Here is a 57671-nt window from a genome sequence, read left to right as displayed (position 1 = left end):
GCCTCGGCCTGGCAGGCGCCGCTCGCGCCGACGAATTACCCGCCATCAATGACGAACCCGGCAGAAGGGTCGCTAGACGGCTTGCAACGGCCTCCCGGATTCGCTGTCGCGGGGGATGGTTCCTTCGATAGCCCCCCGTTGGTTCTAGCTCGTGCGGACCGAGTCCTGGCGCCAAACGAATTCGCTCGCAATGTCGCTGCTGAACCTCAACCGATCCGTCTGCCACCGCCGCAATTCATCGCGCAGGTCGATCCGTCGAGTGGTCGAACCACCGCGCCCGACTCGAATCCTGCTTCGGCCAGATCTGGCGAACTAGTCCTGCCTGGCGAGGGCATGCCTGAGGGAACGCTGGGGCTGATGACTCCGCCGGATGGTCCGCGCCGTCGGGGGTTCTTCGCTCGCGTATTTGGTCCTGGCGTCGAGACCGGGGGCGAGATGCTCTCGGATATCCGCTTAGACTATCGGAATTTCTACTCGGCGCGCAGCTTGATCTGGCTCGGGGCCGGTATCGGCGTGGCCGCCATCCTGGCGAACACGTCGATCGATCAACATTTCCGCAATTGGTACCAGGACGACGTACGCAGCGCCCGCTCGGACAATATCCACAACGATATCGCCTGGCTGGGCAATGGTGGGCTGATGTTGCCGATTTGGCTGGGAACGGGATTCATTCTGACGCCGCTCGAAGAATATTCACCTGCGGCGCACGTAATCGGCACCTGGGGTCGAAACAGCACACGCGCGTTCCTGGTCGGTGGCCCGATGCTGCTGGCGCTGCAATACGGACTCGGCGCGCATCGCCCCAGTGCCGACATCAACTCCTATTGGCATCCCTTTCAAGATAGCCACGGCGCAAGCGGCGACGCCTGGATCGGCGCCATCAGCTTTCTGACCGCCGCGAAGATGACCGATTCGAAGCTGATCAAAGCGGGCATGTGGGCATTGGCCTTGTTCCCCGCCTGGGGACGCATCGACGTCGACCAACATTATCTGTCGCAGGTCACCTTGGGGGTGTGGCTGGCCGCACTGTCGGTCGAAGCCGTGGATCTTACTGATCGCTCGACCAATATGTTCATCATCCCGTCGGCCGGCCCCGGCACCTTCGGGGCGACATTCGGCATCAAATGGTGAGCGCCGCGTAAATATTGATGCGCGCATTTCCCCCAACTTCTCTCGAGCGCAAGTCGATAGCGCGCTAGCCAGGTCGTGCAATAGTTCACGATCTTTTTTCGTTGCTTTTTGCCTAGCACGACCAGTACTCTCCAGATGCGGGATCACCCGCCGCTCGCGGAACACGAGCGTCATTCCAAACTTCGCGTTCGCGAATCAGGGGAGGCTGTCATGTTCTCGAGGCTTATTTCATGCGCAGTAGTAGTAGCTGTTCTTTGTCCCCGACTGAGTTTTGCACAAATGGGTGGGGCCGCGTCACGCGGCGACGTGCAAGAGTTGCGTCGCACCATGGAACTGTTGGAAGCGCAGCTGCGTCAATTGGAACGACCACAGGGACGTCCCGACGCAAACGACCGCGTGACGCAGATCGGCGCCATGCGCGAAGGCCGGAATCCAGCGATCATCATACGGATCTATGATCTGAGCGATCTCTTCGCCATGTCTCCATCCTATCCAGCAATGCGTTTGACCGATCTGGGAGGTATGAGCACTTCGATATTTCCCGTAGCCGCGGCCAAGGAACTGAACGGCTCGGCAGGCGGCATGATGGGAGGAATGGGTGGAGGAATGTTCAATGTACCTGCCTCTGTGACGGTTCCAGAAACCAGGACATCTACGTTGAGGCAGATGGGAGGGCAACAGAATAACACATCCGCCGACGCGCCGGGTGGACGGGCTACGATCGACGAATTGATTAATGCAATTCAACAGACGATTGCGCCGGATCACTGGGACTCAAACGGTGGCGAAGCTTCGATCGCCCGCGTCGGAACCTCGCTGTTGATTTCCGCTAACCAGCCGATGCACGAGCAGATCGACGCGTTGTTGAACCTATTTCGCCAGCGTTGGCGCACCCTGCGTTCGATCACGGTCCGGGCCGATTGGTTGTGGTTAACGGCTGGAGAGTTGAACGGTCTGCTAGGCGAACACGCCGATCGCGCCCGCGACGCAGGAACAACGGTGGTCGATGAGAAAGTCTGGGCAAAACTGCTGGACGACGAGCACAATGACGCCAATCATCACCGCGCCTATAACGCGGCATTGACCTGCTACAATGGCCAAACCGTTCATACCGAAAGTGGCGGACAGAGCCTGGCCGTTACGAACATGACACCGATCGTGCAGCAAGTCCTCGACGCCAAGGCTCCGGAGCCCGTTCTATTTGACCCCACGGTAACCGTCGTGCAGGAAGGGGCGGCGTTGCAAATCACTCCCGTCGCAACGAAAAGTGCCACGCACGTGGTGCTCGACGTACACAGCCGCGTGGCGCGATTGAAAAAGCCCGCTGTCAAACAAGCGCAAATCAGTGCTAAGGAACAGACAATTCGGGCGACGCCGGCCGAGATTGTTGATGCGATCGACCGACCGGTGCTGACGACTCATCGCCTGTCGACCACACTCCGTGTTCCGACCAACCAAACGGTGCTGGTAGGCGGGATGACCTTCGAGAGCCAGCCCGAGGCCGGTGACCCGAACCTGTATCTGTTCGTCAAAACCAGCGTTCAGGATCTGCGGGAGGAAGCGCCTGTGGTTGAGAAAAGCCCGGCCGCCCCACCTCAGGCAGTGCCCACCGACGCCAAACCGACGAGTTCCTCTCCGCCAGATGAACAATAGAGGAACAGGCGGGGGTCCGATCGGCGTGCGGTTCCAACTCGTTACAAGAGTGCCGCTCGCCGGCCGGGGCTGAATTCTGGCAACTTGCAGCTTTTTTGCGGCCGGGGCGCTAGAATGGAGCAAAGATTCTCGCCGCGGCGGCGAATAGCTGCACGAGCCTGTCATTTGCCTAATTGCGGAGGGCCTCGGTTATGTGGTCGCAAGTTATCGAGACGCTGGCCTCGGACCCCGGCATCATGTTGGGTGCCCTACTGGGATCCTTGGCCATGATTTCCGGCACCGCCATCTGCATGACGGCCATCATCAGCGAAGCGTGGCGCAAAGTCCGCCAGACCGAGGACAACAACGCTTTGAAGCAATCGATGCTCGACCGTGGCATGTCGGCCGACGAAATCACGGCCGTCGTCCGCGCGGCGCCGGAAAAACGCGCAAGGTTTTCGATCAGTGCCGGCCGCGCCGGGCTACATTGCCAAACCTGACCGTTCGATCGTGTCGCCTGGCGTGACTGTCGCCATCGCCTCGAGCCGCGATGCTGGTAGAATCTTCATGCGCGGCTCTGCTGAACCACGATCATGGCCGCCGAAGTCTATACGACGAAACCGGGCGTCTGGCATCGTTTTCGCGCCCTGCGCTATCTGGCAATCGTGGCCCTCGTCCTATTGCTCGTACCGATGTTTTTCGAAAACTTGCTGATCTTCATGCCCTCCCGCTATCCAGACGGCGATTGGCAGCCGCAAGAACTGGAGTTCGAGAACGCATGGTTCAAATCCGAGGACGGTGTGCAACTGCACGCATGGTACCTGCCGGCCGTCGCACCGCGGGCGTATCTCCTGTTCGCGCACGGCAATGCCGGGCACGTTGCTCATCGCGCGGCGTGGCTGCGTCAGCTGCAACAGGAGTTGCGCGTCGCAGTACTGGCGTTTGATTATCGAGGGTTTGGCCGCAGCGAAGGACGTCCTCACGAGCACGGTGTGCTGGCCGACGCCCGCGCAGCGCGCGATTGGTTGGCGGAACGTGCCGGCGTCGCGCCGCAGCAAATCGTGCTGCTTGGTGAGAGTATTGGCGGCGCCGTCGCGGTGGACGTTGCAGCCAACGACGGGGCACGCGGCTTGATCCTGGAGAACACGTTCACATCGATTCCCGACGTCGCGGCTTTTCACTTTCCTTGGTTGCCGCATCGATGGCTGATGCGCACGCGTTTGGACTCTGAAGCTAAGATCGGCCGATATACAGGCCCTTTGCTGCAGTGCCACGGCGATGCCGACAGCATCGTCCCGTTTGCGCTAGGACAGCGATTGCACGCGGCGGCGTGCAGCCCCAAGCAGCTTGTTGTGATCCCGGGCGGAGATCACAACGACGCACGCAGCCAACAGTGGTTAGCCGCACTGGATGCTTTTTTCGATCAACTGCCCGCCGGCTGAGGCATTGTTGGCGCATGAAAATGCCCGCGACCCCTCTCAATCGAGGCCGCGGGCAGGCTGAATCTTTTGTCCGACATGGCGATCGTAGCCAGACGGCTTAACGACGGATCGTGCTACTGGGCGTCGGCGCCTTCTTGGGGGTGCGGGCCTGTCGCGTCGGCGCCTTGGCCGCCGCGGCTTTCGAGGTAACACTTCGCGAACCGACCGATTTCGGTGCGGGCGCCTTCGGAGCGCTCGCGATCGACGGCGTCACGTCCGGATTCTCTTCGCTGGAGAATGTCGACTTGCCTTCGGTGATGCGGGCCGAGTTGGCGACCTTGCCATCCTCATTCCACCACGTCCACTTGCCGGTCTCGACTCCCTTTACGAAATCGCCGCAGGCGGACTTTTGACCGTTTTCGTGCCACCAGGTCCACAAACCGTTGCGCTCGCCGTTGATGTATTGACCTTCGATCGCTTTCTGGCCGTTTTCAAACCACCAATTGCTTTTGCCGACGGGCAGATCGTTCAGGTACTGCCCCTCTTCGTCCTTTTGGCCGTTCTTGTGCCATGAGGTGTAAAGGCCGTGCCTTTGATCCTTGCCTTCCTTCGATACGGTGGTCACGACATTGCCGTTCCACCAATCGTAGTTGCATTTCAGCACTTCGCGGGCAAAGAGAAAAGTAGCCTCGAGCTTCGGCTGACCATTGGGATAGGACTCAATCTTCTTCGCCAATCGCCGTCCTTCGATGTACGTGTCGTTAGTCGTTAGCTTCTTCGGCGCCGCCCATTCACGCATTTGCCCATCCATCTGTCCGCCGGTGAAATCGATCTCGCGCATCTTTTCGCCGTTGGGATAGTTCCAGACGGACTTTCCTTGGCGTTCGCCATTTTCGAAGAGGAACTCGCTGCACACGCGATCCTGCTTGTCGTAGACGACCCATTTACCGTGCAGCCGGCCATTGTCGAATGTCACTTCCGAGACAAACGGCGCCTGGAACAGCTTGTAGGGCGCTTGCGAATACATGTCCTTGCCACCAACGGAATGCCATCGCGTCCACACACCGTGGCGCTCGCCATAGCGGTACTGGCCACACGCCACCATGCGCCCTTTTTCGTCATACATGGTCCACTTGCCATGATTGACGTAGTTGCCGCTGGCGTCTTGAACGACTTCGCGTTCGATCTTGATTTCGCGACTCGGGTATCGCTCTTGAATCAACTCGCTATTCGTCGGGGACACCGGCTGCGCCTCTTGCTCGACCGGATCGGCGTTCTCCGGTGGCACAACCGGGACCTCGGCCGGCGCTTCTGCCGGTGCCGCTACCAGCGCGGCGGATACCGCGTCGCCAGGGGCGGATTCCATCACATCCGCCGATGCGGTCGCGGCCAACGATAGGCTGGCCGCGACGCTCCACGCCACGCCCTTCATTGAACGGAACATTGCGATCTCCCTCTCCAAGCATGACGTCGGGATTAAACCATGCGATCGACGCGAGTCTTAAAACCGCATCGGCCAGCACGGTGCGCCGAATTAACAATTTGCGACGAATCGGCAGACTCGATAGGTGGACAGCGACTAGGGAATCGCGCGGCCCGAGCGGCATTGGCTTACGATCGCGAACCCTTTGACAGCCCAAGGCTTAGGCAACGGCTTCTCTCGCTATCGCCCAACGGCTGCCGACGGGCAAATTGCCGTGCGAACCGTGCCAGTCCAGTTTGGCGATTGCAGGAGCGGGCATCGGCATAACCGTCACCGTCGGTAAAGTTTCTCGTCGGCAAGATGATCGCCTTACCTAGGGCCCAGGTTCTCAAGTTCACGTGCGCAGAACGATGAGCGGTCACAGAAATGGTCGCCCAGATTTTGACGAGATTGCTTGGTGGGACTTCTTACCGCTCGCGCAGGGCGGTAGCCTATGAGCGTTGTCGCCGCGCCCGGTGCAGTGCAGTAAGTGCTAGGTTCGCCTCCTCCCGATCGATAACCGCTGCCGGCGATTGCGATAACCCGGACTCCCGCCGACTCGTAATTGGAAATCTCGGCCATGGAATCGATGCAAGGATTTTTGCTCGTCGCGTCTCCGGCGCTCGAGGATCCTAATTTCCGAAAGACGGTCGTCCTCGTCGTCCGTCATTCGGCCGACGAAGGGACACTCGGGCTGGTGCTGAATCGCACGACCACAACCAGCATGAAAGAACTGTGGCAGCGCATGGAACAAGACGACTGCTCTTGCGAGGCGCCACTCAGTTTGGGTGGCCCCTGCGAAGGGCCGCTGATGGCCTTGCACACGGACGCGGCGATCGCCGAGTTCGAGGTCTTGCCCGGCTTGTATTTTTCGGCGAGCAGCGACCAGCTTCGTGCCCTGGTCAGCGTCCCTCGGCCTGATGTACGTTTCTTCTTCGGCTATTCCGGTTGGGGCGCCGGGCAATTGGAAATGGAACTTCAGGCCGGCGCGTGGCGGACCGAGCCCACGGCACTACGGCATGTCTTCGCATTACATCAAGAGCTCTGGGAACGCTCGATCAGCGAGGCTGCTGGATGGGAAGTCCTCGCGTCGTTACGGATCAAGGACGTGCCGATCGACCCGTCGATGAACTGAGCAGGTGAGGATCCACGACTAGCGACGAGTTTCCAATCCGCGCGCCACTCCGTAAACCACCATCCCTGTCGCGATCAGTCCCAGGCCCACGCTGCACTCGAATGGTGCAGCGATGAACATGCTTGCTAAGACGAAAATATACGCGACGACAAATACCGCTGGCAGTACCGGATATCCCCAGGCACGATACGGACGCGGCACGTTAGGTCGTGCGCGCCGCAGCACGAAGACCGCGACGACTGCCGCCAGATAGAAAAGGGCGGCGCCGAAAATGCAATAGTCGCTTAGTACATCGTACAACCGCTTGTCGAGATCGGGATTGTAGGCGCGGTAGAAATCTCCGGCGATCACCAGCAGCGCGGCCCACGTCGAAAGGGCCGCGATGGCCACGGCCGGCGTACCGAAACGGGGCTCAATACGGCGTAAAGGACCAAGAAACGCGTGATCGCGTGCGACCGCGAACAACACGCGCGGCCCGGTGAGTATGTTGGCATTCAGCGCGCCAAAGACCGACACCGCCAGCATGGCCAGGGTCAACTTTCCGCCAAAGTTCGGAATCAGCTTTTCAGCCACTACGACGGCCGTGGCCTTGGCCGTAGCAATTTCGCTCGACGGTAACGTCAGGTGATAGGCCAGGTTCGCGCCAACGTACAGCACGATCAGCAATACCACCCCGACGACTAACGCACGTGGCACATTACGGTCCGGATTGCGCACCTCCTCGGCAACGATGGGCAGATTTGCCCAACCGTCGTACGCCCACATGATGCCCGAGACGGCGCTCCCGATGCCGACGAGTAGACTCGCGCTCATGGCGCTCGGCCAGATACGTTCCCAATGAACTCCACCCGACTCGAGCGCCACAAAAGGCAGTAGTGCGAGCAGGGCGACGAACCCGACCTTGATCAGCGTCGTGACGTTCTGCACGATGCCTCCCCAGACCGTGCCCACGATGTTGACGGTCGCTAACACGGCAATGCTGCCGATCGCAAAGGCACGCTCAGCGGTCGGTCCGAGGTCATGACCGAGCGCGGCAGAGAACTCGCCAACGGCGATGGCCATTGCGGCCGCCAACGTGGCGATGGCTCCGCTACGAATGATGCAGAATTCAGCCCAAGCCCAACTAAACGCCCACAAAGGGCCATAGGCTTCGCGTAAGAACAGGTAGGTTCCCCCGGCGCGCGGAAACATGCCCGATAGTTCGGCGAGCACCAAGGATCCGCATAGATTGACGAGCCCCAACACGATCCAAAGAGCCAGGATCAGCCCTACATAACCTTGCGTCGCCGCGGCGACCTGGCTGGGCTTTAGAAAGATGCCGGAGCCAATGACGGCACCAATGACCAGGGCCGTGGCCGAGAACAACCCGAGGACGGGTTGCAGGCTCTGCTCGTCCTTCGAAGCGGTCGCTGCGCGATCAGAATGAGGCATGGCTGGCCACCTTATCCGGTCTCACGGCGCAAGGCCAGGCTCATGTTTTTCAAATGCCGCGCGACTTTCATCCGCACCATTTTCCATCACTTCCGTAGAAATCCCGCTGCTCGAAAATCGTGCAGTTCTTTTGCAAGGCGTACAAAAATGCGTCACTGGCAAAGAGCGCGGGGGGCATGCTCAATGGATGGCCAAAGTCGGCGTAACACAAGGCTAACAGATCGCAAGGCTATTTCCTGAATGGATTTATGGCGACAAACCGCAGTAACATCGCCCCGACGGTCAGATTGTACCGGTTAAAACGGCGCGGCATTCGCACTATCTTCAACGCGCAAAAATGGTTAGCGCCCCTAAGGTTTGCGTTATTCGCATTGTTTAACTACCATAAATCGAGTATTTGGAACGTGAGGGGTGTTGATGGAACGGGGGGTACGATGACTCCGCCTATCAACCCGCCGCGAAGCGGCACTCTCAAGCACCTCGTAGGCGCTTGGGAAGCAGCAGGGACTGCTATGGTGCTGGGGCCGAGGATCGCTAATGACTTGGAAGATCGCCATTCGCTTCAGAATGAAGCCAATTGGCGCGTGACTTGAATTGCAAGCATCACCTAGTCGCAGGTTATGTCGACTAGGCACGATGCGCAAGGCTTTGACTAATGGCAAACAATACACACACCGCGCCCATGGATGGGGTGCATGCAATCGGCAGTGGCAAATCCGCCGATTGGGTCCTGGGACGGAATGCGGTCGTGCGACGCATTGCGCAGCACGCAGAGCGTGTCGCCGAAGTGCAATGCAGTTGTCTCATCTGGGGCGAGACTGGCACGGGCAAGGAGCTCTGGGCTGGTCTGATTCATGCTTCCGGCAGCCGGGCTACTCGTCCGTTCATTCCGGTTAACTGCGCCGCTTTGACTCCGACGCTGGCTGAGAGTCAGCTATTTGGTCACGAGCGCGGCGCGTTCACGGGTGCAGCCGGCAGCTCATTAGGCGTGTTCCGCGCTGCCAGTGGCGGCGTGGTATTCCTGGACGAGATTGGCGAAATGCCGCTCGACCTGCAACCCAAACTGCTGCGCGTGCTTCAACAGCGAGAAGTCACCCCGGTCGGCGCTTCGCGCCCGGTGAAGATCGATGTGCAAGTCGTGGCTGCCACGAATCGCAACCTCGAAAAAGAGGTGATCGACGGCCGGTTCCGCGAAGATCTTTATTACCGGCTCAATATGGTCGAATTGCGTGTGCCGGCCTTACGGCAGCGCCCGGAAGACATCCCGGAACTGATCGAATTTTTCTCCGAGCGGTTCGCAAACCGCTACGGCCGCCCTCGCTGGCGTCCCGATAACGAAATTCTGCAGCGGTTCTGCGAATATCAATGGCCGGGCAACATTCGCCAGTTGGCCCAGGTTATCGAGCAATCGTACGTGCTCGATTGCGCCCCGGCACTGCCCGAGTCGTCAACCGCTCGCCGCGAGCAAGCACTGTCGCTACCGTTTCTCAACCTCGAACGATTGCGTAATGAGTCGATTCGCCAAGCCCTGCGTATCACACGTGGGCACAAGGGACGGGCCGCCAAGCTATTGGGCGTTCATCCCAACACTTTGACCCGGCTGCTCGGTCGCTTCGAGGTCTCGCTCACGCTCCCTGGCGGAGCCGAAGAGTGCGTTGACTAACGGTAAGCCCAAATTACCGAAATCCAATGCTGACGTGTGGCCGCCATAGTGGCTCAGGCTGCCTTCTTAACGCTCGCAGGTTTCGACGCGTAATCGGCCAGCAGCGCCGTGATACGCTGCTCGAGCAGTTCTAATTGTTGCAGCACCTCGTCCTGCCGCGATTCGATCTCGCGGATCGAATCCTGGGCCGGCTCCGAATCAGTGGGGGGCACGGTCGATATTCCTGGGCGGTTCTGATGCACGTCCGCAGGGAAGCATCGGCACGCCCGCGCCCGATGGTCGAATTCGCTTGGCCCTGCCCGGCCCCGGTGAATATTCGGCCTGGGAAAACTCGGAAGTTTGGCTAGCAGCTCCGGTCCGATGCCTAGAAAGACAAAACCGCGGTCCCCGACCCTCCTCCGAGGTCCGAACATTCTCCCGGAAGGTTTTCCCTCGCTGCGCAAGCCAGGCTTCGTTGTTTAGATTCCTGCCACCGCTGGGGTCGAAATGCATTTACAGCAACCGCTTGCATCCGCTACACTGGTCGGTTCGCCCAACGCTCCGATAGCATGTTCGCCCCCAGCCGCGGCAAGCCGTCGGACGAATAAGACTTTCCGAATACAGAATTCCTGTTTAAGGAGGACGTGTGGTCAAGCTGAACGTTCGCGATCGCGAGAGCATTCAAGAAGCGGTGCGCCGTTTCCGTAAATTGGTCGAGCGCAGTGGCATCAAGAAAGAGATGCGTCGCAAGGAATACTACGAGAAGCCCAGCGAAACCCGTCGCCGCGCTCGCCTGCGTGCCGAACGCCGCACGCGCCGCAACTTGCTGGGGCCGACCGCCTAGTTTTCGTCGCCAAGGTTTTTCTGGCGATGTCGATCCGCACACGGTTCTGGAGTTCGTGGCGGATAATCTTCCCAGCGCATAGCCGGCTGCGACCGGTGATAATTCGCAGGCTTTGCCTGTCTGGCGGCAAGGCGTGCGCGGATAACCCCGCGCGGAACGCAGTTTGGCAGTGCGCCACGTTCTGGCAGCACTTCCCGTTCAATGCACCGGCGACCGATGGTTCCGGTTTCCGATTGCGCAAAAAAAGGGCGCAGCAGGGTCCCCTCAAGCTCCCAGCTATCCCCGCTGCGCCGCGGACCGATGCCCTCCCCAGAGCATAGGTACATTCAAACTCTAGGTCGCGCGGCGGGTGTGTCAAACCCCGAAAGGATCATCACGCCGAGCCTGGACGCTGCAGATCCCCGACCGCAGGACTGGTGATTAGATTACGCGACCTAACCCACGCTGCGAGGCGATTCTGCACGATTTCGCCGAGGTCCACGCCGAACCGACTGTTGGAAAAAATCAACAACGGCTACGACCAGTCCAGCCCAATGTCGAGCCACGTAGCCGAGTGCGTAAGGGCGCCCACGCTGATGCGATCCACCCCTGTGGCAGCGATCGCAGCCACGGCTTGCAGATTTACGCCGCCGGATGCCTCGAGCTGTACGCTCGGGAATCGTGCCCCGCGCCGGGCCACGGCCTCGCGCAATTCGCCAAGCGACATGTTGTCCAACAGTACGATGTCCGGCTGACGTGGGAGCACTTCATCGAATTGCTCGAGCGAATCGACTTCGATTTCGATCGGCACCGAAGCGCCCGCCGCCAGGCTCGCCACGACCTCACGGCAGCGATCGATTGCCGCCGCGGGTGAATAGCGGGCGTCCTGCGCGCCGAAGGCCAGGTGGTTATCCTTGATCAGGATCCCATCGAATAGCCCCAGCCGGTGGTTACGCCCTCCGCCGGCGCGGACGGCGTATTTCTCCAGACGCCGCCAGCCGGGAGTCGTCTTGCGCGTGTCGTAGATTCGCGCCTTTGTAGCAGCGACGGCCTCGACAAAGCTCGCCGTCAGCGTCGCGATTCCCGATAACCGGGAAAGTAAATTCAAAGCAGTACGCTCGGCCGTAAGCAGATTACGGGCCAAGCCCGAGACCGTAGCGATCGCAGTTTCGGCTTCGACATGTTGCCCATCAACGATGGCCGACGACCAGACGAGTTGCGGATCGTATTCCGCCAGTGCCAACTGCGCGGCCGGAATGCCGGCAATAACGCCCGCACGCCGCGCACGAACCACGGCACTTCCCTGGGCCGCCTCGGGAACTAAAGCGACAGTTGTCCAATCGTAAAGTCGCCCCAGATCTTCGCGAATCGTTAGCCGCACGAGTTGACGGCAATCTTCTTCGGCCGCCTCATCCCATACGACTTCGCCAAAATCGGCTCCCACGATAGCGCTCCGCTGGTTCAAGTATTCGTCTTACGAATCGAGTCTGCAACAATTGCATCCCACAGTTCGGACACCCCCTGTCCCGTCGCCGCCGTAATGTTCAACACCGGCACGCGCTGCGATCGCGGCGACAGTGATAACGCCGATTGCAATTGTTGCCGCACGCGATCGGCACCAGGCAAGTCGGATTTATTCACCACCAGCAAATCGGCGACCTCGATCAAACCGGCCTTCTCCCATTGCACCTCGTCGCCCGTATTGGGTGTGACCAATAGCACGAGCGTCTCGACCGAACTACGAACCGCGATTTGATCCTGACCGACACCGACGGTCTCGATCAAGATCACGTCGAAGCCGAAAGCCGTTAGCCAATCTCGGGCTGCGCTGGTCGCTGCCGAAACGCCGCCCGCGGCGCCGCGCGTCGACAGGCTGCGAAAATAGACTCCTTCGTCGGCCGGATCGAACCGGACGCGAATCCTATCACCCAGCAATGCGCCACCCGTCACGGGGCTTTGCGGATCACAAGCCAAGACGGCCACGGTCACCCCCTGGCCACGCAAATGCGTGATCAGGGCGCCGACCAGGGTGCTTTTGCCTGCCCCGCCGCTTCCGGTCAGACCGATCACACGGGCCGGCCCATTGGAACGCGATACTGCTGGCAGCGCAGGCGCTTGGCCTAGTTCAACCAATGTGAGAAGTTCGGCCAGCGCGCGGCGATCGTGCTGGAGAAATCGTTCGATAAGGTTCGCTCGCAGGGTCATCGTCTGCGATGATATCGGGCGTTGTACGAGCGAACAACGGTCTATGCGATGACGCGACCGGATAAGGTCCGATCTTTCGATTACCCCGCGGCGGGAGTAAACTTGGTACTGTGGACGCACGCGGGCTCGCCTCGGGCGCACGCGGTTCGCTTGTCCCTTTTTCCAAGGGCCCTCGACTTATGGTTACTGACGCGAAGCTCACAGCCCGCGAGGCCTGGCAGGAAGCGCTCGCCGCGGCGGCCGAGCGCGATACCAGCCTGACCACGATCAGCGGTAACCAAGTCCAGCCGCTTTACGCACCCGAGGAATCCAGCGAGGCGTACGAGCGCGATATCGGTTACCCGGGACAGTACCCATTCACTCGCGGCATTCATGCCAATTTATATCGCGGCCGGCTGTGGACGATGCGCCAGTTCGCCGGGTTTGGCACACCTGAAGAGACCAATGCCCGCTTTCGCTTTCTGCTCGAAAAAGGGCAGACCGGGCTGAGCACGGCCTTCGATTTGCCCACCTTGATGGGCTTGGACAGCGATCATCCCAACTCGCTGGGCGAAGTTGGCCGGCTCGGCGTGGCCGTCGATACGCTCGACGATATGGAGCGTTTGTTCGCCGGCATCAATCTGGGCGACGTCTCGGTCTCGATGACCATCAACGCTCCGGCTTGCATCGTGCTGGCTTTTTATCTGGCAACGGCCCGCCGGCAGAAGGTCGAGTGGAAAAATCTGCGCGGTACATTGCAGAACGACATTCTCAAGGAATATCACGCCCAGAACGAATTCGTTTTTCCGCCGCGCGAAAGCGTGCGCCTGGTGACCGATACGATCGAGTTCTGCACGCGCGAGGTTCCGCAGTTCAACCCGGTATCGATCTCGGGCTACCATATTCGCGAAGCGGGCAGCACGGCCGCCGAGGAACTAGCGTTCACGCTGGCCGACGGGTTCCATTACGTCGAGCAAGGGCTCGAGCGTGGGCTGGCCGTCGACGAATTCGCGCCGCGGCTCTCGTTTTTCTTCAACTCGCACAGCGACTTCCTCGAAGAGATTGCCAAGTTCCGTGCCGCCCGCCGCATCTGGGCCCGACATTTGCGCGAGCGCTACGGGGCCGGCGAGCCGCGTAGCTGGATTCTACGATTCCATGCACAAACTTCCGGCGTAAGCCTGCAAGCGCAACAGCCCGAAGTGAATGTGATCCGTGTGGCCTATCAGGCCATGGTCGCGGTGCTGGGCGGTTGCCAGTCCTTGCACACCAACAGCCGGGACGAAACGCTCTCGTTGCCCACCGAAGAAGCCGTGACGATCGCGCTGCGTACGCAGCAAGTGCTGGCCTTTGAAACGGGCGTCGTGAATTCGGTTGACCCCTTGGGCGGCAGCTACCAGGTCGAAACGATGACCGATCGCATGGAAGCCGAGGCCGAAGCGATTTTCGCCGAGATCGCGCGGGCCGGTGGCGTCATTCGCGCCATCGAAGGGGGCTATTTCCGGCGGCGCATCGCGGATAGTGCCTTCCGATTTCAGAGCGAAGTCGACTCGCGGCGAAAGCTGATCGTCGGCGTCAATGCTTTTGTCGAACCGGACGCGGTGACGATCCCCACGCTGGCAATCGATAACGAAATCGAGCGCCGTCAAAAGGCAAACCTGGCGCAAATCAAGGCCCAACGGAATAGCGCCGCCGTCGACGATGCACTAGGGCGTGTCCGCCGCACAGCCGGCACGGCCGAAAACATTATGCCCGCCCTTCTGCACGCGGCTGAGCAGCACGTCACGCTGGGGGAAATCGTGAAAGCCCTAGCCGATGTGTTTGGCCGGTATCAGCCCGGGGTATAACCCCGGTGAAGTGCCGTGGCAGTAACCCCGAATCGCTACCTCGACTGCACGCTTGGCGAGCGGGCTGGCAGGCCATGAGCCAGACGATTCTCGACGGGCGGCAAATATCTGTCCGTTTATGGACTGCGCGACTTAGCGCACCAACGCTTTCGCAGACATCCGTCGTCTCATTCGGCTAAAACTGCCCAAGCTAGAATTTCTGGGGCGCAACCTCGCTCAAAATGGCGCGAAAATAATTCCTGTCGTCACTTGGCACGCGGCTAGCAATTTGCTCCATCCCATAGAGAATGACTGCGCGCCGTGGTCGCGACCCGACCTATCGAAACCAGTCCGAAAACTGGATTCCCAATCACACACCGCGGCGTTTGAAATTCAGGAGAAACTCGTATGCGTATTCAAAAGAACGGCCCATGCTGTCGCGGTTTGATCTTTGTGTTCGTGATCGGTATCTCCCTGGTTAGCCCGGTGGCCGCCCAGACAAAAACGGGAAAAGAAACGAAGGCTCACCCGCCATCGAGCTATGACCAGATTAGCCCGACGTTGCTCAACAATTCGTTCGATGCGACTCGAGCAAAAGACAAGGCCGACAAGCCGGCTGTCACCGAGAAGCACAAGAAACTGCTCGACGAACGTTATGACCTCTCATCGCATCCCGATAAGAGCGTCAAGATGTCGCGTGGCAAACAGATTCAGGCAGGCCCCGCCACGAAGCTCCCCTCCGGCGTGACCTGGGCGAAGTTAGCGGACATGTCCCCCGACGACATTCGTGAGAAGGGCTTGTTCCCCGCTGGCTTCCTGCCGTTGCCCCACCCAAAACACGAAGTCGGCGGCATGGTCTTTCCACAAATGCAGCTCAAGCAATTTCCACGGCTCGAACGCTTCGATATCGAATTCGATCTGCCGGAACATTTCCTGCCCGAGTTTCCGCCGGCGATTTATTTGACGTCGCGATCCGACCTGGGAGACGTCTCGCAAGGCAAAGTGGTGACCGAGGAAAACTTTCAAGAATTATTTCAGGGAATCCTGAACGCGAAGGACCTCGAAGGTTTACGCTTACTGGTCACGCAGTTTCCGCAGCAACAATTTAATGCCACGGCCGATCGCAAGACCGAAAAGGCCGACGGCATGCGCGGCGTCTCTTGCTTCGACTGCCATGTCAACGGTCATACGTCGGGGGCGACGCATCTGTCGGGAGACATTCGCCCGCAATCGCACCGTCGTCGTATCGACACGGTAAGCCTTCGCGGTGTGAACATTCAGCGACTCTTCGGTTCTCAACGTGCGTTGAAAACGATCGAGGATTTCACCGAGTTTGAACAACGTGGCGCGTATTTCGACGGTGACCAGGTCTCGGCCGCGGCCAAAGGAGTTAATCCGCTCGAACGTGGCAGCCAGGTCCATTTCATGGCCGAATTCCAGGAGTTGCTCGATTTCCCCCCCGCACCGGCGCTAGGATGGGACGGCAAGCTCGATCCGAAAAAATACGGAGCCGACACGCCCGAGATGCGCGGGCAGAACCTTTTCTTTGGCAAGGCACAATGCAGCACCTGTCATCCGGCACCTTACTACACCGACAACTCGATGCACAACCTTCAGGTCGAGCGTTTCTATAAAACGCAAACGCACAACGGGCTGGTGGCGACCTCGCAGGGGCCAATCAAGACGTTCACGCTGCGTGGCATCAAGGATTCGCCGCCGTATTTTCACGACGGACGGCTGCTGACGCTGGCCGACACCGTCGAATTCTTCAACCTGGTCCTCGGTACGCACCTGTCGGATCAAGAGAAATCGGACCTGGGGGCATTTTTGCGCTGCCTGTAGGCCAGTTTGTCAGGCAAATTACCTTCTGCGCCGCATGCTAGAGTTTGGAGTTAAGCTCCGGGCAGGCATACTGCGCAAAAGGTGAAATCGAATGTTTCGCGCCAAATGGCCGTTGATACTGCTGTCAGTCATTCTACTGAATGCGGAAGTTTCGCGCGCCGCTGAAGACGACGACGTTGACTGGGATCCCGAAACGACGCACATCTTTTGCGTCGGGCTCTTGAAGTGGCAGCGCGAGGATATCTGGCCCTCGTTTCCGGCCTGCATGGTGAACCGGCGCGACGCGCAACTTGTCGAGCGATTCCGCGCCGCCGGCGTGCCGGACGACCAGATCACATACCTGCAGGATGAACACGCTACGAAGGCCAACATTCAAAAGGCGTTTAAGCAAGCACTCGACGAGACCGACGCAGGCGATCTGCTGATCTTCTACTTCTGCGGTCACGGCAGTCGCAACGTCGACACGAATCAGACCTGGTTCGCTAATTATGACGCGGGAGACGCCTGGTCGAGTGCCTGGGGCGTACACGAAATCGTCGACGCAATCGAAGCCGGCTTTGACGGCGATCGGGTTTTACTTCTCGCCGACTGTTGCCATTCCGGCGCTCTCTACGATGAAGTCCGCTCGCGCCGCGAAACAGAGATCGCTTACGCTGTATTCACTTCGTCGTATGCTCACAATACTTCGACCGGCAATTGGACGTACAGTGATTGCCTGCTGGCCGCCTTGGATGGTAACCCGCGCGTCGACCTCGACGGCAATGGTACGATCAATCTCCAGGAGTTGGCTCATTACGGCGAGCTGGAGTTGGCTTTCGTCGAAGGGCAAAAGTCGATGTTCCTAGCCACCAAAGATTTTCCGCGGCGCACGCGAATCGCGCAAACGGAAGGTGAGCTCACGCCGCGCGTCGGACAGCGTCTTGTAGTCGCTTCGGGCGACAAGTGGTACAAGGCCGAAACGATCGACGCCGACGGCGAGATGCTCGAAGTCCATTACGTGAACTTCGACGAATCGACCGACGAATGGGTCGGCCCTAATCGCGTCCGCCCGTATCAGCCGGCCCAGTTCGCCGAAGGGGACAAAGTCGCGGTGAAATGGGAAACGGACAACGAGTGGTATCCGGCCACGGTGCTCAGCGCTTGGTACGGTCTCCACCTGGTGCGCTACGACGGCGACGACGAGTCATCTGACGAGTGGGTCGGCCCGAAATCGATTCGCCTACGCACCGAATGATCGCGTAGCGAGTGCCTTGCCAGCACTGATTCTCGCGAAATCGCAAGAATCGTCTGCACATCGATTGCGGTAAACCGCGCAAAGTTTTCCGATGCCTGCGGCGACAGCACGCTACCGCTACGCCTCGCTTATCTCACCAAGTCACCGCTGTGACGTCTCGCGGCCCACCAGCCTTGCGCGACTAGGCAAACTATTCCGATCTGCCAGCGCCCATCTGCAGCGGTGTTAGCGGTCGTTCCGATTTAGCTTCCATAGGTTGCCCCTGCCCTGCGGCGGGGCGACTTTACGGACCGTCGGCAGCCGACGGTTCGGCACCATTTGAATCATCTCGAAGAGTCTTGTTTCTAGCGCCTGCGCGGCAGCCCGAGCCCGCGCAGGACGCACGCGACGCGACAAAAGGCATCCCGCGCGGCACGCGCGCCCCACGACCCGGGGCCGGTGCGCCCACTCATCTGACCCACGATCGACTTTCCATGCCGTATCGATTTTCTCGCTGCCGTGGGGCTGTGCGCTGGGCATCGGCGGGCCTGGCGATCACGCTGCTCGTCGGTAGCGTCTGTGCGACTCGAGCCGCCGAACTGCGCCGTACCCCCATCGTGCAAGCCGTCGATCGAGCCAAGACCGCGATCGTGAACATTCACGGCGAAAAATCGGTGCCGGTCGACGATGCCCATGCCGGCCAGCCCGAGAATCTCCGCCGCGTGAATGGCATGGGGACAGGCGTGGTCATCGACCCGCGCGGCTACATCGTCACGAATCATCACGTCGTCGATAACGTGCCACGCATCAATGTCACGCTAGCGGACGAATCGACCTACATCGCGGACCTCATCTCGTACGATGTCGCAACCGATCTGGCGATCATCCATATCGACGCCGGCCATGCTTTGCCCGTCATACCGATTGGCACGTCGAGCGACCTCATGCTCGGCGAGACTGTGATCGCCGTGGGCAACGCCTACGGCTATTCGCACACGGTCACGCAGGGGATCATCAGCGCGCTGCACCGGTCGGTGCAGGTCAGCGATATGCAAGGCTATGACGATCTGATCCAGACCGATGCCGCGATCAATCCCGGCAATTCCGGCGGTCCGCTGCTGAACATCGATGGCGATATGATCGGCGTCAACGTGGCCGTCCGGGCCGGCGCCCAATTGATCGGATTTGCCATCCCGGTTGACAATGTGCTTGATATCGTGGCCGATCTGATCAGCTCGCGACGCCTGGGCCAGACCTGGCACGGCGTGACCGGCAAACCGCACGACGGCGGTATGATCGTCACTGAGATCGACGACGACAGTCCGGCCGCGACCATCGGCCTGAAGGTCGGCGATGTCATCACTTCCGCAGGCGAACAGTCCATCGCCCGCCCCGTCGATCTCGAGCGTGCCATGCTCGGGCACCATAGCGGCGACGAAGTTTCGCTAGCCGTCGAGCGTGATCGGCATACCACGTCGCTCAACATTGTGTTAGCTGCGGTTCCTGATCGGCATAAGAGTTCGGATACCACTTGGGAACAGTTGGGGATGAAGTTAGCCCCCATGCCCGAGACGCAATTCAACCGCTTGGGCACGCGTTACCGCGGCGGTTTGACTGTCACTGCGGTCCGGACGGACGGCCCCGCGGCTCGGCAAGGCATTCGTCGCGGCGACGTGCTGGTCGGCATGCATCGATGGGAGACGACCTCGATGAGCCACGTCTCTTATGTGCTGGCACGTCCCGAATTTGCCAAACTCGAGCCAATCAAGTTCTACATCGTCCGCGGTCACGAAACGCTCTCCGGTCAATTGACCGTCGCCCGTCGCGATCGGCTGTAGTCGCACCGGCTAATCTAGAATTGGCCGCGGGCCCTCGCTGCCGACACGTTCGGGGGTGGTTAGGCCCTTGGTCTTCGCAGGGAGACTGCTGATAATAGCTCGGCGAGCCTGCCGATAGTTGGCTCTGACTATTGTCGTAACGCACGTCTACTGCGCGGCCTGCTCATGGAATCCGAGTTCATTGCCTGGTTGCGCGAGCGTTTGCCACCGCATCCGCGCCTGGCAGTAGGCGTAGGGGACGACGCGGCGCAGGTGCAACTCACCGGCGGTGAAGTGCTGGTGTCGGTCGACGCCCTTTCCGAAGGCGTTGATTTCCGTCTGGCCGAGGTCGATGCGCGCCGCGTTGGACGTAAGGCGCTCGCCGTAAACCTCAGTGACATGGCCGCCATGGCCGCCCGGCCGGTGGCCATGGTGGTAAGCGTCATGCTGCCGCGACAGGGGGCGCTCTTAATGGCCCGCCAACTGGCCGAGGGAATGATCCCGCTCGCCGAACGTTTCGATGTTGCCTTCGCCGGAGGGGACACCAACACCTGGGACGGTGGCCTGGTGATCAGCGTCACAATCCTTGGTGAGCCCACACAACGCGGCCCGCTGCGGCGCAGCGGCGCAATGCCGGGCGACGTCATCATCGTTACCGGCGCCTTTGGCGGCAGTATCCTCGGGCATCATTTCGACTTTGAGCCGCGCGTCCGCGAGGCGCTCATACTGCACGAGCGCTACGAGCTGCACGCCGGCATGGACGTCAGCGACGGTCTGGCCCTTGACCTCTCACGACTCGCCGCGGAAAGTGGTTGCGGCGCCGCCGTCCGCCTTGAAAAGCTTCCACTGACACCGGCAACCCACGAGCTGGCGGCGCGTGATGGCGTCTCGGCCATCGAACATGCGTTGGGGGACGGCGAGGATTTTGAATTGATATTGGCCGTGCCCCCGGATGCCGCGCGGCAGATGCTCGCCGATCAGCCGCTTGACGTTCCGCTGACCGCGATAGGTCAGTTCGTCGCCGATCGGGGCCTATGGCAGGTCGACAAGCATGGTGCTACCACGCCGCTTGCTCCACGCGGTTTCCAGCATTAAATGAATCGAGCGCCATGAAATCGTTTACCTACGACTCTCCGGACGAAGCAGCGACGACGGCGCTCGGCCAGGCATTGGCAGCTCAGTTACCCGCTGGGACGACCGTCGCGTTGAATGGACCGCTAGGAGCCGGCAAAACCCGCCTGGTGCAGGCGATTGCCGCCGCGGTGGGTGTCGAACCGGATACCGCCGTGAGCCCGACGTTCGTGCTGGTGCAAGAGTATCACGGGACGCGCGACGTCATTCATGTCGACGCGTATCGGCTGCGCGACGAAGAGGAATTTTTATCGCTCGGAGCCGAGGAGTTCTTCGAATCCCCGGCGCTTGTGCTCATCGAATGGGCCGAACGCGTCGCCGGATGTCTGCCGCTGGAACACCTGCGGGTCGATATAAGCGAAACCGGCGATTCTTCGCGACGATTTACGATTTCCGCCATCGGCTCGCGCCTGGAACCGATTGTCACCGAGCTGGCACGCAAAGTCTAAGCAAGGTGAGCGTTTGGCCAGGAACGCGGCCGTCTTCATCCGTTCGACTTTTGCATTGCCAAGCGGCCTTGCCCCCGGTCTACTTAACGGCCGGTCTTGAGTGCTCGCTCGCCGCACGTACGAGATCGGCGAGCGTTCCCTGTCGAGCAGGTGACAGGGAGCTTTCCTCTCCATCGCAGGTCAACATGCTGCAATATCTCGAACGCTTGCAGAGATCTTCGCTGCCCGTGCCTGAACGGCAAGGCGGTGTGGTCGTTCATCGACAATTGGCGCTGGAAGCACTCGACTCGCGCTGCATGCTCTCGGCGGCGACTGATGCCGCGGGCCTGTCAGCCGTGCTGCAATCCGGGGAAACTGCCAGCGAAATCGACACGGCGCCGATTTTCAGCCCCCTGGCGCCGATCAGTATCGCGCCAGGAGCGACCGCGCGCATTCAGGTCACGGCGACGGACACTACCTCGCAGCAACTATTTTACAGCCTTGATCCGGGCGCGCCAGCCGGAGCATCGATCAATCAGCAAACCGGGCTGCTGACGTGGGACGTACCCCCGACATTCACGCCGGGCGCCGTTAGGTTAACAGTGCGCGCGACCGAAGCAGGCAGCCAAGGACTGAGCGCTGCGCTCCCCGTAGTGCTCAATGTCGAAACCAAGTTCAACGGCTTTGACCTGTTTACGACAGGCGCCGTGCAGCTTGGCGGCTTCGCCCAGGGGTTGGCAGTCGATAACGGTGTAATCATCAACGGCGGACTTACAATCAGTCCGTTCGGTTCGTCGTTGCCTGGAGGGTTGCCGGCGCAAGTCGCGGCGCTTGTGCAATTGGCCGGCATTCCGCCGATTGGCACGCCGTCGACAGATCTCGGCATCGCGGGGCATCTGGCGGCAGGCATTGTTGACATGGTGCTCGGCTTTGACGCTGGCGTACCGCACAACACCGACGGAATGGTCATCGAGGAGCTCGCGCGTGAATCGGGAAACGGCGGCGGTGCTGGCCTGCCAGGAGCACCGGGCGAGATTCAAAAGGCAGGCGCAACCGAGCCCATCAATGCCGACGAAAGTAACGCCGCTCCACGCGACGACTCCACTCGGTTACATCGTACGGTTCCAGTTCCGGCAGATAATCAGTACACCAGCCGCGAAGCATCCTTCTGGGGGCCGGCCACGGCACGTTGGCGTAATCCGCGCGCGACATCGAGCACGCCGCAGTTGTTGGCCGCCACGCGCTTGGCAGCTGCAAACTCGGGTGACCACCCGGGCCAAGAAAATTACGAAGAGCATGCCAGGCTCGTAAAACGGAGCGCTGCCGCGGCGGCACTGATGATGCCGCTGCTAGTGGCCGACCTGCCCGAAAAGCGCGAGCAAGCCCGGCATCATCGCTTTTGCCGGCTCCTCGGTCCGGTACGCCCTTGATCGCGGGCGTCCTTACAGAATGAAATGGCTCAGGTCCTCGTCCTGAGTGATCTCCTCCAGTCGGTCGCGAACGTACGCCGCGTTGACCAGCACGTGGCCCGACTTCATGTTGGCGGCCTCGAAGTTCAGTTCCTCGAGCAGCCGTTCCATGATCGTATACAGCCGCCGGGCGCCGATGTTCTGCGTCGATTGATTGACCTTGAACGCATAGTCGGCAAGCGCTTCGATCGCGTCGCTGCTGAACTCCAGTGTGACTCCTTCTGTCGATAATAGTGCCGAATACTGCTTCGTGAGCGCGTTCTTTGGCTCAGTAAGGATTCGCACAAAATCATCCTTGGTCAAATCCTGCAGCTCGACGCGAATCGGAAAGCGCCCCTGCAGCTCGGGCATGAGATCGCTGGGATTGTTGCGGTGAAACGCCCCTGCCGCGATGAACAGCACGTGGTCGGTGTTCACATAGCCATACTTCGTCTGCACGGTCGTCCCTTCGACGATAGGCAGCAAGTCACGTTGCACACCCTGTCGTGAGACATCGGCCCCTTTCGAATTCTCGCTGGCCACGACCTTGTCGATTTCGTCGAGAAAGATGATCCCCAGGTTCTGGGCCAAATCGATCGCCATGCCGTTGACCTTTTCCTGGTTGATCAACGCCTCGCATTCTTGTTCGAAGATGACACGCCGCGCCTCGGCGACCGCCATTTCGCGCCGTGCGCTCTGCTTGGGCAAGATCTTTTCGAACATGCCTTGCAGATCAACATCCATGTTCTCCATGCCCATGCCGCTGAACATCATAGGCGCGGACTTTTGCTCAAGCGTTAATTCAACCTTTCGCTCTTCGAGCGCGCCGGCGGCCAGCATCTCGCGCATCTTCTGCCGCGTCCGCTCGTAACGTTCCGGCGAGTCTGGACTGTCCGCGCCGACGTTATAGCTGACCGGTGCCGGGGCCAGCAGATCCAGCAGCCGCTCTTCGGCGCGGCGTCGCGCTTCGGATTCGACCTTAGACCGCTCGGTCTCGCGCACCAGTCCGATGGCGTTTTCGACTAGCTCGCGCACCATGCTCTCGACGTCGCGGCCGTAGTAGCCCACCTCGGTGTATTTGGTAGCCTCGACCTTGATGAACGGAGCGCCGGTCAATTTAGCCAGCCGCCGCGCGATCTCGGTCTTGCCGACTCCGGTGGCGCCGATCATCAAAATGTTCTTCGGCGCCACTTCAGCACGCATCTCCTCGGGCACGCGCTGCCGGCGCCAACGATTGCGGATCGCCACGGCCACGGCCCGCTTGGCGTCAGCTTGTCCAACGATATGCCGATCCAACTCGGCCACGATCTCGCGAGGGGTCAGGTCGCGCACTAGGTCATTCCTTAAAAGGCTTCGAAATACTCGATCGTCAACTGCGTAGGCCGAGCGATTGACAGCGCTGCATGCCGGCGATTTCCGCAAGTCGGCTGCCGCCTCGCACCGAACGGATCGACTGTTTGCCGACGGTTCGTCAGCAGCCAACCACCGTACGAACTGCATTGTAATGGCGAGTCGAGATTGCCCCAACCTATGCCGAACCGCCTATGATTAGCAGGCTTGACAATTCGGATAGTCGCATTCAAGGGGATGGGTTCGCACTCGCTAGCAAGTGCCACGAGACGGAATCGTTGCCTCGAATGTGCCTGCGGATTAGCATAGTTTTAGCCGCCTGGATGAACAGGCGAAACTTCTTCAGGAAAACTGGCAACAATCAACCGGCCAGCTAATGTAACTCCTTAAACCCGCACGACTCGCCGCGACTCGCCATTGGCGGCGCCGCAGCGGCCCCTGAAATTTGTCTGCGAGATTCTCTTCGGCCCCCTTCGCGCGACGTTGCCTAGGCCGGCCGCCGATTTACGCGTGCATGATTGATCGCTTGCGTGGTGCAGCGAGCACACAGTTTCACGGTTTGGAACAGAGTTGCGAATATGAGTCGTTCCTTCGACGTGTGTTTCGTATGCGCTGCCTTATTTCTATTGCTCTTCGATCAGACTTGTCAGGCGACACCCTACCTGCTGGTCAACGGCCAAAGCTCACAGGATGTCGTTCGCTTTGACCTCGATACTGGCGCAGCCTCGTTATATGCAACGTACAAGCCAAACGCCGATCCGCGCAACTTGGCGATGGACGCCGACGGGAACATTTACTCCTCCCTATTGGGCGGCAATTTGAATGTCGTCAAGCTTGTCCCGCAGACGGGGACCCACTTACTAACCACCGTCGACTTTACCGCGAGCATCGGCGGCGACGGACCGGGACAAATCCAGTTTTACAACGGTGAGCTGTACGTGGCAGGAGACGAGTCCCGCGTGATTCATGTTTACAACGGCAGCACGGGCCAGCAGATAGGCACATTAGGTGCGGCGCAATCTGGCAATATTCGCGCCATGGCCATCACCGGCAACACGATGTATTACGAGGAGGCCTTTCAAAATCGCGTCCATGAAACTGACTTGACACAGCTCCCAACGACCTGGACCACGTTGCTCGATGACCCCACAAACCTGCAAAAAGCAATCAATATGACAATCGGCCCACAAGGCGATCTCGTTTTTGCTAATAACAACAACACGCTGATCCCCATGTACAACAGCGCCGGCACGTTTCTCGGCAATTTGGCCGACGTCAAAACGTTCGACAGCACGCTCACCAATGCCTGGGATGTGACCTACTACGCTCCGCTCAACGAGTATTTCGTCAGCGGTGGGAATGAGGTTTTCGAACTGAGTGCAACCGGGGCGCTGCTGCACACATTCAGTAGCCCGTTCCTACAAGGGGCGACTGGGCTGCTGGTGGTTCCCGAACCTTCGTCGATCGCACTACTAGCCATAGGAGCGCTCGGCCTGGTGGCGATCGTACGTCGCCGATGGAACGCATCAATCGCTGATCGGCGGTGAAAACCCCGCATGCCGGAGGATACGAAGCTTCCGGCCAAACCCAGGATGCCGGCTCGGAGGCCTCAGGTGGCGCAAGCCAGTACTTCGACCGTGATGTTCGTATTGGTATAGATATCGATACCAGCCGCAATTTCCAGCGCCGTCCGCACGATCTGCTCGGCCGACAGGTTGCTGTGCGCGACTAGGGCCCGGGCCGCCGCCACGGCGTAGCTTCCTCCGGACCCGATCCCCAGCACGCCGTCGGTCGGTTGTATGACGTCTCCCGTGCCGGAGACCAAGAGAGTGTTGCGAGCATCGACCACGGCCAGTAGCGCCTCGAGCCTGCGTAAAGCCCGATCAGTACGCCAATCCTTGGCCAACTCGGTCGCGGCGCGCGGCACGTTCGAGGGATAGTCCTTCAGCTTGGCTTCAAAACGTTCCAAGAGCGAGAACGCGTCGGCGCTCGAACCGGCAAAGCCCGTCACGACTTTCCCCTCCATTAAGCGGCGAATCTTGACGGCGTCCCCCTTCATGATGGCCGATCCCATCGTGACCTGACCGTCTCCGCCGATCGCCACGTGGCCGCGATGACGGACTGTGAGGATTGTCGTCGAACGCGTCTTCATGAATTCCTACCGCGAAATAACGAGGTTCACCGCCCGGGCATTTCCCAGCGTATGCACCGGTTATTCTCGCCAATTATCTGCCGCTCCACCAGGGCCGAGCAACTGTGCGCCGCTGGCCTGTGGCATGCCAATTCGCTAAGCTGCCGAATATGAACGAATCACCATCGCTCGTGCGCAGCCCCGAGTTAATGTCGGCCGCCGACACCGCGCTTTTGGTCGTCGATGTGCAGGGAAAACTGATCACGCTGGTGCCTGATCACAAGCGGATAATTTGGAATATTCGCCGCTTGATCGATGGCGCCAAAGCCCTCAATGTGCCGGTCGCGGCGACCGAACAATACCCGAAAGGACTGGGGCCAACCGTGCCGGAACTGGCCGAACGGTTAGGCGCGATTTCGGCCAAGACCGATTTCAGTTGCCTTGCCTGTCACGAAATCGTCGACGACTGGGCCGCCACCGGCATTTCGCGAGTGTTGCTCTCGGGGATCGAGGCGCACGTCTGCATCCAGCAAACCGCATTCGATCTCTTGGCAGCCGGCTACCGAGTTTATCTGGCGGTGGATGCTATCGGGGCGCGCTACGATATCGATTATCAAACGGCGCTCCGGCGCATGGATTCTGCCGGCGTAACGCTGACAACAACCGAATCCGCGCTGTTTGAGTGGTGTCAGCGCTCAGGTACGCCGCAGTTCAAACAAATCAGCGCCCTCGTGCAGGAAAGGCCGCCGGAAGTTTCATAGTCGACCATATCGGCCCGCGCTCCTGCCCGCTTTCCTGACGAACATTTCGGGCCGCACGCCCCCTTAATCATTTACTTGGGAAATCCACGTGATGAGCGATCTCGTACGAGCGGAATTGAATCCCCCAGTTCGCGTCCTCTTGGGACCCGGCCCCAGCGACACGCATCCCCGCGTGCTGCGGGCACTGGCCGCGAATACCGTCGGTCATCTCGATCCGTACTACCTCGAGTTGATGAACGACATGCAGCAGATGCTGCGCACTATCATGCGGACGCAAAATCGCATGACGATGGCCGTCAGCGCCACGGGTAGCGCCGGCATGGAAGCCACGGTCGTTAACCTGATCGAGCCCGGCGATTCGATGGTCGTATGCGTTAATGGCGTCTTCGGTGGGCGAATGGTCGACGTGGCTGAACGCGCCGGCGCGAAAGTAACACGCATCGATCGGCCGTGGGGCGAAATCTTCAGCCCGGCCGATTTGAAAGACGCGCTCGCCAAAGCCAAGCCGAAGGTGGTAGGCATCGTGATGGCCGAGACATCGACCGGTGCCTGGCAGCCAATCGAAGAAATCGCCCGGCTCGTACACGATGCGGGGGCGCTACTGCTGGTCGACGCGGTGACGGCGCTCGGCGGAGTGCCGGTCGAAGTCGATCGCTGGCAGATCGACGCCCTGTACTCAGGCACCCAGAAATGCTTGGGCTGCCCGCCAGGCTTAGCGCCGGTCACGTTCAGCGATCGGGCAATGGAAGTCGTGCTGGCACGCAAGACAAAGGTCCAGAGCTGGTATCTCGACGTCTCGATGCTGGCCAAGTACTGGGGGCAGGAACGCGTTTACCACCACACGGCGCCGATCAACATGACGTACGCCTTGTACGAGGCGTTGCGCGTGATTCTCGACGAAGGGCTCGAGGCTTGCCACGCGCGTCACATGCTGAACCACCGAGCGTTGAAGGCGGGACTCGCCGCGCTCGGCATTCGTTATGCCAGCGCCGAGGGGCACCAATTGCCTATGCTCAACGCCGTCTGGATTCCCGATGGAGTGGACGATGCCAAGGTGCGCGGCGGGCTGCTGACGCGGTTCGGCATCGAAATCGGCGGCGGTCTCGGGGACTTCAAAGGCCGTGCGTGGCGCATCGGTTTGATGGGGCACAGCTCACGTTCTAATAACGTCCTAATGTTGCTGGGAGCACTCGAGCAACTACTCGCCGAACAGGGAGCCAAGTTCGAGCACGGCGCAGGGGTCGCCGCCGCGAACGAGACCTACGGTGCTGGGAAGAAATAGCTGCGGCGAATCCTCAAATTATGGATTCAACAAGCCGACGTGATGGCACCTCCGAATCGGTCCAGGCCACCTATTTTGACACGCTCTCGTTGAAACCCATTCCCCTCTACCGGATGGTGCGTTTACGCAATTCCCCGATAGGGATGTGAATCCCTCGCTTGCTACGTACTGGGGATCGGCGGCGAGCCGAAGAGGCCTCACTTCACCTCGAAATTCTGGCCAAAAACTTCGCTTGCCCCACGGCGCAAGCATCGCTATGCTTTCGCTGCCAGCTTGGTGTAATTAAAGGAGCCGAACCGGGGACTGCTGTTTCGTGTCATGCCGCCCAGAGGCTGATCCGATCGGCAACTGCGAAGGGAATTACGCACATGCTTGTCTTGTCCAGAAAGGTCGGCGAGCGCATCGTCGTCGGCGACAACATCACGATCACTGTCGTCCGTATGGGTCAGGGGAATGTTCGCATCGGGATCGATGCTCCCGACCACATGCCGATCGTGCGCGAAGAATTGCTACGCGGCCCGGTCAAGGACGAGGCGCAGATGGTCGACCAGGCCATCGAACTGTGCGACGCTACGCTGAGCGGCTGAAGGAAAGCAGCGGCGGCTGATAAAAGAGCGGAGCGCCAATTCGGCGTCCTCCACCCGCGACTGTCAATCAATGCTCGCGGCGTCATGGCGTCTCAGCGCTTAGGTTCCACTTAGCGCACGGTTGTTGCCGAGTCATCTTCGGCACCGGTCTGGTCACTCATTGCCGTGCGACCTGCACCACCACCATGGCGCAGGTCGAGTTCTCGCGCTCTCACGGACGGGCCTGAAAGAGTGGGCTTGCCGAGAAACTCTTTCAAAAGCGCGACTTTCTGTTCCGTGGCCGGCTCGTTCGTCTCACGCTGCCCAGGTGCGTGGCCCCAGACGATTTTATCCTTGGCCCGGCTGCTGGCCGTGCGCGGAATCAGCTCGAAGAGGATCTCAGGCGTTCCAGTTGCCACCACGTCGATGTGATCCAGCCGCAACTCCTCCCAACTGTCCACGAGGGCTGCCGCGATCTCGGCTCCGCCCACGACATGCAGATCGCCCCACGGCATACCCACCAAACCGGCCGGCACCGTCGTTACGCCGGCCAACCGAGGATAGGTACGCGCCTCGGCAGGCGAAAAATCATCGCGAGGCAAAAGCACTCCCTCGACATCAACGGGAAAAACTCCCCCCGGCACTTCGACCATGCAGACCGGACGCCTGTAAGCCAGATCTACCTGCACGACACCGCCGCGGATGCTAACGCGTTCGACCTTGGCGACCCAAGGATGCAAAGCAAAGGTCTTCGAGATTTGCTCCGCCAGATTCGGATCGTGCAGCCACATGTCGTTTTCAAAGCCCCCTTCGCGGAAGACTTCGCTGCGCACATCCTTTCGGATCCAGGCCGGCTGCGGCGTTACCGTGAATCGATCCAGCGATAGCCGGTAAGAGTCGTGCCGTAACACGTCATGCGCTACGGACTGCCAGGCCAGATATAGGCCCGCGCAGATTCCTCCCACGGCGAGCGCCATCAGTAACGCCCGCCGGGCGTACGCGCGCCACATTTTGCTGCGCGCCTCGGCGGCCGTTGCCGATTTTTTCGTGTCCGCGGTCTTCTGTTGGCTCATCGCATCACCTCACTCGTGGCCAGGCAATCCTCGAGCATCCAGTCGCACAACGCGACCAGGTTCATACCCGTCCGCGCCGCCGCTTTTGGCGCCAGGCTGTGCGCGGTCATACCGGGAATCGTGTTCACTTCCAGCACCCACACCCGCGCCATGCGATCGAGAATGAGATCGACTCGCGCCAGTCCCGCGGTGCCAATCGCCTCGGCCGCGGCGATGGCCGTTTGTTCGACCTCGGCAGCGGTTTCCGGGAGAAGCCCCGTCTCGAAGCGGTATTCGGTCATAGCGCTTTCGTACTTCGCCTGGAAATCGAAAAGACAGCCTGCTGTCACAACTTCCAGAAGCGGCAACGCCTGCCGGCCGAGCATTGCCACCGTGAATTCGCGCCCCAGAATAAAGGGCTCGATCATCACAAAATCGTCCAGCTTCGCCGCCGCGCGGACTGCCGCCTGCAGTTCATCTGCCGTGCGTGCCAGTCCCAGCCCTAGGCTTGATCCCTGGCTATCCGGCTTTACGATCAGTGGAAATCGCAACCCTGCGGTCTTGGCGGCCACGTCGGCGGGCGAGTCCCCCTGATGTACGAGCACATAGGGCTTTGTCGGCACACCGACCTGAAAGAACCGCTCTTTGCTGGCGCTCTTGCACATTGCCAGGCGCGAGGCATTGGCATCACTTCCCGTAAAAGGGATGCCCAGCGCCGTTAGGCGCTCCTGAATATGGCCGTCCTCCCCTGCCCCGCCATGCAATGCCAGAAAGCAGGCGTCATGCTCCTGCCAGGGAAAAGCTTCGATCGCCACGACGGCTGGGTCGCACATCGTGACTGTATGCCCGGCCTCGCGCAGGGCCGCGGCAACTTGCTCGCCGCTGGCCAGACTTACGGGGCGCTCGGGCGAATCTCCTCCGACCAGAACTACTACGCGCAGGCCGGACTGTGTGGACACGTGAAACATCGTGCCATCCTCCTTGACGGCTAAAACCCACGAAATCTGTTGTGCGTCCCTGGCTCCGCCAGCGCCGAACAACATAAGCAAGTCACTACTTCAAATCACCAAATCTCGATCTCGGTTTCTAATTCCACCCCCAGCCGCTCAGCCACACGGCTGCGCACCAGGTCGATCAGCCGCAGTACGTCATGACTCGTAGCCGAGGCGTCGGCCACGACAAAATTTGCGTGCAAGTCGCTGACCTCGGCCCCGCCGACGCGGCTCCCCTTTAATCCGGCCTGGTCGATCAACATGCCGGCGCTCATGCCGCGCGGATTCTTGAAGATGCAACCGGCGCTTTGATGCCCTAACGGCTGGTTGGCTTTCTTCACGATCCAATACTTCTGCATCCGCTTGGTCAGCTCTTCCGGATCTTCTTTCTCCAATTCGAACTCACCTTGCAGAATGACCAGTTCATCGAGACTGCTCTCGCGATACGCGAAAGTCAGGTCATCCCGGTCGCGTTCCAGAATCTCGCCGGCGCGAGTCATGACTGTCGCGCGGCAGGTCCACTGACCGATGTCTCCACCGCGGCTTCCCGCATTCCCATGTAGCGCGCCACCAACACTGCCGGGAATGCCGACCAGTGGCTCGAGCCCGGCCAGCCCCTCGCGCACCGCCACTGAAATCAAATGCCCGAGCTTGGCACCGCCGCCGGCGGTGATCTTTCGCCCCGCCGCTTGAATCTCGGCAAACGCCGGATCGGCCAGGCTGACGACCATGCCAGGCACTCCTTCGTCGCGCACGAGTACATTCGATCCGCCGCCGAGCAAGCGAATTTGAATTCCCTCCGCGGCGCAGCGACGCACAAGCGCTTGCAACTGATCGACCGTGCGCGGCTCGGCGAAGTATTCCGCCGCTCCGCCCAACCGGAACCAGGTGTGCTGCGCCAAGGATTCACCTTGACGTACGATCGGCTCGAAACCGGTGAGCAAGCTCATCGAAACGTTTCCGTATATCGCCGGCTCCCATGGTGATGACGACGTCACCAGGTCGCGCGGCAGCGACTATATCGTTCAAGATCGCCTGTGGACGGCAATCGGGCAAGACCGCCGCGCCGCGAGCCCTCACCCGTGATGCCAATTGCTCGGCCAGTTCGAGCGGATCGACATCGGGCGTCTCGCGTGCGACGAACACCTCCGCAATCGCCACGCGATCGGCATTTTGCAGGCTGCCGGCGAATTCGTCTACCAGTGATTGCGTGCGTGAAACCTGGTGAGGCTGAAACACGCACCACACGCGACGCTCGGGATACATCGTCCGCAGAGCGGTCAGCGTGGCCCGCACCTCGGTCGGGTGATGGGCGTAATCGTCCCATAACTCGACGCCCCCCGCGTGGCCTAGATATTCCAACCGCCGCCGCAAACCGCGAAAGTTCTCCAACCCGGCAACAATTTTCGGCAGGGCAACCCCCAAGGATTCGGCCGTAGCCGCCGCGGCCAGGGCATTGCCGATTTGGTGTCGCCCCGGCACCTGCAGCATCACCGTGCCTCGCTCCTGACCGTGCTGCTGCAGTGTAAAGCTGTATCGCCCATGAATATGTCTGATTTTCGCTGCCTGCCAATCAGCGGGCGACGTTAATCCAAACGTCACAACGCGACATTCAGCGGCAGCGATAACGCGCCGGGTGGCCGGGCAAGCCACGTTGGCGATGATTGTCCCATCCTCCGGAATGCGCTCGGCGAAGCGACGGAATGCAGCCTCGAGTTCGCGCGTCGATCGGTAGTAATCGAAATGATCCGGTTCGACGTTCAGGAGGACTGCGACTTCCGGCCGCAGGAAGCGAAAATTCTCGCGGTACTCGCACGCTTCGGCCAGCAGCCATTCACCAGCGCCAGCCCGCCCGCCCGATGTTTTGCCGAGCGGCGTGGCGCCGCAGAAGACCGTTGGATCCAAATCGGCTTGCGTCATGATCGAGGCGAGCATCGCTGTGGTCGTCGACTTACCATGCGTACCAGCCACGGCCAGCCCGCGAGCGCCGGCCATCAGTCGGCCGACTATTTGCGGATAGCTCGATTGGCAAAGTCCGAGCCGCGTGGCCAACCGACGCTCGACGTGGTCCGTCGCCACGGCGTCGCTGTAGATGACTTCCGGCGCGCCATTGATTAGCAATTGATTCGTCGACAGTGCGACACCTTGGTCGCTTAACCATGCCGCGGACTCGGCATTCGCATCCGAACCCGAGAGTTGCCAGCCGCGCGAAAGCAGGACCTCGGCCAGCGCCTGCATGCCGGCACCGGCGACGCCGATCAGGTGGGCCTTCGGAACGTCGGCGCAAAAGCGGTCAACAGTTCGCAGCGCGATTTTCGATGGCGCGATCAAGGTAGTATCCGTACTGGCAGGCCGAGGCTGCCCTGGCTGTCAAAAGCGGCGTGACCGAGAGCATCAACCTGCAACGATTCCCAGAATCGAGCAGAAGCATCCCCGGCTGAAGCCGAGATCGTACGGCTTAAGCGGCGCTAGCGTCAATGGAACCTGGCGAGGCAGGGAAGGCTAGAGAAGGGCCGGCTGCAGCGATTTTATTTCCGCTGGCGAGATACCGAACGATTTCGCTAACGTGCGCTGCCGCGTCGAGCCGGGCTAGATGCCCCAGCGAGGTCTGCATGGCTCCGCGCCGAGCTGGATTCCCCATCAATTGCGCGATTTCAATCGCCAGGTGCTTGGCCAGGATTACAGACTTTGTCGTGTCGTCAACGACGGTCGCTGCGCCGGCGGCGGCGAACGAACGGGCATTCACCCGCTGATGGTTGTCCATTGCCCTATCGAGCGGCACCAGGATCGAAGGAACGCGCGTGGCGGCCAATTCGGCTAGCGTAGAACCTCCGGCCCGGCAAATTGCCAAATCAGCAGCGGCCAGGATCGCCGCCGGGTCGTCGAAGAACGTTTGCACCAAGGCCTTAACGCCCACCGCGCGGTAAGTGGCCTCGGTTGCGGCCTGGTCCACGGCTCCCGCCTGATGCAGGATCTGCCATTGTTCCACCAGCGAACCAAGTTTTGCCATCGCCTCGGGAACGCTCTGATTGAGCAACCTGGCGCCGCCGCTCCCTCCTAGTACCACGATTCTTGGCAACCGAGTACCGCGATGCTTAGCCGTTGAGAACTCTGTACGAATCGGAGTGCCTGTCACAAATGTCACGTGCCGCGCGGCGAGAAATCGGTCGCGCGGCTCGGCAAAAGTTGTATCAAAACTCAGGCACAGCGCACTTGCCAGTCGGGCCAGACGTCGATTCGCGCGGCCGATGACCGCGTTCTGCTCCAGGAGGACCAGGGGAATTCGTAATCGTGCCGCGGCCAGCGCCGTTGGTACGCTCGCAAAACTCCCCAAGCCCACCACGACCGAGGCTCGACTGCGCCGCAGATAGCGCAGCGCCGTGCGATATCCTTGCAGCATCCGATAGCCGAATCTCGCTGTTTGCGCTACGCCGTGCGGTGCCCGAGGGCAGGCGATCGGCACGTAGTCGTAGCCATAGCGAGCGACCTGCTTGCGCTCGAATTCCGCTCCTGGCCCGAGAAACGAAATGTCCGTCTCGGGCGCCGAGTTGAGAACTCGCTCGGCGACGGCCAGACCGGGAAACAAATGCCCGCCGGTTACGCCCCCGGCGAAAACGATGTGCAGGGAAGGTTTCGTTTTGCGCACGATTCTCGTTCCATCAGCGTGTGAGAAGCGGTAATTCTCCAACGCGAATCTCACGATCCGCTGCCGAACTGCGTGGGTTCATCATCGCCATCTTGGCCTCGGCAAACGATTGCTCAAAAGCCATGCCCGCCAGACAGAGCATAACTCCGCTGACGGCGCATATCGCGGCAGCCAGCCAGAATCGGCGTACGACCTTAACTTCCGGCCAGCCGTGAAATTCGAAGTGGTGATGCAACGGTGCGCAAAGCAGGAGGCGTTTGCGAAACAGCTTGAAGCTGCCGATCTGCAGAATGACGCTTACGGCCTCGGCGACAAAAACACCACCCACGAACGGCAACCAAGAGTCGGTTCCACTCGCCAGCGCCAGGCCGCCAAGCAATCCGCCCAGCGCCAGCGACCCCACGTTCCCCATAAACACGCGGGCCGGATGCAGATTAAATGGCAGAAAGCCGAGCAATGCACCAACCATGGCCGCCGCGATCACCATCAGTTCGCCGCTCGCCGCGGTACCGTTGAAGTACATCACGATTGTTAAGGCCAACGCCGCGAGCGCCAGGCAACCGGTGGCCAACCCGTCAAGCCCGTCGGTGATATTCACGGCATTTGTCGTGGCAATCAATACCAAGAGTGTCCACGGGACGATCCCCCACGATTCGGTCAGACAAAACACGCCGGGAAGAAACGATGCGTCGTCCGGTTCGCACCAGCCGGCATAGAAGCAGATGGCGGGAATCGCGGCCACAATCACCTGTCCAAGCAACTTTCCTCGCCAACCTAACCCTGATCTGCGCGTGCGCAACTTGATCAAGTCGTCGACGGCGCCCACCACTGCCATCCCAAGCATCGCTGCTAGCGCCAATAAGACCCCCGGCTGGCGCAGATCACCACATGCAATCACGCCTAGGATGATGCCGCCTACGAGCAAAAGCCCCCCCATTGTCGGCGTGCCATCTTTGCCACGATGCAACGACTCAAGTCGGGTCGAATCACTGCGCACCGGTTCTGCGCAGCGACGTCGCAAAAAAACAATCATGGCGGGGCCGAAGACAACCACCACGAGCGTCACGAGCGCCCCTGCAGCAAGCGCCCGGAGCAATGGCTCATCGCAGACGGAGGCGAACATCCCTAACCCTCAAAAAAAAGAGTCGACACCGGCCGGGTCCTGCTGACCGCAACCGGTGTCGACTCGTGTTCCCTGAGCTGCCGGAGCGGCTTTGCAGCCACTCCGGCGCTCAGTCGTAAGCTCCATCGCGAAGCACTCGTCGGAGCGGTTGACCCAGTAACCGCTGATTCCAACAAGTTAAATGCTCCTACCCAGGAGAGTGGGCAGCGCGCAGGATCCCGCAATCCAGCGCACAGTCGATGGAGCTTGCAGCTATCTGACGTGTAATTTGCTAATGCGAAACGCTAAGACGTGATCGGCGTTGCGGCCGACGGATTTACTTCACTCAAGCGGCGCGACGTGCTGACTTTGGGAACCCGGCCAGTAGACGCTCCATGTTCATTGAACGCGAACCTTTGACGAGCACCACATCGCCCGGTCCAACGATGCGGGCCAGCACCGGCTCGGCATCTTCGGGATACCTGCAGGCGACCGTCCGCTCGCGGGGCATGCCCGCCGCGATGGCACCCGCCACCATGTCGTTGGCATGATCGCCGCAGGCGACGAGCATGTCAGCTCCACAAACCGTGACGACTTCGTTGCCGGTCTGGCGATGCAACCGCGGGGCGTCGTGCCCCAAGTCTCGCATGTCGCCGCAGACGACGATCCGCTGCCCCATGGATGGATCCTCGCGCAGAACTTCCAGCGCGGCTCGCATCGCCAAGGGGTTGGAGTTATACGCATCATTGATGACGCGTGCAGCGCCAATATTTGTAATTTGGCACCGCATCGGGGGCGGCTCGAAATCGGATAACGCACGGCTGATCTCCGCCACCGACAGCCCAAAGGCCCGACCGATCGCCACTGCCGCCAGGGCACTCGTCAAATGATGCCGACCCCAGACAGGGACACTGAATCGTTCGCCATCGACGGTGAAGCACAGGCGTCCCTCGGCGCTGCGCACGTCGGTCGCCATGACATCACAATCGGCGCCGCGCCCGAACCACTCGACGACAGCTCGCGAGCGTTCGGCAATCCGCCGCAATTGGCGATCGTCGCCATTCAAGATCGCCAGGCCGTCCGCAGGCAGCGCCTCGAGCAACTCACCCTTCGCCGAAGCCACGGCCGCCGGACCACCAAACGTGCCCAGGTGAGCGTTCCCGATATTCGTGATCACACCGATCGACGGCCGGGCGAGCGCACACAGCTCAGCGATCTCGCCGCGAGCACTGGCGCCCATTTCGAGCACGGCGTACGCGTCGTTCTCCTGCCAATGCAGCATCGACAGCGGCACGCCCAAATGATTGTTGTAATTCGCCGGGCTGGCCGTGCCCGAGAATCGACTGCCGAGCACCGTGTCGATCATTTGCCGGGTGGTCGTTTTGCCAGCACTGCCAGTAACTGCTACGACACGTCCGGTGAATGAACTGCGCTGCCAGTCGGCCGCGCGACGCAAAGCCTGCAAAGTGTCTTCGACCTGCAAAACCCAGCGACCTTCGGGAGCAACAACGCCCGGCTTGTCGACGATCACCGCAGCAGCGCCACGCTCGAAGGCGTCGACGGCAAATTCATTTCCATGCTGATTCTGACCACGCAGAGCCAAGAACACATCGCCGGCATGCACCTCGCGACTGTCGATACGTACGTGATCCAGCCGCAAGGCCGGTCGATCGACGTGTGCGTCGTCGCCCATGCGATCGGCATCGAGAATTTCCTGAAGTTCGGCAACAGACAATCGGGTCATAACACGGCCTTTGGGTCGGAATACTTTCAAGCGCTGGCGCGATTCCACTCGTCTACCAAGGTGGATTCGTACAGCCAGTGGCGGGCGACCTCGCGGTCGTCGAAATACGTACGCTCTTCACCAATTTGCTGATAATCCTCGTGCCCCTTACCAGCAATCACGACACAGTCGCCAGGCCGAGCCTCGGAAAGCGCCCAGCGAATAGCGAGTGCGCGGTCGAGGATCACCTGAGCACTGGTCGCGTCAACAAAGCCAGCCAAAATCTGACAGGCAATTTCGTCGGGATCTTCACTACGCGGATTGTCGTTCGTGACAACCGCCACGTCGGCCCGCACCTCGACAGCACGCCCCATCAAAGGACGCTTCGTCCGGTCGCGATCGCCGCCGGCGCCGAAGACGCAGATCACCCGGCCGCGAGTCACGCCGCGCAGCGTATCGAGGCATGTCGCAAGCGCGTCGGGCGTATGGGCATAATCCACAAACACACTAAAGGGCTGGCCGCATTCCAGTCGCTCGAGGCGACCCGGCACAAACTGCACGGACTCGATCCCACGCACGATCGTCGGCACATCGATTCCGTAGACCAGCCCAACGCCCGCGGCGACCAGGCAGTTGTAAACATTGTGCAGACCGATCAATGTCGTGCGGACCGGCACCGCCTCGCTGCCAGTATCGAGCAAAAAAGTCTGCTCACTCGGATATTGCGACAGGAGCGTCGCCGTGATTTCGGCCGGCGATTCAATCCCGATCGTCACCAGCGGACCGTCATAGCGTGCCGCACAGGCTGAACTGCCAGCATCGTCGCCATTCGTGATCGCCACACCTTCGGGAGCGAGCAACTCCAGCAAACGACTTTTGGCGGCGATGTACCGACGCTGCGTCCCGTGATAGTCAAAATGGTCGTGCCGCACATTGGTCACGCATGCCACGTCGACCTGTACGCCCGACAGGCGATGCTGCGCCAGCGCGTGACTCGAAACCTCGAGCACCGCGTGACTACACCCATTGGCTTCCATGCGGGCCAGCCACGACGCCAACGCCGGAGCCGGCGGCGTCGTATGATCGGCCGGAGCAACGACTTCGCCGTCGCAATAACCAAGTGTGCCGAGCATCCCCAGCCGGCAACCCGCGGCCGACAAGATACCGGCGATCAAATGCGTCGTCGTCGTCTTGCCATTCGTGCCGGTCACCCCGACAACACGCAAGCGACGCGACGGATGATCCACCAACGCCTGACAGATCAACCCATGCGCGACAGCGGTATCGGGAACAAAGCAAATCGGCACTCCGAGGCCCGGCAACGGGCGATTCGCCAAAACAGCCGATGCACCACGAGCGACCGCGTCAGCGGCGAAATCATGGCCGTCCTGATTCGCGCCAACGAGCGCAACAAACAAGTCACCAGGCCGACAACGGCGCGAATCACTCGTGCAACTATGCACGCGGATATCGCCAGCACCGAGCAACTGCGATTCTGGCAGCAACTCGCGAAGACTGACGCCGCGGACCATATTGGCCCGTCGCTCCATGACTCACGGCCTCCATGCCGACAGTCGCGGTGAGTTTCGAGTTAACACTCGCCCGCCAACCACCCGGCACGACCATCCTGGCACGCACCGAACAGTGAACGCCCGCAACGACGTCGATCGCTCGAACATCGCGGGGGCAGCAATAGGCGAGTTGTACGAAAGGAATGTTGCAAATCGAACGATCGAGTTGCGGCGGGGATTTTCCGAAATTTCAGGACTGTGTCAAGGTCGGTCCCGCGACGAATTACAAATGCTGTTGGGGTAGACAATTACGGTAAGATGACGAAACAATGCGTTCTATTGCTTAGGGTTTCATTCCAACGGGACGCCGGCTTGCGTCCTACGTTCAAATTGCCCACGCCGCCCAAATGCCGGACGAAGATTTCGATCTCGAGCGGTTGGCCGCGTATCTGCACCTGGACTTGAACCAGGTGACGAAGCTCGCCGAACGCGGCAAGCTGCCCGGCCGTAAAGTGGCCGGCGTGTGGCGATTCGCGCAGGCCGAGATTCATCATTGGCTCGAAGAGCGGATCGGACTGTCGGACTCGTTCGAATTGGCCCGCGTCGAAGAAGCGCTTGCCCGACATCGCGAGGCAACCGCCGAATCGCCGGAGTCGATTACGGATATGCTGCCACTCGTGGCCATCGAGATTCCCTTTCCGGCCCGCACGCGCAATTCGGTGATCACTTCGATGATCGACGTGGCAGCGCGCACCGGTTGGCTGTGGGATCCCGAAAAGATGTCCGAAGCCGTACGCAGCCGCGAGGACATGTTTCCCACTGCGCTTGAAACGGGAGTCGCCCTACTGCATCCGCGCCGGCCGTTGGGCGGCATTCTCGACAGGCCGTTTCTGGCCTTGGGGATCACAGATCGTGGCGTGCCATTCGCCAGTCAGCGCGGAATGTTGACCGACGTGTTCTTTCTGATTTGTTCCAGCGAAGATCGTGGCCACCTGCAAACGCTGGCCCGACTGAGCCGGCTGCTGGCCGAACCCGGCTTCCTGACCGCCTTGCGTGGCGTGACGTCTGCGGTTGCGGCCCACGATCTGATTGTCGAACAGGAAGGAAAACTACCCAATTAGCGCTGTCGCCGCCGACTCTCGCCAGCTTATTTGGAATTCCATCGCGGGCATAAAGCCGGCGAGGTGGCCGCTGAACGTCTTGATCGTGGGTGACACCACGCCTGTCGAGTTCGCGTCCTGCATCGCTCAAATTACGGCTGCGACAACGGTCACCTATCTTCCTGCGGCCGAAGACGTGAAAGGTTTCTCCTGCGAAAACGAGCCTGATTTGATCGTCCTGATGGCTGTGCGTCCCGGCGAGTACACTGATGCAGCCGTGGAGCGATTGCGATATGTAGCGCCCATGGCCAGAATCGTCGGTTTGCTAGGCTCGTGGTGCGAAGGCGAAGCACGCACGGGACATCCGTGGCCGGCCGTACCGCGTATCTACTGGCACCGCTGGCAATCTTGGTTTGATCGCGAGCTGACACTTTTAGCAGCCGGCCGTTGCGGCACGCTTTCGCTGCCGATCACCGCGATTGAAGAAGAGAGATTGCTGCACCTAGCAGCCATTCCGGCCGCCGGCAGCAATGCTACCCGCCGCAAAATCGTCCTCCACTCCCCTTCGCGGGAGATGACGGCCATGCTCGCCGAGTTTTGTTGCTCGATGGGCATGGAAACCGCGTCGTTCGATGATTGCGACTCAGACGCCGCCCCCACGATCGGGATCTTTGACATTGAGGCGTGCCACGAAGCCGCGCTTACCGAGCTGCGCCACCAAGCTGCCAAATGGCCGGCCCTACGGTGGATCCTTTTGATGGGATTTCCCCGCCCTGAAGATCATCGGCGAGCCAAGGAAGCGGGCGCCGCGATCGTGGTTTCGAAGCCGCTGCTGCTAGACGAGTTGCAAGGGGCCCTGGCCCAAATCGCGGGCGAGCCGGCCCCCTTCTAACCGACCGTTCTCCGTGCGCACGACGTCGGACGTTGCGCCGGCCCGTTTCCGCATCGCAACGATTTTATGGCCTAAACTTTTCTCGCCACGAACTCCGGTTTATGACGAGGGGGGATGCCACGATGGCGGGTACTGAAACGACAGGCCGCGACAGTGTTTTGGCGGCTGTGCTTTCTGACGAAGGGTTTTTCCCGGCCGAGCCGCACTCGCTCGAAGAGACCGGCCTTACGGTCTCGCTCGTCGAATCTTTGATCGCCAAGCATCTCTCCACGATCGGCACTGCCAGTGGCCGCGCCTTGGCCGAAGCCGTCTGCCTGCCGTTCGGTGTGCTCGATCCGCTCTATCAAAGCTTGCGCACCCGGCAAATCCTGGTGCATACGGGTTCGGCCCCGCTGAACGACTATTATTACACGCTTACCGAGCAAGGGCGCGAGCGGGCTGCGGCCTTTCGCGATGCCTGTGCCTACACGGGCGCGGCCCCCGTACCGATGTCCGAGTATTTGCTGTCGGTCGAGGCGCAGTCGATTCGCGCCGAAGCGCCAAAGCGCTCTCGGTTGGAAAAGGCGTTCGCCGATATCTCGATCGATCCAATCCTGTTCGACAGCCTCGGGCCGGCTGTGAATTCTGGCGCCGGCCTGTTTTTGTACGGCGCCCCCGGCAACGGCAAATCGACGCTGGCCCGGCGAATCACGGTCTGCTTCGGACAACAAATCTGGTTGCCTCAGACGTTGATCGAGGATGGGCAAATCATCAAGCTTTTCGACGATGTGTACCACGACGTCGTCGAGAATCGGCAATCGAGCCTGATGAAAGTGGCTTCGTACGATCGCCGCTGGGTGAAAGTGCGCCGGCCGACGGTCGTCGTCGGCGGCGAATTGACAATGGACAGTCTTGAAATCCGCCACGACCCGGTCAGTAACACCAGCGAAGCCCCGCTGCAGTTGAAGAGCAATTGCGGTTGCTTACTGATCGACGACTTTGGCCGGCAGCGCATCGAGCCGGCCGCGCTCTTGAACCGCTGGATCATCCCGCTGGAGAATCGGATGGATTTTCTCACCCTGTCGACGGGCAAGAAGATCCGCGTCCCCTTCGAACAATTGATCATTTTCTCGACAAATCTCGAGCCGTCGGACCTGGTAGACGAAGCGTTCCTGCGGCGAATCCCCTACAAAATCCAAATCAACGACCCGAACGAGGCCGAGTTCCATCACCTCTTCGAACTGTACGCCCTGGCCATTGGCTGCGAGTACCGTGCCGACGTGGTAGATCATCTGCTACGCACCCACTACCGCGCCCACAATCTGCCGATGCGACGTTGCCATCCGCGTGATCTACTCGGCCAGGTCCGCAACTACTGCGTCTACAACGGCCTGCCAATGGAAATGCGACCCGAGTACTTCGACCGCGTCGTGAAGAGCTATTTCACCGTCTTGGCGACCGCGAAATAGGCTTCGCGCATGACTGTAAATAGCTGTGCGCTGCCGATACTCGAAGTTGCACGAATGGCGTCGACGCCTTAGGAATTCGTTGACGTCGCCGGCACGATTAGATAGTCGCTGGTCGAGGTATCGTTATCCTGCGCGGCGAAACTCTCGGCCGTCAACGGTTCGGACAGCGACACCAACTCATTACGGGTGATGATTCCCGTGGGCCGGCTCCCGTCGGTGATCACGGCCAATGCGCGTGGGTCCTCGCTGAAAAAACCCACCAGTTCCGTGAACAACGCTTGCTCCCCGAAACGCACGGGGTTCGTGGTCATGAGGTCGCGAACTCGCTCGGTGGCATACTGCCCTTCGACGGCGCGCCCGGCCAGGTCGTCGGCCATGAGCAGCCCGATCAGATTGCCTTCGAGATCGACGACGGGCACGGCCGGTTGAGCTGTCCGCTCGAAGACCACGGCTGCGTGTACAATCGAGTCGTCCGGCTTGAGCGTGATCGCACTTGGCGTCATGACGTCACGGGCCACAGTGCGGTCGAACAGTTTTCCGGGTGCACCCAGGTTCGTCCAGGCGTTTGCATCGTCATCGAGCGAGGTTCGCAACATGATGCAGTTCCGCCCGGAACGCTTCGCGGCTTGCAGCGCCTCGCTGGCCCGCTCGAGCAGTTCCTCAGCCTGGCAGGCACCGGGCACGCCGGCCGCGACGCCAAAGCTGGCCGTGATACTCTCGACGGCGGTTCCCAAGGAAAACTGGGTCTCTTCCAGCAGAGAGCGGAACTGTTCGGCCCAATGCCCAGCTTCCCCCTCGCTGCGGTTAGGAAGTAGAACGCAAAAACAGTCGTCGCCGCGCGACGCCGCCAGGTCCGTGGGTCGGCACGATTTGGTCAGCAAGCGGGCCACGCCGCGCAACGCTTCGTCCGCTTGCGGCCGCCCGTACATGTAATTCAGACGATTGAAGAAATCCAAATCGAAGGCCACGCAGGCGATCGAGCTGGCGCGGTCGGGCTTGGCTAGAGCTGCCGCCAGCGCCTGCCGGAAAGCGTTTTCATTCGGCAGCCCTGGCAGCGATTCGGTGCCGAAATAAGCCTGCACACGCCGCTCGTATTCCAACCCGCGCGCCGCCGCGCGCAGTCGGGCCAGCAATTCGCCGAACACAATCGGCTTGGCCAGAAAATCGTCAACGCCCAGCTTCAAGGCCTCGACCATATCCTCGAGCGGCGCTCCGTCGGGAACCAACAACAGCGTGAAGACATGATTCTGCAAACCGCCGCCGCAAACCGCCCGGCACAATTCGCGCCCGCCATGCGCCAGCAACTCGGAATCGAGGATCAGGATGTCGGGCCGTTCGCTGGCAGCCGCTGTCGCCGCCAAATGCGGATCCGTGACTTGCACGGCCAGAAGACCTAGCAGGTCAAAGAATTTCGAGAGCGAGTCGAGCAGCGTCTTTTCCGGTGCGACGAGCAGGACCTTTAGGGGAGTCGATGTCATAGCTGATCGTCTCGCAAGAATTACGTGTTTGGCGCGCATGAGAGGAGCATAAGGCGTGCGCCGCGAGAATCTCCAGTACGGCGCTCGGCTATCCAAACTCTATCTCGAAACGCTTTGGCTGGTCGCCGGTAGGTGGCGCGCATCCCCGGCTCGAAGCAGACACGATTCGCCTCGCCCATACCGAACGGAACGATGGCAACGACCGTAGCGGCTCGGCCGGTGGTTGTTGTGGGGAGTTTGCGCCAAACCGTGAAAAAAGCACAGTATTCCGCAACCGCCGCCGCGAGCGGGAAATGCTAGTGTTGAAAGGCAAGTCATTGGATTCCCTTTCAACCCGTCACAGTTTTCTGCGGCAGGCTCTCCCTCGGTAAGACGCGCTATGATCGATCGCGCGCTCGAACCGTGATACAAGTCGCAACGACCCTTCAAGCGAAATCGACAAGCGGACAAGGCGATCATGCAAACGCAATTGATGGAAAAGCGCGTCGTGGGCGTGCCCTGGCTGGAACGCGACCGCGAAGGAGCTGAGCCGCTGCAGCATCCGTTGCATTCGTTTCCTTTTTCGATCGGACGCGTTGAATCGGCTGATCTGCAAATCGACGACAGCCGCGTCTCGCGTGAACATGCCGTGATCTTGCGCGAGGGAAAGAACCACCGCATTCGCGATCTGCACAGCACCAACGGCACACTTCTCAACGGACAGCGCGTGCAAGACGCCGAACTCAACGACGGCGACATTCTGGTAATCGCTGGTGTCGAATTCACGTTTTACGCCGAGCGCTCGGGCCGGTCGTATTCCATGGCGACTGAAGTGGCCGAAGCCGGCAACACGACCAACGAAGCAGCGCAAACTCGCGAGTTGGTCCGCGCCATTCGCCGATTGCAGCAGTCGCTGACGCAGCGTTCGGTGGATGTCCATTTTCGGCCTATTATCGATTTGGCGTCCCATCGCATCTTTGGCTACGAGGCACTGCGATCGTCCGGCGAGGCGCCGGCCAATGGCTGCGAGCAAATGGTGCTTGCCTCGGCGCCGCGCGTGGCCGGGCATCTGTACCAACTGGCGAGACTCATTGCCGCTGAAGAATCGACCCGGCACGGGCTGGGGGACAATTTGTTCTTGCCCGTCGAAGCCGCCGAGATCGGCAGCGACGCCGTGCTCGATTCGCTGGCCCGGCTGACGCGGCTGACCCCGGTGGGCCATCGCCTGGTGGCGACGATCCCCGAAGCCGTGGTATGCGACATTCCGTACTTCCAGACGCTGCGACAAGGGCTGCGAGAGCTGGGTATCCGCGCGGCCTATCAGGGCTTTGCCGGTACGCACGCGCAGGTTATGGAAAAGCGGACCGTCGCGCCCGATTTCCTCATCCTGGCTGCGTCACTCACGACCGGCATTCAACGCCAGCCGGAGCGGCAGCGCCAATTGCAATCCGTCGTACGCGCGTGCCACGATTTGGGAAGCGTGCCGATCGCGACTGGATTGCAGATCGACGACGAATTACGAACCTGCCACGACCTGGGAATCCCCTACGGCAGTGGCAATGTTTTCGGCCGCCCTGGTCAAGCGACCAGCCTGGCGGACCGCGCAATCGAGCACACTTTGGAAGCGTCGTTACGCAGGTGAACCGTGGCAATGTCAGCGACCCGATCTCGCGAACCGATTCTCGGCTACGAAGTGACCGAGCGGATCGGCGCTGGCGGCTACGGCGAGGTGTGGAAGGCCACGGCTCCCGGCGGCCTGACCAAGGCTATCAAGTTCGTCTACGGTTATCTCGACGACGAACGGGCACGCCGCGAGCTGAAAGCGCTGTCGCGCGTCAAGCTTGTCCGCCATCCCTTCTTGCTCTCTCTGGAACGCATCGAGGTCGTCGACGGCCAACTGGTCATCGTTACCGAATTGGCCGACAGGAGCCTGAAGGATCGCTTCGAGGAATGCAAGGCCGGCGGCATGGTTGGCATCCCGCGCGAAGAGTTGCTCGGCTACCTGCGCGATGCCGCCGATGCGCTCGACTACATGCGCGACAAGTACTCGCTGCAGCATTTGGACGTCAAGCCTGAGAATTTGCTGTTGGTATCCGGCTATGTGAAGGTCGCGGATTTCGGGCTGGTCAAGGATATCGACGACACGCGCGCCTCGATGATGGGAGGGCTGACTCCCATCTATGCCTCGCCCGAGGTGTTCGACGACCGACCCAGTCAGTGCAGCGATCAATACAGCCTGGCGATCGTCTACCAGGAGATGCTGACCGATACGTTGCCGTTCCCCGGCAAAACCACGGCACAACTCGCCGCGCAGCATCTGCAAAGTCGCCCACGCCTGACGGCGCTGCCATTGCAAGATAAGACGATCATCGAGCGCGCCCTCTGCAAAGATCCAACCGCGCGCTACCCCACAGCGCGCGAAATGGTCGACGCGTTGTTTGCCGCAGGGCGTTCCACTTCCCAGGCACGACCGGCGGCGCCGGCCAGTGGTGATACGACGCCGCTCGCGACCAACGAAACCCATCCCGTGCGGCCGACGCCCATTCCGGCGCCAGAGACCTGCACACAGATGCTGGACGGTGGGCAACCGGCAGCGTCGCCTTCCGCTGCTGGCTCCTCATCGGGCACAGCGACATGCGTAGGAGTGGTCGAAAAGTCATCCGGACCGCCATCCAGCGAGGCGCCAGACCTATTGTCCGAGCCGCTCGGCGAGGCGGCGCCCATCCACCAAGCTTCGACGCAGCCGGGCACAGCGCCGCTTAGCCATCAGCCGGCTCCTGCGCCCGCCCCCCAACGACGTGCGCGGACACAACCCACGATTCGAGACCTTCCCCCTCTCGACGTCACAGCCACCGCAACTGTTCGGCCGACACTGTTCGTCGGATTGGGCGGAACAGCACGCCTGGTGCTCGGGCAATTGCAAAGGCGATTGGCAGATCGCTTCGGCGATTTGAAAAAAGTGCCGGCTGTGCAATTGCTGGCCGCGGATACGAATCCCGACGTCGAAGAAGGCGAGCAGCACGCCCATACCAACGCCGAAAACCTGTTGGCGATGCCTTTGCGTCGGCCCGAGGATTACCGCCGTGGCTCGACCAGACTCCTGGCATGGATGAGTCGTCGCTGGTTGTACAACATTCCGCGCTCGCTCGAGACCGAGGGTTTGCGTCCGCTGGGACGGTTGGCACTCGTGGATCATGCCGAGACGCTGGTTGAGCAATTGAATGCCGCTCTGGATACGATCGCAGATCCGGCGACCGTGGCGGCGACCGCCGCCGCCACAGGATTGACGCTGGGAGAAGCGGCGCCGCGCGTGACGCTCGTGGCATCGATCTCGGGTGGTACCGGGGGCGGCATGGCGTTGGACGTGGCCTATTTGCTGCGCAACATGGTGCGTGCTCGTGGCCTGGCCGACGATTGCCTGCAAATCTTGCTTTTGCATTGGACCAGCCGCAACACCGCGGCACACGAGCTGGCCGTGGCCAATACGTTTGGAACGCTCAGCGAGCTGGACCACTTCTATCGCCACGGCTATCCGGGCGAAGCGGCGTTTGAACTGCCGGCGATTAGCGCCGACCAGTCGCGCCTGCCGAATTTGTATCTCGTGCATCTCGGCGGCGAGTTAGGTGAACACGACTTGCCAGGCGCAGCGCGCAACGTGGCCGATTATTTGTTCCTGGGCACAGCGACGGCCGCTGCTGGCTGGCTCGACGCAGCGCAACATGAATCACACCCGCCGCAAGATGGAACAGCGACCAACGACGACATTTTCCTGCGCACGTTTGGTATTTGCCGATTAGGCGCCGGTGACGAGCTGGTCGGCATCGCGGCTGATGCTGTGTGCGGTGCGCTCCTTGAACAGTGGTGTGGCGCTGTGTCGGACCGCCACGTTCGGCAGTCCGGGGCGGCCGATCGCGCCCTCCGGCCGCCGCTCGGCATGTTGTCCAGTGCTGACATCGGCCGGTTCGCAAGCGAGCGCATCGCACTTATGGATCTGTCGCTCGACACCATCACCGATGCCTTGGAACGAGCGGCCGAATCTTGCCTGGGATGCGATGTCGATTCGTTCCTGAGCAGTGAAGTCACTCGAATCGCTTCGTTGCCGCTCAGCGCGGGTAGTTCTGGCGATCTGAATGACGAGCTGCATCCGCAAATCGCCGCGCTCGATCGCGCGTTGGGAATGCCGGCCTCGGGCGCCGAGGCGACCAAACTCGTTGCAACGCTCGAAGCTCATATTCGCGAGGCCTGCCGGCAGCAGGCCCAAACGCTGCGTGCCTGGGCGGTGGAATTGGCCGACAATCCGCGCATCCGTTTTGCCGGAGCAGCGCAAGCCATCGAAGAGTTGGCTCGCCACGTCCGACCATTGCGTGACGCGGCCCAGAAGACCCGTAACAAGACCATCGAGGAAATGCGCACGGCGGCCGTGGTGGTGATCGGCGGCAAGTCTCGCTCGCGCTTATGGCCGGCACGCGGTACGACCTCGGCCTCGCCAGGTGATCAGCACGCGCGCTTGCTGCAATACGCCAATCTGAAATTCATGGACACGCTGTTTGCGATGGCCATGAAGTTCGCTCAGCAGTTAGCCTGGGAGCTAACCTCGATTGCCGACAGCTTATCCGAGGCCCGCCGCGAGTTGGCCCGCCTGGCGTTGTTGTTCGAGCACGAGGCCCGCCCCCGCCACGCCGTGCGCGAAGGAGCCGCCGTGGCGATCGACGCCGCGCTCGGCGCCGTCCTCGAACAGCACCGGCCGCAGTTCCTGGCCCAATTGGACGAAGAGTTTCAAAGTATTTTTGTGCGCGAACACGGTGGGCTGTGGGCTGGACTGGCAAAAGGAAGAGAATTCCGTGAGTCGCTGGTCGCAACACTCCGCTCGCGCTCGCGGATCATGATGCTGGGCGCCGTTCGTTCCGCGGCGCTGGCGCAAAAGCCATTCGAAGATAGCGAGAAAGGAACGGGCGGCGACGAGTTGCTCAGTTCCTGCCTCACTGAAGCCATGCCGATACTGAGCAGTTGCGGCGGCGATCGGCGCCTGCTGGTGATGTGTGGCCAGCAGCAGGAGGGCGCGGCGCTGGCTGAGTCGGTAACAAGATGTGCCGGTCATGCCCCGTCGGTGGTCGTCGACGATGCCATCGACCCCGTGCTGTGCTACGAGATGGCCGCGGTGCCGTTATGGGAGGCAGCCGTTTCTTTGATCGACGGGCAGCCGCACTGCGCGGCGCTTGCCGCACGGCTGCATACGCGCTGCGACATCGAATGGTCGCCGTTGCCGCTGCCGAGTTGATGACGCGATCTCTGCGTTCGGATTGGGTGAGCTTTCCTCGCGTGAATTGAGCACGCGTTGCGCCGGCGATTCTCCATCGCGGCCCTGTTCCCGCGGCTGCCGTTCGCATGATTTCTTCGCGCCGGCTTTCCCACCCGACGCTTTCTCTCGTCGCAGGTTTTTCCCGAATTGGTTATTCGCTCGAAGAAATTCATCTTGACAATTTACGGTACAAATGTACACTATTGCTAGCAATCGGTAACGCTATGCATGACAAGAACTTACCGCCAATCCGGCGGCAGATCGTCGCCCAATTACAGGAGAGCCTGGAGCGGTTCTCTCGAGCGCGACGTGGCGTCGCGACTCCGGTTTCCACCGGCTGTACGGCGCTGGATCGTCATCTACCGCAGGGTGGGCTGACTCGCGGGACGCTCGTCGAATGGCTGTCGCCAGGCGCCGGCAGTGGCGCGGGCAGTCTGGCATTATCGGCCGCACGCGAGGCTTGTCGGGATGGTGGACCGCTGGTCGTGGTCGATCGCACGAAGAGTTTTTATCCGCTCGCCGCGGTCCAGGCCGGCATGGAGCTTGCGCGGCTGATCGTGGTGCGGCCTGAGAGCGCTGCTGACGAGCAATGGGCGCTGGATCAATCATTGCGCTCATCGGGCGTGGCAGCTGTGTTGTGCTGGTTAGAAAAGTGCCCGGCACGCGTGGGACGACGTTTGCAATTGGCAGCCGAGGCGGGCGGGAATCTCGGCCTTATGATTCGGCCGGCCACGACGCGCGGCGATCCCTGTTGGGCCGAGGTGCGCTTTCTGGTAACGCCGCTGGTCTCGGCGGCTGAGCGCCAGTTGCGCGTGGAGCTATTGCGATTGCGTGGGAACGCAGGGGGACGGACCTTCAATTTGGAACTCAATGATGAGACGGGTATTGTGCGTCTGGCTCCCGCAGTGGCCACTGCAACAGTGGTGCGCCACGCAACCGGAGGGTAAGAACCGCCCCAGCGACGTCTTGGGGGACGTGCAAGTCACGAAAAACATTGCGACGAAGAAGTCGGGGCATGCGCCTGGTAAATCCACTGGACGATCGCCAGGCTCTCGAACGGCTGCGTCAGAAACCGGCCTGGCCGTGGCGCTTTACGAGAGAACCGCGCGCGGGGCGTTGCAAATCGCTTATTGTTCGTCCGCCGCGCGAGCGCGTTCGATCCGGCCTGGCATGCCACTGGCCGAAGCTACCGCCGTGGCGGCGGACGCGACACGCCCGGCCGCTTGCTGTTATCAACGTTACGATCCGCTCGCGGCGCGCGCGGCGCTCGTCGCCTTGGCCACCTGGTGCGAACGCTTTAGTCCCGTAGTGGGATTGGAAGAGGGTCCACATCCGGAAAGTCTACTCTTGGATGTGACCGGACTGGGCCCTTTGTTCGGCGACGAGTCAGCCTTGATCACGCGAGTCGCGCGCGAGCTGCGCGCGCAAGGGTGGCAGGTACGTTTGGCGCTGGCCGATACGATCGGCACGGCCTGGGCCGTGGCCCATTACGCACCCGGCGCCAGTGAGATGGCCGGCATGATCATTTCGCCAGGGGAATCTCTGTTGGCCGTGGCCTGCCTGCCGGTCGCGGCGCTGCGATTGACGAATGAGCAGGCCGGTTTTCTTGCAGACCTGGGGCTCGCGCAGATCGGACAATTGCAGGCGCTGCCACGGTCTTCGCTGGCAGCCCGCCTGGGGCCGGAACTGTTGCAGCGTTGGGACCAACTACTCGGCACGGCCGAGGAGGTGATCCACGCCGAGGCATTGTCGCCCGCGCTCGAGGCGACCTGGTCGTTCGAACAGCCGGTGGCGCGCAATGACGTCATCGAGGCGGTGAGCGAGCGATTATTGGAACGATTGGTCGGGATGCTGCTGCGCGAACAACGCGGCGTCGTGCGGTTGGAATGCGAACTACTAGGAAGCAGCCGGCAGCAGTTCGTGGGCAACGGGTTGCAGGTAGAAAATCGCAAGGGACTCGCCCCTCACCCTGCCCTCTCCCCGAGGGAGAGGGCTTGTGAGGAGCGCCATTTTTCAGAAAAGGAATATTCTCTTCACGAAGAAAAATACTCTCTTCGAGAAAAGGATCCGCAGCGCGAGTCGAGAATGCGGATCCCCGTATCGGTCGGACTGTTTCGTCCCAGCGCCTCGCCTCGCTATTTGTTCGAGTTAGTACGGATGCAACTCGATCGATTGCGTCTGACCGAGCCGGTGGCGGAGATTCGCATCAAGATCATAAAAACCGAACTATTGGAGTGTCGGCAAGGAGAACTGTTCGAGATTTCCGCGGGACGTGACGACCCACGCGCCTTGGCGATGCTGGTCGATCGGCTCAGCAGCCGCCTGGGACGGCAATGCGTGCTGCGCGTCGACCTGTCGAGTGATGCCCAGCCTGAGGAAGCTTGCCGCTACGAATCGCTGGTCGGCAATGAATCCGCGCGTCAGCCGGATCGCTCTCTGCGCGAGCGGCGCGGCGCGGACCGGCCCACGGATCGACGCTCGCCGCGCGGCAAGAGTCAGGCGGCAAATCGTGGCGAGCGGCATTTCAAATGGTCGCAGCGCCCCTTGCGTTTGGCTCCCTGGCCAGTGCCGCTGGCCGTGGTTGCCGTGGTGCCTGACGGTCCCCTGCTGTGGTTCACGCTAGGGAACGAACGACGTCACGTGACGCGCAGTTGGGGGCCCGAGCGGATCGAAACCGGCTGGTGGCGCGGGCGGGGCGTGCGTCGCGATTACTACCGCGTGGAAACTCAAGACGGCCATCGCCACTGGCTCTTCCGCCGCCGCAGCGACGGTCAATGGTTCTGGCACGGCAATTTTGATTGAGAAAAGAAGCATTCGATAGCCGGTAATCGGTGAAACAAGGCACCCACAGATTTGCACCTCATGCGCAGTGCAGATACTGGTCCTTCAGTTCATCATTCTGCATTCATCATTCTTTTCTGTGTCTCCGCGTCTCTGTGGTGAAACAGATTTAGTGAAACGTGCCGCATGCCTGATCCTCCTCCGGCTAAACGTGAAGTTCATCTGGCGACGCCGCCACCAGCGGACGTGGCAGAACCTGCGGCGCCTTATGCCGAATTGCATGCCAAGACGAACTTTTCCTTTCTCATCGGCGCATCGCATCCTGATGAACTCGTGGCGCGGGCCGCGGAATTGGGCTATCGGGCGCTGGCCGTCACTGATCGAGAAAGCCTGGCCGGTGTGGTCCGAGCGTATGCGGCCGCCAAGACCGTGGGGCTGAAGCTGCTCGTCGGTGCCGAAATTCATCCACTCGATGCGCCCCCCGTGGTGCTGCTGGCCATCGATCGATCGGGCTACGCGAATCTGTCGCGCATGCTCAGCCTGGGGCGTCGTCGCGCACCCAAGGGGGAATGCCTACTGCACCTGCAAGATCTGGCCGAGCACGCGACAGGCATATTGGCGCTGGCTTATTTACCAACTCTCCAAGCAACTTCTCTTCCGATGGGCGATGAGCCGGCAGGCCGAGACGCGATTCTCGCGCTGCGTGAGAGAGAAATTTCCACCGCTCGACAAGTTTCCGGCCCTCCCCCTGCCCTCTCCCAAAGAGAGAGGGGTTTTGAAATTCCCGCAACAACTCTCGCAGAACTTCCTGCGACAACACATTCCGTTCATGCACCTCATGCTGCCCGTGCCCTGAACACTCTTGATGCATTGCTGCATTACCGTGAGATATTCACCGACCGTTGTTATGCCTTGGCCGAGTTGCATCGCGGACCGGACGATCGGCAGGTGCTGGCCGAGATGGTCCGGTTGGCAGCGCAAGCCGGGTTGCCGCTGGTGGCCGCCAATGACGTGCATTATCACGTGCCTGAGCGGCGTGCCTTGGCGGATGTTCTGTCGGCGACTCGGCAGGGAATAACTGTGGCCGAGGCCGGTCCGCACGAGTTTGCCAATGCCGAGCGGCATTTGCAATCGCCGGACGAGATGGCCGAGTTATTTGCCGATCATCCTGAGGCGATCGCACGCACGGTTGAAATCGCCGAGCGTTGCTCGTTTTCGCTCGAAGAGTTGCGCTACGAATATCCCGAAGAACTCTGTCCGCCGGGCATCACGGCACTGGCGCATCTAACCCAGCTCACCTGGCACGGCGCGCAAAAGCGATATCCGCAAGGAATTCCGCCGAAGGTGCGCACGCTAGTCGAGCACGAGCTCGTCCTGATCGAGAAGCTGCACTACGAGGCTTACTTTCTCACCGTGTGGGACTTGATTCGCTATGCGCGCAGCCGGGACATCCTCTGCCAGGGGCGCGGCTCGGCGGCGAATTCGGCCGTGTGCTATTGCCTGGGTGTGACCTCGGTCGATCCGGAGCAGATCGACGTGCTGTTCGAGCGGTTTGTCAGCCTCGAGCGCAACGAGGCACCGGATATCGACATCGACTTCGAGCACGAACGCCGTGAAGAAGTGCTGCAATACGTCTACGACAAATACGGCCGCGAGCGGGCCGGCATGACCGCCGAAGTGATCACCTATCGTTTGCGATCGGCCGTGCGCGATGTGGGAAAAGCGCTCGGGCTGTCGCTGGATCGGGTCGATGCTCTGGCGAAAACCATCGACGGTCGGGGGTACGAAGATCGTTGGCGTGAAGGGTTGCGCGAGGCGGGCATTGACGCCAGCAGCACGCTCGGCCGGCAATTGGCCGCGCTGGTCGAACAACTGGTCGGCTTTCCGCGGCATCTTTCGCAGCACGTCGGCGGTATGGTGATGACCCGTGGCCCTCTTTGCGAAATGGTGCCGATCGAAAACGCCGCCATGCCCGGTCGCACCGTGATTCAATGGGACAAAGACGACCTCGACACGCTCGGCATTTTGAAAGTTGATTGCCTGGCCCTGGGCATGTTGACCGCGATTCACAAATGCTTCGACTTGGTCGAGCAGCATTATGGCCGGCAACTGACGCTGGCCAACATCCCGCAGGCCGACGAGGCGGTATACGAAATGATTTGTCATGCGGACACGATGGGGGTGTTCCAGATCGAAAGCCGGGCACAGATGAGCATGTTGCCCCGGCTGCAGCCGCGCAAGTTTTACGACCTGGTGATCGAAGTGGCGATCGTCCGGCCCGGGCCGATCCAGGGAAACATGGTGCATCCTTATTTGCGACGCCGCGCAGGCCTGGAGCCAGTCTCGTTCCCCAACGACGAGATTAGCGAGGTGCTGAAAAAAACGATGGGCGTCCCCATCTTCCAGGAACAGGCGATGCGGCTGGCCGTGGTGGCAGCCGGATTCACACCCGGCGAGGCCGACCAATTGCGCCGCGCAATGGGTGCCTGGCGCAAGACCGGTGTCATTGAAAAATTCCGCCAGAAGCTGATCACAGGCATGCTCTCGCGCGGGTTGACGTTGGAATTCGCCGAAAACGTGTTCCATCAGATCAGCGGCTTTGGCGAATACGGTTTTCCCGAATCTCATTCGGCTAGCTTCGCGCTATTGGTCTACGTCTCGGCCTGGCTGAAGCATTACTATCCAGCCGCGTTCGCCGCGGCGCTGGTGAACAGCCAGCCGATGGGTTTTTATGCGCCCGCCCAATTGGTGCGTGACGCGCGCGAACACGGCGTGAAAGTGTTACCCGTCGATGTAAATCTGAGCGAGTGGGATTGCACCCTGGAAGAAGGCCCGGAGTTCGCCCTGCGCCTCGGCCTGCGTTTGCTGCTGGGCCTCCCTGCTGGGGTCGCCGAAAGAATCTCCACTGCGCGCGGCGCAGGCTCGTTTCGTTCGCTCGATGATCTGGCACGTCGCGCGCGACTAGGGCGGCCGCTCTTGGTGCGATTGGTAAAGGCCGATGCCGTGCGCTCGCTGGACCTCGATCGGCGCACAGGATTATGGCAGGCACTGGCCGCCGGCGAGCAAGCTCGGGCGCTGCCACTTTTCGATCCCTTGCCCGAGGCTGCCGAGCAAGAATCGGCCGCATTGCTACCCGCCTTAACGACATACGAAGAAGTGCTGGCCGATTATCAAACGGCCGGCCTTTCGCTGCGTGCGCATCCGATGTCATTTTTGCGGGCGACACTCACGCCGCTGGGCGTCATCCGCGCGAACGAACTTTCCGCGGCCCGACATGGCCGTCAGGTGCGCGTAGCCGGCCTGGTACTCGTGCGGCAGCGCCCTGGCACCGCCAGCGGCATCACGTTCGTAACGCTCGAGGATGAAACCGGTGTCGCGAATCTGGTTATTCGCCCCGACATCTGGCAGCGTTTCCGCCCCGCGGCAAAAAACGCCGTGGCATTACTCGCGCAGGGCCGACTGGAACGCCAAGGGGAAGTAATTCACATCCTGGCCAATCGCCTGATCGATGTTCACGAGATCTCCGCGCGGATGGATTCGCATTCTCGCGATTTCCACTGACAGGCCTGAACGCCGATCGCGTAGCCACTGAAGAATCGCGAAATGCCCCTCAGCCGGCCCTCTCCCGGAGGCAGAGGGGTTCTTGTGACACCATCAATCGGCGCTATTTACGTCTAATCACCACCTTCGCGCCGGCCTGGTTGCGTGCCGATGTCGTAGTGCATCTCCTTCAAGAATGCCAGCAGGTCGGCCATGTCTTGCGGTGGTATCGTCTTTTCAAAACCCTCGGGCATGAGCGATTTCTCGCTGCTCGAGATTTCGTCGATCTCACTCTTCAAAATCGTCTTCTCGAAGTTCTTGTCACGGCGCAACGTGATGCTACTGGCTGTCTCGGCGGCAATCAGGCCGGAGTAGATGCCTCCGTCGCGATCGATGACCGAATATTGAATGTAGGCTGGCTGCACCTCGCGATTCGGGTCGAGAATGTGCATCAGCAATTCCTCAGGCGCTCGATGCTTAGTCGTCGCTAGATTCGGCCCCACGGCTTGACCTTGCTTGCCCACCTGGTGGCATGCCATACACTCGCGCTGATAGACCTTCTCACCCGCCTGGACCGTGCCGGCCATTTCGAGCGTGGGACGATATTGATTGTAAATCTCCTGCCGAGGACTATTGTCCGCCTCGAAGATCTTCTCCGCACGCGCCCGCTGATCCTTATCCGGCAGGGCCAGCAGCATGCCGCGCTCGACACGGGTGATCTGGTTGGCGGCAACGTCGCCGCGCTCAATCGCTGCCAGCAAATCGCTGCGCCACGCCGGGTGCGAAAAGATCGTCTGCACGACCGCACTGCGCGATTGTGGTGTGTAGCTGCGCCAGGGACCAATCAAGGCCGCTGCGACCTGCGGACTGTCGAACGTCGCTAATGATTGCACGGCAGCACGCTCGATCCCTTCGGCCGCGTGGGCCGACAGCAAAGGCGCCAACAGCGGCAGCGTTCGCTCCACTTGCCCGAGCGAGAGAACCTGAATCGCCCGGACACGCGCGCTTGTCGAGGCTTGCTCGTCGCCAACGATTTTCGCCGCGTTCTCAACAACGCGATTGACAAGGGCCGCGCCCGTCTGCGGTAACTTCGGCTGCAATTGCTGGATCGTCGTTTTCGCGCCGCGCAAACCATCCGCCAATCCCAGCAAAATAGGCTCGAGCGTCGCAAAATTCGATGCCGCGGGAGAGCCAGCTAGCGCGTCCAATAAAGTCCCGGCCCGGTTGTCATGATCTTCATCGCGTCCCACCAGAAAACCGAGTTGTCGCAAAAGCGCCGCATCCGCCGTATCCCCGGCGGATTGCGTTAGCTCGCCGAGCAAAGCCGAGGCCCACGGCCGGCTCGAACTGAGAATTGCGGTACGTACCCAGACGTCGCCACCGTCGCGTCGCCCGATCGTGGCCAGCCCGGAAATCGCCTGTTGACGCGCAGCGTCTGTCCCCTTCACTTCGCCCAACGAGAAGGCCACCCGAAAACGGACCCGCGGCGCATCGTCGGCTGCCAAGTGAACCACGCGCGACAATAACTCCAGCGACTTCGACAATCGCGCCTCAGACAGCGTCACGGCATGTTCGCGCACGCCTGACGATTCGTCTGCCAGTGCATGCTGCAAGTCATCGTCGCTGAGAGCCTTCAGCTGCTCCAAGGTATACAGTGCGTGCAGGCGGGCCAGGTCGAAGGAGGATTCGCGCAACAAGGTTCGTAGTGGCTGCACCGCCGCTGGATCCTGTCGCTCGCGCAACAAGCGTTGCGCCGTATCGCGCCACCACCCGCCGCGGTGCGACAGCGTGGCAACCAATTCCGCCGTGCCGACCTCGTTCAGGCGCGGCAACGCCGGAACTCTAAAACCGTCCGGAGCGATACGGTAAATCCGGCCCCGGCCCTGACTCTTCAAATTGATGCGGCTGACCACGTCCCACGGCACATGCACTGACTCGATCACCTCGCGGGCCATATCGGTGATCCACACGCAACCGTCTGGTCCGTTCAACGAGTTGACGGGTCGGAACCAGATATCGCTCGAGCGAACGAATTCCATGTTCTCGTCGGCGCGAATTGAGCGAAACGTCACCCCGTCCGGCTCCAGTCGCCGACGGTGCACCAGATTGGTCTGCCCGTCGCCGACAATCAAATTACCGCGAAACTCCGGCGGATAGGCGTCGCCCCGATAGATCATCAAACCGGCCACGCCGTCGAGCACGTGATGATTTAAACCGGTCGAGTCCGCGCCGCGTTCGCCGAGCGCCAACCGCCGCGTTGAGCGAACTACGCGCCATCCTTCCAGCGGACTGATGCGAAATATCTTCACGGCGCCCGGAGTCAAATCATTGACCGCCTCGGGCACGGCCAACAACGGATTCCGCGCCAGATATCGATTCGGCAGCATCACCTCCATCGACGGATTGGCCTGGTCGCACAGGAAGCGATTTCCCCAATCGTCGAAGGCGTTGCCGAACTGACCGCCACCTGTCACC

The 57671-nt window shown here is 60.9% G+C and carries 43 protein-coding genes (2 of these 43 cut by a window edge); 26 read left to right on the top strand and 17 right to left on the bottom strand.

The features are described from left to right. The 4 genes from VGN12_23875 to VGN12_23860 all read left to right on the top strand — a co-directional run. A protein-coding gene (locus tag VGN12_23875) for a hypothetical protein (protein HEY4312508.1) crosses the window boundary here: on the top strand, window positions 1–1131 show its 3' portion. The gene continues 150 nt to the left of window position 1, outside the view; the window shows 1131 of its 1281 coding nt (coding positions 151–1281); its start codon lies off the left edge, out of view; its stop codon occupies window positions 1129–1131. Window positions 1132–1410: 279 nt separating this feature from the next. Next, window positions 1411–2784 (top strand): hypothetical protein, encoded by a 1374-nt coding sequence (locus VGN12_23870; protein HEY4312507.1) that lies wholly within the window; start codon window positions 1411–1413, stop codon window positions 2782–2784. A gap of 191 nt (window positions 2785–2975) precedes the next feature. Continuing rightward, on the top strand, window positions 2976–3263 hold the full coding sequence (locus VGN12_23865; GenBank protein HEY4312506.1) for a hypothetical protein: 288 nt from the start codon (window positions 2976–2978) through the stop codon (window positions 3261–3263). Window positions 3264–3356: 93 nt separating this feature from the next. Beyond that, window positions 3357–4205: an alpha/beta hydrolase gene (locus VGN12_23860; protein ID HEY4312505.1), complete on the top strand. Its 849-nt coding sequence runs from the start codon at window positions 3357–3359 to the stop codon at window positions 4203–4205. Window positions 4206–4302: 97 nt separating this feature from the next. Here VGN12_23860 and VGN12_23855 read toward each other — a convergent pair whose 3' ends face one another. Continuing rightward, on the bottom strand, window positions 4303–5628 hold the full coding sequence (locus VGN12_23855; protein HEY4312504.1) for a hypothetical protein: 1326 nt from the start codon (window positions 5626–5628) through the stop codon (window positions 4303–4305). 598 nt (window positions 5629–6226) lie between these two features. On the opposite strand from VGN12_23855, the gene VGN12_23850 reads away from it, so the two are divergent. After that, window positions 6227–6781: a YqgE/AlgH family protein gene (locus tag VGN12_23850; protein ID HEY4312503.1), complete on the top strand. Its 555-nt coding sequence runs from the start codon at window positions 6227–6229 to the stop codon at window positions 6779–6781. Window positions 6782–6799: 18 nt separating this feature from the next. Here the strand turns inward: VGN12_23850 and VGN12_23845 are convergent, their stop codons facing one another. Continuing rightward, complete coding sequence (locus VGN12_23845; protein HEY4312502.1) at window positions 6800–8212, bottom strand: amino acid permease; 1413 nt, start codon at window positions 8210–8212, stop codon at window positions 6800–6802. A gap of 655 nt (window positions 8213–8867) precedes the next feature. On the opposite strand from VGN12_23845, the gene VGN12_23840 reads away from it, so the two are divergent. Continuing rightward, window positions 8868–9875 (top strand): sigma-54 dependent transcriptional regulator, encoded by a 1008-nt coding sequence (locus VGN12_23840; GenBank protein ID HEY4312501.1) that lies wholly within the window; start codon window positions 8868–8870, stop codon window positions 9873–9875. Between the two features lie 53 nt (window positions 9876–9928). Here the strand turns inward: VGN12_23840 and VGN12_23835 are convergent, their stop codons facing one another. Beyond that, complete coding sequence (locus tag VGN12_23835) at window positions 9929–10087, bottom strand: hypothetical protein (protein ID HEY4312500.1); 159 nt, start codon at window positions 10085–10087, stop codon at window positions 9929–9931. A 413-nt stretch (window positions 10088–10500) separates the two neighbouring features. Between VGN12_23835 and rpsU the strand changes: the two genes are divergently transcribed. Further along, window positions 10501–10698, top strand: coding sequence for a 30S ribosomal protein S21 (rpsU, locus tag VGN12_23830; GenBank protein HEY4312499.1), 198 nt, complete (start codon window positions 10501–10503; stop codon window positions 10696–10698). Window positions 10699–11212: 514 nt separating this feature from the next. Here the strand turns inward: rpsU and nadC are convergent. After that, on the bottom strand, window positions 11213–12121 hold the full coding sequence (gene nadC / locus VGN12_23825; protein HEY4312498.1) for a carboxylating nicotinate-nucleotide diphosphorylase: 909 nt from the start codon (window positions 12119–12121) through the stop codon (window positions 11213–11215). Between the two features lie 17 nt (window positions 12122–12138). Then, window positions 12139–12882 carry a methylmalonyl Co-A mutase-associated GTPase MeaB gene (meaB, locus tag VGN12_23820; protein ID HEY4312497.1) on the bottom strand — a complete coding sequence of 248 codons (744 nt, stop codon included), beginning with the start codon at window positions 12880–12882 and terminating at the stop codon, window positions 12139–12141. Between the two features lie 179 nt (window positions 12883–13061). Here meaB and VGN12_23815 point away from each other — a divergent pair, with 179 nt between their 5' ends. From VGN12_23815 to VGN12_23785, 7 genes are all read left to right on the top strand, one after another. Beyond that, on the top strand, window positions 13062–14705 hold the full coding sequence (locus VGN12_23815) for a methylmalonyl-CoA mutase family protein (GenBank protein ID HEY4312496.1): 1644 nt from the start codon (window positions 13062–13064) through the stop codon (window positions 14703–14705). A 387-nt stretch (window positions 14706–15092) separates the two neighbouring features. Beyond that, window positions 15093–16526, top strand: coding sequence for a cytochrome B6 (locus VGN12_23810; GenBank protein ID HEY4312495.1), 1434 nt, complete (start codon window positions 15093–15095; stop codon window positions 16524–16526). 91 nt (window positions 16527–16617) lie between these two features. Continuing rightward, window positions 16618–17760, top strand: a complete 1143-nt coding sequence (locus VGN12_23805; GenBank protein ID HEY4312494.1) for an agenet domain-containing protein — start codon at window positions 16618–16620, stop codon at window positions 17758–17760. Between the two features lie 473 nt (window positions 17761–18233). Continuing rightward, window positions 18234–19577: a trypsin-like peptidase domain-containing protein gene (locus VGN12_23800; protein HEY4312493.1), complete on the top strand. Its 1344-nt coding sequence runs from the start codon at window positions 18234–18236 to the stop codon at window positions 19575–19577. 165 nt (window positions 19578–19742) lie between these two features. Next, window positions 19743–20651, top strand: a complete 909-nt coding sequence (locus tag VGN12_23795; GenBank protein HEY4312492.1) for a thiamine-phosphate kinase — start codon at window positions 19743–19745, stop codon at window positions 20649–20651. 14 nt (window positions 20652–20665) lie between these two features. After that, window positions 20666–21136, top strand: a complete 471-nt coding sequence (tsaE, locus tag VGN12_23790; protein HEY4312491.1) for a tRNA (adenosine(37)-N6)-threonylcarbamoyltransferase complex ATPase subunit type 1 TsaE — start codon at window positions 20666–20668, stop codon at window positions 21134–21136. A 185-nt stretch (window positions 21137–21321) separates the two neighbouring features. Further along, complete coding sequence (locus VGN12_23785; protein ID HEY4312490.1) at window positions 21322–22545, top strand: Ig domain-containing protein; 1224 nt, start codon at window positions 21322–21324, stop codon at window positions 22543–22545. A gap of 12 nt (window positions 22546–22557) precedes the next feature. On the opposite strand, the gene hslU is transcribed toward VGN12_23785, so the two are convergent. Further along, a complete protein-coding gene (hslU, locus tag VGN12_23780) occupies window positions 22558–23895 on the bottom strand; it encodes an ATP-dependent protease ATPase subunit HslU (protein HEY4312489.1) in 1338 nt (445 codons plus the stop codon). A gap of 596 nt (window positions 23896–24491) precedes the next feature. On the opposite strand from hslU, the gene VGN12_23775 reads away from it, so the two are divergent. Beyond that, the gene (locus VGN12_23775) at window positions 24492–25460 is read left to right on the top strand and encodes a PEP-CTERM sorting domain-containing protein (GenBank protein HEY4312488.1); all 969 of its coding nucleotides are present in this window, start codon (window positions 24492–24494) and stop codon (window positions 25458–25460) included. 62 nt (window positions 25461–25522) lie between these two features. On the opposite strand, the gene hslV is transcribed toward VGN12_23775, so the two are convergent. Continuing rightward, window positions 25523–26065, bottom strand: coding sequence for an ATP-dependent protease subunit HslV (gene hslV / locus VGN12_23770; protein HEY4312487.1), 543 nt, complete (start codon window positions 26063–26065; stop codon window positions 25523–25525). A gap of 149 nt (window positions 26066–26214) precedes the next feature. On the opposite strand from hslV, the gene VGN12_23765 reads away from it, so the two are divergent. The 3 genes from VGN12_23765 (at window position 26215) to VGN12_23755 (ending at window position 28674) form a co-directional block, all read left to right on the top strand. Next, entirely contained in the window at window positions 26215–26805 is a 591-nt protein-coding gene (locus VGN12_23765; GenBank protein ID HEY4312486.1) for a hydrolase, read from the top strand. A gap of 91 nt (window positions 26806–26896) precedes the next feature. Continuing rightward, window positions 26897–28087 (top strand): alanine--glyoxylate aminotransferase family protein, encoded by a 1191-nt coding sequence (locus VGN12_23760; protein ID HEY4312485.1) that lies wholly within the window; start codon window positions 26897–26899, stop codon window positions 28085–28087. Window positions 28088–28455: 368 nt separating this feature from the next. Then, complete coding sequence (locus VGN12_23755; protein HEY4312484.1) at window positions 28456–28674, top strand: carbon storage regulator; 219 nt, start codon at window positions 28456–28458, stop codon at window positions 28672–28674. 110 nt (window positions 28675–28784) lie between these two features. Here the strand turns inward: VGN12_23755 and VGN12_23750 are convergent, their stop codons facing one another. The 8 genes from VGN12_23750 to VGN12_23715 form a co-directional block, all read right to left on the bottom strand. After that, on the bottom strand, window positions 28785–29726 hold the full coding sequence (locus tag VGN12_23750) for a hypothetical protein (GenBank protein HEY4312483.1): 942 nt from the start codon (window positions 29724–29726) through the stop codon (window positions 28785–28787). After that, entirely contained in the window at window positions 29723–30673 is a 951-nt protein-coding gene (locus VGN12_23745) for a D-alanine--D-alanine ligase (protein HEY4312482.1), read from the bottom strand. Before VGN12_23745 ends, VGN12_23750 begins: the two co-directional genes overlap by 4 nt. 95 nt (window positions 30674–30768) lie before the next feature. Then, window positions 30769–31647 carry a UDP-N-acetylmuramate dehydrogenase gene (gene murB, locus VGN12_23740; protein ID HEY4312481.1) on the bottom strand — a complete coding sequence of 293 codons (879 nt, stop codon included), beginning with the start codon at window positions 31645–31647 and terminating at the stop codon, window positions 30769–30771. Further along, a complete protein-coding gene (gene murC, locus VGN12_23735) occupies window positions 31604–33028 on the bottom strand; it encodes a UDP-N-acetylmuramate--L-alanine ligase (protein ID HEY4312480.1) in 1425 nt (474 codons plus the stop codon). Before murC ends, murB begins: the two co-directional genes overlap by 44 nt. Before the next feature lie 127 nt (window positions 33029–33155). Next, window positions 33156–34343 (bottom strand): UDP-N-acetylglucosamine--N-acetylmuramyl-(pentapeptide) pyrophosphoryl-undecaprenol N-acetylglucosamine transferase, encoded by a 1188-nt coding sequence (locus tag VGN12_23730; protein HEY4312479.1) that lies wholly within the window; start codon window positions 34341–34343, stop codon window positions 33156–33158. Between the two features lie 13 nt (window positions 34344–34356). Then, a complete protein-coding gene (gene mraY / locus VGN12_23725) occupies window positions 34357–35466 on the bottom strand; it encodes a phospho-N-acetylmuramoyl-pentapeptide-transferase (protein ID HEY4312478.1) in 1110 nt (369 codons plus the stop codon). A gap of 325 nt (window positions 35467–35791) precedes the next feature. Next, the gene (gene murF, locus VGN12_23720; GenBank protein ID HEY4312477.1) at window positions 35792–37189 is read right to left on the bottom strand and encodes a UDP-N-acetylmuramoyl-tripeptide--D-alanyl-D-alanine ligase; all 1398 of its coding nucleotides are present in this window, start codon (window positions 37187–37189) and stop codon (window positions 35792–35794) included. A gap of 26 nt (window positions 37190–37215) precedes the next feature. Beyond that, entirely contained in the window at window positions 37216–38718 is a 1503-nt protein-coding gene (locus VGN12_23715; protein HEY4312476.1) for a UDP-N-acetylmuramoyl-L-alanyl-D-glutamate--2,6-diaminopimelate ligase, read from the bottom strand. Window positions 38719–39086: 368 nt separating this feature from the next. On the opposite strand from VGN12_23715, the gene VGN12_23710 reads away from it, so the two are divergent. From VGN12_23710 to VGN12_23700, 3 genes are all read left to right on the top strand, one after another. Beyond that, complete coding sequence (locus VGN12_23710) at window positions 39087–39800, top strand: PTS sugar transporter subunit IIA (protein HEY4312475.1); 714 nt, start codon at window positions 39087–39089, stop codon at window positions 39798–39800. 85 nt (window positions 39801–39885) lie between these two features. Beyond that, entirely contained in the window at window positions 39886–40671 is a 786-nt protein-coding gene (locus VGN12_23705) for a hypothetical protein (GenBank protein ID HEY4312474.1), read from the top strand. Window positions 40672–40793: 122 nt separating this feature from the next. Then, window positions 40794–42119 (top strand): AAA family ATPase, encoded by a 1326-nt coding sequence (locus tag VGN12_23700; protein ID HEY4312473.1) that lies wholly within the window; start codon window positions 40794–40796, stop codon window positions 42117–42119. 68 nt (window positions 42120–42187) lie between these two features. On the opposite strand, the gene VGN12_23695 is transcribed toward VGN12_23700, so the two are convergent. Continuing rightward, window positions 42188–43597 carry a diguanylate cyclase gene (locus VGN12_23695; protein ID HEY4312472.1) on the bottom strand — a complete coding sequence of 470 codons (1410 nt, stop codon included), beginning with the start codon at window positions 43595–43597 and terminating at the stop codon, window positions 42188–42190. Window positions 43598–44054: 457 nt separating this feature from the next. Here VGN12_23695 and VGN12_23690 point away from each other — a divergent pair, with 457 nt between their 5' ends. The 5 genes from VGN12_23690 (at window position 44055) to VGN12_23670 (ending at window position 55217) form a co-directional block, all read left to right on the top strand. Next, window positions 44055–45218, top strand: coding sequence for an EAL domain-containing protein (locus VGN12_23690; GenBank protein ID HEY4312471.1), 1164 nt, complete (start codon window positions 44055–44057; stop codon window positions 45216–45218). Window positions 45219–45227: 9 nt separating this feature from the next. Continuing rightward, on the top strand, window positions 45228–48854 hold the full coding sequence (locus VGN12_23685) for a tubulin-like doman-containing protein (GenBank protein ID HEY4312470.1): 3627 nt from the start codon (window positions 45228–45230) through the stop codon (window positions 48852–48854). A 245-nt stretch (window positions 48855–49099) separates the two neighbouring features. Beyond that, window positions 49100–49822, top strand: a complete 723-nt coding sequence (locus VGN12_23680; protein ID HEY4312469.1) for a hypothetical protein — start codon at window positions 49100–49102, stop codon at window positions 49820–49822. Continuing rightward, window positions 49761–51677 carry a DNA polymerase Y family protein gene (locus VGN12_23675; protein HEY4312468.1) on the top strand — a complete coding sequence of 639 codons (1917 nt, stop codon included), beginning with the start codon at window positions 49761–49763 and terminating at the stop codon, window positions 51675–51677. Before VGN12_23680 ends, VGN12_23675 begins: the two co-directional genes overlap by 62 nt. 165 nt (window positions 51678–51842) lie before the next feature. Then, on the top strand, window positions 51843–55217 hold the full coding sequence (locus VGN12_23670; GenBank protein HEY4312467.1) for an error-prone DNA polymerase: 3375 nt from the start codon (window positions 51843–51845) through the stop codon (window positions 55215–55217). A 113-nt stretch (window positions 55218–55330) separates the two neighbouring features. Here VGN12_23670 and VGN12_23665 read toward each other — a convergent pair whose 3' ends face one another. Continuing rightward, a protein-coding gene (locus VGN12_23665; protein ID HEY4312466.1) for a PVC-type heme-binding CxxCH protein crosses the window boundary here: on the bottom strand, window positions 55331–57671 show its 3' portion. The gene runs 608 nt beyond the window's last position; the window shows 2341 of its 2949 coding nt (coding positions 609–2949); its start codon lies off the right edge, out of view — the gene reads right to left on this strand; the stop codon is at window positions 55331–55333.

The sequence above is a fragment of the Pirellulales bacterium genome, from assembly GCA_036499395.1.
Classification (GTDB): Bacteria; Planctomycetota; Planctomycetia; order Pirellulales; family JACPPG01; genus JACPPG01.
This window is presented reverse-complemented; position numbering and strand designations above follow the sequence as displayed.

Excerpts from the sequence above, each read along its gene's own strand:
- VGN12_23870 (HEY4312507.1), top strand. The coding sequence starts at position 1,411 with ATGGGTGGGGCCGCGTCACGCGGCGACGTGCAAGAGTTGCGTCGCACC.
- VGN12_23865 (HEY4312506.1), top strand. The coding sequence starts at position 2,976 with ATGTGGTCGCAAGTTATCGAGACGCTGGCCTCGGACCCCGGCATCATG.
- VGN12_23860 (HEY4312505.1), top strand. The coding sequence starts at position 3,357 with ATGGCCGCCGAAGTCTATACGACGAAACCGGGCGTCTGGCATCGTTTT.
- VGN12_23855 (HEY4312504.1), bottom strand. The coding sequence starts at position 5,628 with ATGTTCCGTTCAATGAAGGGCGTGGCGTGGAGCGTCGCGGCCAGCCTA.
- VGN12_23850 (HEY4312503.1), top strand. The coding sequence starts at position 6,227 with ATGGAATCGATGCAAGGATTTTTGCTCGTCGCGTCTCCGGCGCTCGAG.
- VGN12_23845 (HEY4312502.1), bottom strand. The coding sequence starts at position 8,212 with ATGCCTCATTCTGATCGCGCAGCGACCGCTTCGAAGGACGAGCAGAGC.
- VGN12_23840 (HEY4312501.1), top strand. The coding sequence starts at position 8,868 with ATGGCAAACAATACACACACCGCGCCCATGGATGGGGTGCATGCAATC.
- meaB (HEY4312497.1), bottom strand. The coding sequence starts at position 12,882 with ATGACCCTGCGAGCGAACCTTATCGAACGATTTCTCCAGCACGATCGC.
- VGN12_23815 (HEY4312496.1), top strand. The coding sequence starts at position 13,062 with ATGGTTACTGACGCGAAGCTCACAGCCCGCGAGGCCTGGCAGGAAGCG.
- VGN12_23810 (HEY4312495.1), top strand. The coding sequence starts at position 15,093 with ATGCGTATTCAAAAGAACGGCCCATGCTGTCGCGGTTTGATCTTTGTG.
- VGN12_23805 (HEY4312494.1), top strand. The coding sequence starts at position 16,618 with ATGTTTCGCGCCAAATGGCCGTTGATACTGCTGTCAGTCATTCTACTG.
- VGN12_23800 (HEY4312493.1), top strand. The coding sequence starts at position 18,234 with ATGCCGTATCGATTTTCTCGCTGCCGTGGGGCTGTGCGCTGGGCATCG.
- VGN12_23795 (HEY4312492.1), top strand. The coding sequence starts at position 19,743 with ATGGAATCCGAGTTCATTGCCTGGTTGCGCGAGCGTTTGCCACCGCAT.
- tsaE (HEY4312491.1), top strand. The coding sequence starts at position 20,666 with ATGAAATCGTTTACCTACGACTCTCCGGACGAAGCAGCGACGACGGCG.
- VGN12_23785 (HEY4312490.1), top strand. The coding sequence starts at position 21,322 with ATGCTGCAATATCTCGAACGCTTGCAGAGATCTTCGCTGCCCGTGCCT.
- VGN12_23775 (HEY4312488.1), top strand. The coding sequence starts at position 24,492 with ATGAGTCGTTCCTTCGACGTGTGTTTCGTATGCGCTGCCTTATTTCTA.
- hslV (HEY4312487.1), bottom strand. The coding sequence starts at position 26,065 with ATGAAGACGCGTTCGACGACAATCCTCACAGTCCGTCATCGCGGCCAC.
- VGN12_23765 (HEY4312486.1), top strand. The coding sequence starts at position 26,215 with ATGAACGAATCACCATCGCTCGTGCGCAGCCCCGAGTTAATGTCGGCC.
- VGN12_23760 (HEY4312485.1), top strand. The coding sequence starts at position 26,897 with ATGAGCGATCTCGTACGAGCGGAATTGAATCCCCCAGTTCGCGTCCTC.
- VGN12_23755 (HEY4312484.1), top strand. The coding sequence starts at position 28,456 with ATGCTTGTCTTGTCCAGAAAGGTCGGCGAGCGCATCGTCGTCGGCGAC.
- VGN12_23750 (HEY4312483.1), bottom strand. The coding sequence starts at position 29,726 with ATGAGCCAACAGAAGACCGCGGACACGAAAAAATCGGCAACGGCCGCC.
- VGN12_23745 (HEY4312482.1), bottom strand. The coding sequence starts at position 30,673 with ATGTTTCACGTGTCCACACAGTCCGGCCTGCGCGTAGTAGTTCTGGTC.
- murB (HEY4312481.1), bottom strand. The coding sequence starts at position 31,647 with ATGAGCTTGCTCACCGGTTTCGAGCCGATCGTACGTCAAGGTGAATCC.
- mraY (HEY4312478.1), bottom strand. The coding sequence starts at position 35,466 with ATGTTCGCCTCCGTCTGCGATGAGCCATTGCTCCGGGCGCTTGCTGCA.
- murF (HEY4312477.1), bottom strand. The coding sequence starts at position 37,189 with ATGACCCGATTGTCTGTTGCCGAACTTCAGGAAATTCTCGATGCCGAT.
- VGN12_23715 (HEY4312476.1), bottom strand. The coding sequence starts at position 38,718 with ATGGAGCGACGGGCCAATATGGTCCGCGGCGTCAGTCTTCGCGAGTTG.
- VGN12_23710 (HEY4312475.1), top strand. The coding sequence starts at position 39,087 with ATGCCGGACGAAGATTTCGATCTCGAGCGGTTGGCCGCGTATCTGCAC.
- VGN12_23700 (HEY4312473.1), top strand. The coding sequence starts at position 40,794 with ATGGCGGGTACTGAAACGACAGGCCGCGACAGTGTTTTGGCGGCTGTG.
- VGN12_23695 (HEY4312472.1), bottom strand. The coding sequence starts at position 43,597 with ATGACATCGACTCCCCTAAAGGTCCTGCTCGTCGCACCGGAAAAGACG.
- VGN12_23690 (HEY4312471.1), top strand. The coding sequence starts at position 44,055 with ATGCAAACGCAATTGATGGAAAAGCGCGTCGTGGGCGTGCCCTGGCTG.
- VGN12_23685 (HEY4312470.1), top strand. The coding sequence starts at position 45,228 with ATGTCAGCGACCCGATCTCGCGAACCGATTCTCGGCTACGAAGTGACC.
- VGN12_23680 (HEY4312469.1), top strand. The coding sequence starts at position 49,100 with ATGCATGACAAGAACTTACCGCCAATCCGGCGGCAGATCGTCGCCCAA.
- VGN12_23670 (HEY4312467.1), top strand. The coding sequence starts at position 51,843 with ATGCCTGATCCTCCTCCGGCTAAACGTGAAGTTCATCTGGCGACGCCG.